Source organism: Limosilactobacillus reuteri subsp. reuteri, assembly GCF_000016825.1.
In the GTDB taxonomy this organism is placed as follows: Bacteria; Bacillota; Bacilli; order Lactobacillales; family Lactobacillaceae; genus Limosilactobacillus; species Limosilactobacillus reuteri.
Map to the genome: position 1 here is coordinate 645,001 of NC_009513.1, position 57,671 is coordinate 702,671.

At 38.7% G+C, this 57,671-nt stretch carries 57 protein-coding genes, 3 pseudogenes, 1 riboswitch and 1 other annotated feature (2 of these 62 only partly in view); of the genes and pseudogenes, 48 read left to right on the plus strand and 12 right to left on the minus strand.

Annotated elements, in window-relative coordinates:
- The 3 genes and pseudogenes from tnpC to LREU_RS03145 all read right to left on the minus strand — a co-directional run.
- Window positions 1-1,373 (minus strand): annotated as a pseudogene (gene tnpC, locus LREU_RS10670) (IS66 family transposase) (it extends 164 nt beyond the left edge of the window).
- 70 nt (window positions 1,374-1,443) lie between these two features.
- Window positions 1,444-1,800 carry an IS66 family insertion sequence element accessory protein TnpB gene (tnpB, locus tag LREU_RS03140; protein ID WP_003668340.1) on the minus strand — a complete coding sequence of 119 codons (357 nt, stop codon included), beginning with the start codon at window positions 1,798-1,800 and terminating at the stop codon, window positions 1,444-1,446.
- On the minus strand, window positions 1,790-1,978 hold the full coding sequence (locus tag LREU_RS03145) for a hypothetical protein (protein ID WP_003668338.1): 189 nt from the start codon (window positions 1,976-1,978) through the stop codon (window positions 1,790-1,792). The genes tnpB and LREU_RS03145 overlap by 11 nt, the downstream gene beginning before the upstream one ends.
- Before the next feature lie 200 nt (window positions 1,979-2,178).
- On the opposite strand from LREU_RS03145, the pseudogene LREU_RS10695 reads away from it, so the two are divergent.
- A pseudogene (locus LREU_RS10695) lies at window positions 2,179-2,238 on the plus strand (IS3 family transposase); the annotation flags it as partial.
- Between the two features lie 160 nt (window positions 2,239-2,398).
- Here the strand turns inward: LREU_RS10695 and LREU_RS03150 are convergent.
- A complete protein-coding gene (locus LREU_RS03150) occupies window positions 2,399-3,427 on the minus strand; it encodes a lactonase family protein (protein ID WP_003668337.1) in 1,029 nt (342 codons plus the stop codon).
- Between the two features lie 114 nt (window positions 3,428-3,541).
- Here LREU_RS03150 and LREU_RS03155 point away from each other — a divergent pair, with 114 nt between their 5' ends.
- From LREU_RS03155 to LREU_RS03165, 3 genes are all read left to right on the plus strand, one after another.
- Complete coding sequence (locus LREU_RS03155; RefSeq protein WP_003668335.1) at window positions 3,542-4,399, plus strand: methyltransferase domain-containing protein; 858 nt, start codon at window positions 3,542-3,544, stop codon at window positions 4,397-4,399.
- Between the two features lie 171 nt (window positions 4,400-4,570).
- Window positions 4,571-5,080: a tRNA (uridine(34)/cytosine(34)/5-carboxymethylaminomethyluridine(34)-2'-O)-methyltransferase TrmL gene (trmL, locus tag LREU_RS03160; protein ID WP_003668333.1), complete on the plus strand. Its 510-nt coding sequence runs from the start codon at window positions 4,571-4,573 to the stop codon at window positions 5,078-5,080.
- Window positions 5,081-5,101: 21 nt separating this feature from the next.
- Window positions 5,102-7,432 (plus strand): DNA translocase FtsK, encoded by a 2,331-nt coding sequence (locus LREU_RS03165; RefSeq protein ID WP_003668332.1) that lies wholly within the window; start codon window positions 5,102-5,104, stop codon window positions 7,430-7,432.
- A 61-nt stretch (window positions 7,433-7,493) separates the two neighbouring features.
- Here the strand turns inward: LREU_RS03165 and LREU_RS10180 are convergent, their stop codons facing one another.
- Window positions 7,494-7,613 carry a DUF4044 domain-containing protein gene (locus tag LREU_RS10180; protein ID WP_003666746.1) on the minus strand — a complete coding sequence of 40 codons (120 nt, stop codon included), beginning with the start codon at window positions 7,611-7,613 and terminating at the stop codon, window positions 7,494-7,496.
- A 128-nt stretch (window positions 7,614-7,741) separates the two neighbouring features.
- Between LREU_RS10180 and LREU_RS03170 the strand changes: the two genes are divergently transcribed.
- The 27 genes from LREU_RS03170 (at window position 7,742) to LREU_RS03300 (ending at window position 34,518) form a co-directional block, all read left to right on the plus strand.
- Window positions 7,742-8,095: a hypothetical protein gene (locus LREU_RS03170; RefSeq protein WP_003668329.1), complete on the plus strand. Its 354-nt coding sequence runs from the start codon at window positions 7,742-7,744 to the stop codon at window positions 8,093-8,095.
- A gap of 288 nt (window positions 8,096-8,383) precedes the next feature.
- Window positions 8,384-8,812 (plus strand): division/cell wall cluster transcriptional repressor MraZ, encoded by a 429-nt coding sequence (gene mraZ, locus LREU_RS03175; protein WP_003666752.1) that lies wholly within the window; start codon window positions 8,384-8,386, stop codon window positions 8,810-8,812.
- Between the two features lie 15 nt (window positions 8,813-8,827).
- Window positions 8,828-9,784, plus strand: coding sequence for a 16S rRNA (cytosine(1402)-N(4))-methyltransferase RsmH (gene rsmH / locus LREU_RS03180; protein ID WP_003668328.1), 957 nt, complete (start codon window positions 8,828-8,830; stop codon window positions 9,782-9,784).
- 7 nt (window positions 9,785-9,791) lie between these two features.
- The gene (gene ftsL, locus LREU_RS03185; RefSeq protein WP_003666755.1) at window positions 9,792-10,163 is read left to right on the plus strand and encodes a cell division protein FtsL; all 372 of its coding nucleotides are present in this window, start codon (window positions 9,792-9,794) and stop codon (window positions 10,161-10,163) included.
- On the plus strand, window positions 10,163-12,322 hold the full coding sequence (locus LREU_RS03190) for a penicillin-binding protein (protein WP_003668326.1): 2,160 nt from the start codon (window positions 10,163-10,165) through the stop codon (window positions 12,320-12,322). The genes ftsL and LREU_RS03190 overlap by 1 nt, the downstream gene beginning before the upstream one ends.
- 24 nt (window positions 12,323-12,346) lie before the next feature.
- A complete protein-coding gene (gene mraY / locus LREU_RS03195) occupies window positions 12,347-13,318 on the plus strand; it encodes a phospho-N-acetylmuramoyl-pentapeptide-transferase (protein WP_003666758.1) in 972 nt (323 codons plus the stop codon).
- A gap of 12 nt (window positions 13,319-13,330) precedes the next feature.
- Window positions 13,331-14,701: a UDP-N-acetylmuramoyl-L-alanine--D-glutamate ligase gene (murD, locus tag LREU_RS03200; protein ID WP_003668324.1), complete on the plus strand. Its 1,371-nt coding sequence runs from the start codon at window positions 13,331-13,333 to the stop codon at window positions 14,699-14,701.
- A 1-nt stretch (window position 14,702) separates the two neighbouring features.
- Window positions 14,703-15,815: an undecaprenyldiphospho-muramoylpentapeptide beta-N-acetylglucosaminyltransferase gene (murG, locus tag LREU_RS03205; RefSeq protein WP_003668321.1), complete on the plus strand. Its 1,113-nt coding sequence runs from the start codon at window positions 14,703-14,705 to the stop codon at window positions 15,813-15,815.
- A gap of 27 nt (window positions 15,816-15,842) precedes the next feature.
- Complete coding sequence (locus LREU_RS03210) at window positions 15,843-16,691, plus strand: cell division protein FtsQ/DivIB (RefSeq protein WP_003668319.1); 849 nt, start codon at window positions 15,843-15,845, stop codon at window positions 16,689-16,691.
- 120 nt (window positions 16,692-16,811) lie between these two features.
- Window positions 16,812-18,185 (plus strand): cell division protein FtsA, encoded by a 1,374-nt coding sequence (ftsA, locus tag LREU_RS03215; protein WP_003668317.1) that lies wholly within the window; start codon window positions 16,812-16,814, stop codon window positions 18,183-18,185.
- A 17-nt stretch (window positions 18,186-18,202) separates the two neighbouring features.
- Window positions 18,203-19,450 carry a cell division protein FtsZ gene (gene ftsZ, locus LREU_RS03220; RefSeq protein ID WP_003666768.1) on the plus strand — a complete coding sequence of 416 codons (1,248 nt, stop codon included), beginning with the start codon at window positions 18,203-18,205 and terminating at the stop codon, window positions 19,448-19,450.
- A gap of 69 nt (window positions 19,451-19,519) precedes the next feature.
- Window positions 19,520-19,936, plus strand: coding sequence for a cell division protein SepF (locus tag LREU_RS03225; protein ID WP_003668316.1), 417 nt, complete (start codon window positions 19,520-19,522; stop codon window positions 19,934-19,936).
- An 18-nt stretch (window positions 19,937-19,954) separates the two neighbouring features.
- On the plus strand, window positions 19,955-20,215 hold the full coding sequence (locus tag LREU_RS03230; RefSeq protein WP_003668315.1) for a YggT family protein: 261 nt from the start codon (window positions 19,955-19,957) through the stop codon (window positions 20,213-20,215).
- 22 nt (window positions 20,216-20,237) lie between these two features.
- Window positions 20,238-21,023, plus strand: a complete 786-nt coding sequence (locus LREU_RS03235) for a YlmH family RNA-binding protein (protein WP_003668314.1) — start codon at window positions 20,238-20,240, stop codon at window positions 21,021-21,023.
- Window positions 21,024-21,044: 21 nt separating this feature from the next.
- The gene (locus LREU_RS03240; RefSeq protein ID WP_003668313.1) at window positions 21,045-21,785 is read left to right on the plus strand and encodes a DivIVA domain-containing protein; all 741 of its coding nucleotides are present in this window, start codon (window positions 21,045-21,047) and stop codon (window positions 21,783-21,785) included.
- A 20-nt stretch (window positions 21,786-21,805) separates the two neighbouring features.
- Window positions 21,806-22,025: a binding site (T-box leader), on the plus strand.
- A gap of 57 nt (window positions 22,026-22,082) precedes the next feature.
- Window positions 22,083-24,878, plus strand: a complete 2,796-nt coding sequence (gene ileS / locus LREU_RS03245) for an isoleucine--tRNA ligase (protein WP_012390521.1) — start codon at window positions 22,083-22,085, stop codon at window positions 24,876-24,878.
- Window positions 24,879-24,990: 112 nt separating this feature from the next.
- Window positions 24,991-25,194: a cold-shock protein gene (locus LREU_RS03250; protein ID WP_003666775.1), complete on the plus strand. Its 204-nt coding sequence runs from the start codon at window positions 24,991-24,993 to the stop codon at window positions 25,192-25,194.
- Window positions 25,195-25,206: 12 nt separating this feature from the next.
- Window positions 25,207-25,758, plus strand: a complete 552-nt coding sequence (locus LREU_RS03255) for an NUDIX hydrolase (RefSeq protein ID WP_003666776.1) — start codon at window positions 25,207-25,209, stop codon at window positions 25,756-25,758.
- A complete protein-coding gene (locus LREU_RS03260; protein ID WP_003668311.1) occupies window positions 25,751-26,020 on the plus strand; it encodes a hypothetical protein in 270 nt (89 codons plus the stop codon). Before LREU_RS03255 ends, LREU_RS03260 begins: the two co-directional genes overlap by 8 nt.
- Before the next feature lie 15 nt (window positions 26,021-26,035).
- Entirely contained in the window at window positions 26,036-26,731 is a 696-nt protein-coding gene (locus LREU_RS03265; protein ID WP_003668310.1) for a 5'-methylthioadenosine/adenosylhomocysteine nucleosidase, read from the plus strand.
- A 19-nt stretch (window positions 26,732-26,750) separates the two neighbouring features.
- The gene (locus LREU_RS03270) at window positions 26,751-27,905 is read left to right on the plus strand and encodes a cysteine desulfurase family protein (RefSeq protein WP_003668309.1); all 1,155 of its coding nucleotides are present in this window, start codon (window positions 26,751-26,753) and stop codon (window positions 27,903-27,905) included.
- A gap of 1 nt (window position 27,906) precedes the next feature.
- Window positions 27,907-28,245: a DUF1831 domain-containing protein gene (locus LREU_RS03275; RefSeq protein WP_011953428.1), complete on the plus strand. Its 339-nt coding sequence runs from the start codon at window positions 27,907-27,909 to the stop codon at window positions 28,243-28,245.
- A 107-nt stretch (window positions 28,246-28,352) separates the two neighbouring features.
- On the plus strand, window positions 28,353-29,486 hold the full coding sequence (gene mnmA, locus LREU_RS03280) for a tRNA 2-thiouridine(34) synthase MnmA (protein WP_003668307.1): 1,134 nt from the start codon (window positions 28,353-28,355) through the stop codon (window positions 29,484-29,486).
- A gap of 136 nt (window positions 29,487-29,622) precedes the next feature.
- Window positions 29,623-30,279 carry a histidine phosphatase family protein gene (locus LREU_RS03285; RefSeq protein WP_003668306.1) on the plus strand — a complete coding sequence of 219 codons (657 nt, stop codon included), beginning with the start codon at window positions 29,623-29,625 and terminating at the stop codon, window positions 30,277-30,279.
- 12 nt (window positions 30,280-30,291) lie between these two features.
- Window positions 30,292-30,975 carry a tetratricopeptide repeat protein gene (locus LREU_RS03290; RefSeq protein ID WP_003668305.1) on the plus strand — a complete coding sequence of 228 codons (684 nt, stop codon included), beginning with the start codon at window positions 30,292-30,294 and terminating at the stop codon, window positions 30,973-30,975.
- A 21-nt stretch (window positions 30,976-30,996) separates the two neighbouring features.
- Complete coding sequence (gene recD2, locus LREU_RS03295) at window positions 30,997-33,474, plus strand: SF1B family DNA helicase RecD2 (RefSeq protein WP_003668303.1); 2,478 nt, start codon at window positions 30,997-30,999, stop codon at window positions 33,472-33,474.
- Between the two features lie 69 nt (window positions 33,475-33,543).
- On the plus strand, window positions 33,544-34,518 hold the full coding sequence (locus LREU_RS03300) for a ribose-phosphate diphosphokinase (RefSeq protein ID WP_003668302.1): 975 nt from the start codon (window positions 33,544-33,546) through the stop codon (window positions 34,516-34,518).
- A 66-nt stretch (window positions 34,519-34,584) separates the two neighbouring features.
- Here the strand turns inward: LREU_RS03300 and dapF are convergent, their stop codons facing one another.
- Both dapF and LREU_RS03310 read right to left on the minus strand, forming a co-directional pair.
- Window positions 34,585-35,586: a diaminopimelate epimerase gene (gene dapF, locus LREU_RS03305; protein WP_003668300.1), complete on the minus strand. Its 1,002-nt coding sequence runs from the start codon at window positions 35,584-35,586 to the stop codon at window positions 34,585-34,587.
- A gap of 12 nt (window positions 35,587-35,598) precedes the next feature.
- Window positions 35,599-36,957: an aspartate kinase gene (locus tag LREU_RS03310; RefSeq protein WP_003668299.1), complete on the minus strand. Its 1,359-nt coding sequence runs from the start codon at window positions 36,955-36,957 to the stop codon at window positions 35,599-35,601.
- A 207-nt stretch (window positions 36,958-37,164) separates the two neighbouring features.
- A riboswitch (Lysine riboswitch) is annotated at window positions 37,165-37,344 on the plus strand.
- Between the two features lie 93 nt (window positions 37,345-37,437).
- Here LREU_RS03310 and lysA point away from each other — a divergent pair.
- From lysA to LREU_RS03345, 7 genes are read left to right on the plus strand one after another with little or no spacing between them, the layout of a single operon-like run.
- Window positions 37,438-38,748, plus strand: coding sequence for a diaminopimelate decarboxylase (gene lysA, locus LREU_RS03315; RefSeq protein ID WP_011953429.1), 1,311 nt, complete (start codon window positions 37,438-37,440; stop codon window positions 38,746-38,748).
- A gap of 36 nt (window positions 38,749-38,784) precedes the next feature.
- Complete coding sequence (dapD, locus tag LREU_RS03320; protein WP_003668295.1) at window positions 38,785-39,495, plus strand: 2,3,4,5-tetrahydropyridine-2,6-dicarboxylate N-acetyltransferase; 711 nt, start codon at window positions 38,785-38,787, stop codon at window positions 39,493-39,495.
- 12 nt (window positions 39,496-39,507) lie between these two features.
- Complete coding sequence (locus LREU_RS03325; RefSeq protein WP_003668294.1) at window positions 39,508-40,653, plus strand: N-acetyldiaminopimelate deacetylase; 1,146 nt, start codon at window positions 39,508-39,510, stop codon at window positions 40,651-40,653.
- 27 nt (window positions 40,654-40,680) lie between these two features.
- Window positions 40,681-41,604 carry a 4-hydroxy-tetrahydrodipicolinate synthase gene (dapA, locus tag LREU_RS03330; protein WP_003668292.1) on the plus strand — a complete coding sequence of 308 codons (924 nt, stop codon included), beginning with the start codon at window positions 40,681-40,683 and terminating at the stop codon, window positions 41,602-41,604.
- Between the two features lie 3 nt (window positions 41,605-41,607).
- Entirely contained in the window at window positions 41,608-42,387 is a 780-nt protein-coding gene (gene dapB, locus LREU_RS03335) for a 4-hydroxy-tetrahydrodipicolinate reductase (RefSeq protein ID WP_003668290.1), read from the plus strand.
- A 12-nt stretch (window positions 42,388-42,399) separates the two neighbouring features.
- A complete protein-coding gene (locus tag LREU_RS03340) occupies window positions 42,400-43,584 on the plus strand; it encodes an aminotransferase class I/II-fold pyridoxal phosphate-dependent enzyme (RefSeq protein ID WP_003668288.1) in 1,185 nt (394 codons plus the stop codon).
- 19 nt (window positions 43,585-43,603) lie between these two features.
- Window positions 43,604-44,662, plus strand: a complete 1,059-nt coding sequence (locus tag LREU_RS03345) for an aspartate-semialdehyde dehydrogenase (RefSeq protein WP_003668286.1) — start codon at window positions 43,604-43,606, stop codon at window positions 44,660-44,662.
- Between the two features lie 57 nt (window positions 44,663-44,719).
- Here the strand turns inward: LREU_RS03345 and LREU_RS10675 are convergent, their stop codons facing one another.
- Entirely contained in the window at window positions 44,720-45,196 is a 477-nt protein-coding gene (locus LREU_RS10675; RefSeq protein ID WP_225414872.1) for a PucR family transcriptional regulator, read from the minus strand.
- A 195-nt stretch (window positions 45,197-45,391) separates the two neighbouring features.
- Window positions 45,392-45,781 (minus strand): annotated as a pseudogene (locus LREU_RS10515) (sugar diacid recognition domain-containing protein); the annotation flags it as partial.
- Between the two features lie 187 nt (window positions 45,782-45,968).
- Between LREU_RS10515 and LREU_RS03360 the strand changes: the two are divergent.
- The 6 genes from LREU_RS03360 (at window position 45,969) to LREU_RS03385 (ending at window position 51,388) form a co-directional block, all read left to right on the plus strand.
- On the plus strand, window positions 45,969-47,264 hold the full coding sequence (locus tag LREU_RS03360) for a GntP family permease (RefSeq protein WP_003668281.1): 1,296 nt from the start codon (window positions 45,969-45,971) through the stop codon (window positions 47,262-47,264).
- 18 nt (window positions 47,265-47,282) lie between these two features.
- Entirely contained in the window at window positions 47,283-48,434 is a 1,152-nt protein-coding gene (locus LREU_RS03365) for a glycerate kinase family protein (protein WP_003668279.1), read from the plus strand.
- A 355-nt stretch (window positions 48,435-48,789) separates the two neighbouring features.
- Entirely contained in the window at window positions 48,790-49,173 is a 384-nt protein-coding gene (locus tag LREU_RS03370; protein WP_003668278.1) for a hypothetical protein, read from the plus strand.
- On the plus strand, window positions 49,166-49,462 hold the full coding sequence (locus tag LREU_RS03375; RefSeq protein WP_003674385.1) for a hypothetical protein: 297 nt from the start codon (window positions 49,166-49,168) through the stop codon (window positions 49,460-49,462). The genes LREU_RS03370 and LREU_RS03375 overlap by 8 nt, the downstream gene beginning before the upstream one ends.
- 169 nt (window positions 49,463-49,631) lie before the next feature.
- Window positions 49,632-51,032 (plus strand): C40 family peptidase, encoded by a 1,401-nt coding sequence (locus LREU_RS03380; RefSeq protein ID WP_003668275.1) that lies wholly within the window; start codon window positions 49,632-49,634, stop codon window positions 51,030-51,032.
- A gap of 152 nt (window positions 51,033-51,184) precedes the next feature.
- A complete protein-coding gene (locus LREU_RS03385) occupies window positions 51,185-51,388 on the plus strand; it encodes a hypothetical protein (RefSeq protein WP_003668273.1) in 204 nt (67 codons plus the stop codon).
- A 72-nt stretch (window positions 51,389-51,460) separates the two neighbouring features.
- Here LREU_RS03385 and LREU_RS03390 read toward each other — a convergent pair whose 3' ends face one another.
- Together LREU_RS03390 and LREU_RS03395 are read right to left on the minus strand one after the other, a co-directional pair.
- Complete coding sequence (locus LREU_RS03390; protein ID WP_003668272.1) at window positions 51,461-52,408, minus strand: diacylglycerol/lipid kinase family protein; 948 nt, start codon at window positions 52,406-52,408, stop codon at window positions 51,461-51,463.
- A gap of 133 nt (window positions 52,409-52,541) precedes the next feature.
- A complete protein-coding gene (locus LREU_RS03395) occupies window positions 52,542-52,754 on the minus strand; it encodes a DNA-directed RNA polymerase subunit epsilon (RefSeq protein ID WP_003666803.1) in 213 nt (70 codons plus the stop codon).
- Between the two features lie 135 nt (window positions 52,755-52,889).
- Here LREU_RS03395 and LREU_RS03400 point away from each other — a divergent pair, with 135 nt between their 5' ends.
- Window positions 52,890-53,366: a hypothetical protein gene (locus LREU_RS03400; RefSeq protein WP_003666804.1), complete on the plus strand. Its 477-nt coding sequence runs from the start codon at window positions 52,890-52,892 to the stop codon at window positions 53,364-53,366.
- Window positions 53,367-53,418: 52 nt separating this feature from the next.
- Here LREU_RS03400 and def read toward each other — a convergent pair whose 3' ends face one another.
- Complete coding sequence (gene def / locus LREU_RS03405) at window positions 53,419-53,979, minus strand: peptide deformylase (protein ID WP_003668269.1); 561 nt, start codon at window positions 53,977-53,979, stop codon at window positions 53,419-53,421.
- 255 nt (window positions 53,980-54,234) lie between these two features.
- Here def and pdhA point away from each other — a divergent pair, with 255 nt between their 5' ends.
- The 3 genes in view from pdhA to LREU_RS03420 are tightly spaced (at most 31 nt apart) and all read left to right on the plus strand, a layout consistent with a single transcriptional unit that may run on beyond the window.
- A complete protein-coding gene (gene pdhA / locus LREU_RS03410) occupies window positions 54,235-55,341 on the plus strand; it encodes a pyruvate dehydrogenase (acetyl-transferring) E1 component subunit alpha (RefSeq protein ID WP_003673220.1) in 1,107 nt (368 codons plus the stop codon).
- A gap of 2 nt (window positions 55,342-55,343) precedes the next feature.
- Complete coding sequence (locus LREU_RS03415) at window positions 55,344-56,321, plus strand: alpha-ketoacid dehydrogenase subunit beta (RefSeq protein ID WP_003668267.1); 978 nt, start codon at window positions 55,344-55,346, stop codon at window positions 56,319-56,321.
- A gap of 31 nt (window positions 56,322-56,352) precedes the next feature.
- Window positions 56,353-57,671, plus strand: partial view of a 2-oxo acid dehydrogenase subunit E2 gene (locus tag LREU_RS03420; RefSeq protein ID WP_003668266.1) — the 5' portion only. Its footprint extends 16 nt past the window's final position; 1,319 of the gene's 1,335 nt are visible here — the first part of the coding sequence; the start codon lies at window positions 56,353-56,355; its stop codon lies beyond the right edge, outside the window.

A 57,671-nucleotide genomic window follows, 5' to 3' on the forward strand; every position in this document is an offset into this window, starting at 1 on the left:
CCTGAGCTCCAGCAGAGCTTTTCGCAAATAAGCTATTCTTTCGAATAAGAGTTGATGGACGAATCGCTTGTTCAACCGGATTATTCGTTAACGGCACTCGACCATCTTCAAATATTTGATATACTCGCTTTCTTAGTTTCAAAGCATTATTAATGGCAGCTTTCAACCGTCCTTGAGGAAAACTGATATTTTCTAAATAAGTATATAACTTATCCATCAAAGGCTTCACGTGCAACCGACGTTGCACTAGTTTTTCCTTATGATTGGAATATGTTAATTGTTTCTCTTCATGAAAGATCGGTCGCATTAGCTGTAAAACTCGGTATGCTTTGGAGTTCTTCAATTGCTCCTTATTCAATAAACATGTAATGTGATAAAATTCACGTCGAATATGAACTAAACATGACCCAAATTTTGCCTGGGGATATAATCGATCACTATATCCACCATAACCGTCACACATAATAATTCCACGATATTGATGACCGATAATTTGACCAATGGTTTTACCCGCGCGGGTATTATAGTAATGAAACATGATAATTTGATGCTTACTGAATTCTTTTGTTGATCGCGTTACCCAAAAGTAGCCAGTTTCATTAGGCTCATCAATTACCTTGAATGGAGTTTCATCCATATGAATTACCGATTCTTTTCTGATTAATTCCTGTAAATAATCATACAACGGTTCAAGGTAGGTTTGACTAACCTTAATGATGTTAGTCGCCAATAATCGAGCATCAACTCGTAAGCCGACGGCTTGCCAAAACTTAATTTGACGATGAAACGGTAAAGCAAGATTAAACTTCAACTCTGCTACTTATAGTACTCGAAAAGTAACTATGGGGTAAAAGACTCTGTGGCATCTTACTACTGACAAGTACATCGCTACCATTAGAATTAATACACTCATTACATTTATAAGTTTCTTGAATCAAATTCACACAATATAATTCAGCTGGTTTTAACCGTGCTTCTCTACTATATACATGTTGACCCACTTTTTTCATTAGTTGATGACAGTGTGGGCAGTTAGTATCTTTTAATGGAATAACTTCTTCAACCTGTGGTAAACCATCTAAAAAAGTGGTCCGCTGACCAGATTGTTTTGCTTTCCGGTGACGCACCACTTGCTTTATTTTCTTTTCAGTCACTTCCGTGACTGAAATATCAGGATCTTGAAGTTGATCCATTTCTTGCTCACTAAATAAGGATTGTTGTCCATCAACGACGGGCTCCATTACTTCAGTTTTTTTCCAAAATATTTGGTTCTTTTGAAGTTTGATAATAGCTGTTAATTGAGCAATCTTTTCATTGGCCATAGCTAATTGCTGTTTAAGTTCTTTGATTTGTTCTTCCGCTGTTTGCTTCATGGTACGTCACCTCCTTTGAATTATTCTTTGGTAATTATATCAAAGAATTCTTCTTTTAAATAGAGGTAACTCAATAAAAACTTCCCGGTCGAACAGCTTGAATTTTACGAATTGGTAATGGGTTCAGTCCTTGCAATAACCAGTCGAGCTGTTGAGCAGATAATTCTTTGGCTTCATTACTGTTTCTCGGCCAACTAAGGTGGCCATTTTCAAACCGTTTATAGAGCATAATAAAGCCCTCGCCATCCCAAAACAATCCTTTAAAGCGATCATTACGTCCGCCGCAAAATAAGAAAAGCGAATTATTATATAATTCTAATCCATAGTTCTCAGCGATTACCATTGCGAGCCCATCAATACCTTTTCGCATGTCTGTTTTTCCACAGACTAAATAGATATGATCTGGGTCATGCCAATTAACGAGCATAACGAATAACCACTTTAACGATATCCGAAGCTAAAACAGAATTAGTCCCCTTGAAAATCGTTAATTCGACTTCATTCACATTAATTTTTACGGCAGGGCGTGCCGTAAAAGAATGCTTTTGTAAATTACTTGGCCTGTTTTTGAAAACTGGGGTAATAATTTCATTTTGTTCTGTCATAAATAAAAAATCTCCTTACTGATGATAGTCTCAGTATAGAAGATCCGGGGTAGCTAGAGCTAGACGTACTGTTATTGACTGCTTACGATCTAATCTCAGCCTTGCGGCCGATATAGCTAAAGTGGTAATTCGCTATGCTCATTAATTGGCACGCACCGGAGCACGTTTACCTTATTTGTGGTAAGACAGACCTCTTCTAGAACCACAAACGTTATCAAGAAAAATTAGGCAGCTTAACACCGGTACAATACCGGCATTAAGCTGCCTAAGAAACTTTGTATAATTTATTGCCTAATTGACAGACAGGGCCCAGTTCATTTTACCGAACGTTGAAGGTCATTGTTGTTTCAGAGGTTAACTTCGCGGCGAAAAACAAAATTATAAGTAATTTCTATCTTGCTCTCGCTGTTGATATTTAGCTTATTTCCACTTCATTACACACACTGGTTCTGGACAACTAACATCTTTTTGAAGAAGAGTTAACTTACCAGTTGATGGATTTCGTTTATAAAGCGTAAGGTTATCAGAGTTCTGATTTGAAGCTAAAAGATAATTTTCATCTTGATTTAGATTGAAATCGCGTGGAAAATCTCCTTCAGTTGAAATTGATTGAATATGTTTAACGGTAAAATCTGGTTGGACTTCAAAGACGGCAATGGTGTTTTCACCACGATTTGAAGTATAGACAAATTTACCATCATTTGAGATCCGGATAGCAGCTGCTCCATTGTGAGCTGTCCAGTCTTCAGGAATTGTTTTGAGCGTTTGAAGGTGCTTAAATGATGCATCGTTACTATTATACTTGAGTACTTCTAGTTTACTGCTTAGTTCACCTAAAAGATAAGCATAATTACCATTTGGATGGAAAGCTATATGACGGGTACCAAAGCCATCTTCACACTTGTAGCGAGAGACAGCAGTTAATTTACCATCATCAGAGACATCGTAAACCACAACAAGATCCATTCCTAAGTCACATACAACTAGACGATTGTCAGGAGTTAGATCGGCATAATGAACATGTGGAGCCTCTTGTTCAGGTTCAGGACCAGTTGCTCCTTCATGAAGGACAGAATCAGTTTGTGTCAACGTTCCATCTTCGTTGATCTTAAAAACATCTATTTTTGCTGTATGATAATTAGCGCTGAATAATAAATGCCGTTTGTTATCAACGCCAACATATGCAGGAGGGGCACCGGCAGCTAAAACATCGCTTAACATCTTAGCATTGTCGTCGCTTAATGAATAAGAGGCAACTCCTCCCTTATCATCTACTTGTTTAATTGCGTAGATCCGATCATCTTGACCAACTTGTAAGTAAGCTGGCTTTTGAGATGGAATTGCTAGTTCAACATTCGTTATTTTTTCTTGGGCAGTATCGAGGGTAACTTTATAGATCCCTTTACTTGCTTTTTTAGTATAAGTTCCAATTAGAAATTGTTCAATCAAGGCAATTTCCTCCTTTTTGAAAATGCTTACCTATATAATAGCAATTTGCTCATCGTAATTCTAGCTGTGATACACTGTTATTAGTAATTTTTAGTTGTTAATGGAGGAGAAAAGTTGAAAAAAGTTGAACGTCAACGAGAAATGGTAAAAAATAATCTTGCCCTTTTTCAATGTCCTGTTTGTGAACAGCCAATGGAGAGAATCGAAGGAAACAGTATTATTTGTGGAAATAGTCATCGCTTTGACTTTAATCGGCATGGTTATCTTCACTTTCTTAATGGAGCGGCTAATACTGAATATGATCGCTCAATGTTTGAATCTCGTCGTCAGCTATTAAATGCAGGACTATTTAAGCCAATTATTGAAAATATCGGTAAATTCTTGCCTTCAAAATCTTTAAGGATCTTAGATGTAGGGACTGGGGAAGGAACACCATTATTACAATTAGAAACAATCCGTGCTAATTGTAATGATACGATGATTGGCTTTGATATTTCGAAACCAGGGATAACGCTTGCTACTCAGTTACCGTTAAAGGCATTTTTTTGTGTAGCTGATTTACGTAAATTACCTTTTAATGATGAGAGTTTTGATTGTATATTAGAGTTGTTTTCTCCATCTGATTATCAAGAGTTTAAACGGGTTCTAACAAAAGATGGGACCCTTATTAAGGTAATTCCTAACGCTAACTACTTAGTCGAATTACGTCACCTCTTATATGAAACAGGAGAACGTAATTACCACTATGATAATTCACGAGTAATCGAGTTATTTAAACAACATTATCCTCATAGTAAAGTTGAAACAGTAACCTACCAATTTAGAATTCCAGATGGCTTACAACAAGCGATGCTGGAAATGACGCCTTTACACTGGGGAGCAAACGCTAAAAGATTATCTAAAGAAGAATTAACCCAATTAAAAACAATTACGGTGGATGTAAGCTTATTAATTGCGAAAAAAGCTAATTAATTATTGCAACATTACTAAATTAGTGCTAAATTATTATAAGAAATCGTTTGATAATTGACATCGAATATAAGTGTTTCGTTGGTAATTATCAAGGAGTACTTCATTAAAGCAGCGTTTCGCCGTGCCCACACCGAGACCCTGCTTTTTTTATTTTATTAAGGAGATTTTATTATGACAAACCATATTGTCTTGTTTGAACCATTATTTCCAGCGAATACGGGAAATATTGCACGAACTTGTGCGGGGACAAATACTGAATTACATTTAATCAAGCCATTAGGATTTTCAACTGATGATAAGCATATGAAACGGGCTGGATTAGACTACTGGGATAAAGTAAAGATCACGTATCATGAGGATTTACCTTCATTTATGAAAACTATTCCTGATATTAACCGTTTATATATTGTTTCTAAGTTTGCTACCCATGATTATAGTGATGTTGATTATACGGGTGAAGGAGATCATTATTTCCTATTTGGAAAAGAAACAACTGGCTTGCCCGAACGTTTTATGCAAAAATATCCAGAAAATGCTATCCGGATTCCTCAAAATGACAATAATATTCGGGCCCTAAATTTATCAAACAGTGCAGCGATTGTTATTTATGAGGCATTGCGGCAACAGAATTTTCCTAATTTAGCACGCGTTCATAAATATGAATTTGATAAATTAAAGTAACCTTAAGGAGGCAATAATGCGATGGCGAGAAGAAAAAAGGCATCATCCCGCCGGACAAGAGGGAAAAAACAACAGTATCGATTAATGGATAATCTATTAGGAATAATTGTTTGCCTTTTAATGTTAGTTGGCTTATTTAATTTAGGAGTATTAGGAACCTTTCTCGATAACTGTTTTAAGATTTTTGTAGGGTCATCCTTTCCGATTGCGATGATTATTGTTTTTCTTTATGGATTATGTTTTGCATTGTATGGGCATCGTCCGCATTTCAAAAAACGTTGGATTGCAGGAACTATTATTGCCTATATTGGTTTATTAATGTGGCTTCAGACAGTAATGTTTCAGCGTCTGAATCTTCATGCAAAGGTAATCGAAACTACTTGGAATAGTCTTAGTAAGGTCATTTTTAATGGTGATTCGACTGTTCCGGTTGGTGGAGGGATGATTGGTGCTTACCTATATAATGGAAGTAATATTTTAATTTCAGAGGTTGGAACAGCGGTATTATCATGGTTATTAATGATTATCGGAATTATTGTCTTTTTTGCATTACCGTGGCGCGAATTTCTAGTAAAATGTGGGATTGGCATTAAAAAATCTGGAGCAGCAATGGCTAATGCTCACGATCAATTAATGAAAAAGAGAACGGAGAGAGCAACCAAGACAACTACGGTACCATCAATTAGCGTGCCCCTTGCTAAAGCATCAAGGCAGGTTAAAGATTTTTTTGCTGACCAAGAATCAGCAGAGCCAACGTCAACGCCGCCGGTTTCTCCAGCGATGCCTATTCAAGATCCTGTTGAACCAACTATTAGGGTCGCAAGTGAAAGTCAAGTGGAAGGAACTCATAGCGGTACCCAAGATGAGCAGACTTCGAAACAACATGACGATACGGAAATTAAACTTGCAGGAATTGATGCTAAAGAAGATAATGATTATCAATTGCCGCCAGTCAGCCTGCTAAGTCAAGTAAAAGCAACAGATCAGCAGGAAGATTTGAATAATATCAAAAAGAACACCAAAACACTTCAGCAAACCCTAAAATCTTTTGGTGTGGATGCAACAGTTGAAAATGTTAATTTGGGTCCTTCCGTTACCAAGTATGAGTTACGCCCAGCAGTAGGAGTAAAAGTCAGCCGAATAACCCATTTGGCTGATGATTTAGCCCTTGCCCTTGCGGCTAAAGATATCCGGATTGAAGCGCCAATCCCGGGGAAATCATTAATTGGGATTGAAGTTCCGAACCAGCAAATTGCAACAGTTGGTTTTCGCGATATGGTCGAAAATGCTCCTAGTAATGATAATCCAATGGAAGTTCCGCTGGGTCGCAGTGTAACTGGGGATATCAAAATGGCCGATCTAACTAAGATGCCACACCTTCTTATCGCTGGGGCAACGGGTAGTGGTAAGTCTGTTGCAATCAACGTTATCATTACAAGCATTTTATTAAAAGCTAAACCGCATCAAGTAAAAATGTTAATGATTGATCCTAAAAAAGTCGAATTAAGTGTTTATAATGGTATTCCCCATCTGCTCAGTCCGGTAGTTTCTGAACCCAAAAAGGCAGCTCGGGCATTAGGAAAAGTTGTTGCAGAAATGGAGCGCCGTTATGAATTGTTTGCAAAATTCGGTGTTCGTAACCTGGATGGGTATAATAAGTTGGTCAAACAACAAAATGATGACCATCCTGATGAAGTTCAAGCTAACCTACCATTAATTTTAGTTATTGTTGATGAATTAGCCGACTTAATGATGACTGTTTCTCATGATGTTGAAGATGCAATTGTCCGAATTGCACAAATGGGGCGGGCTGCTGGTATTCATATGATTTTGGCAACTCAGCGTCCTTCTGTCGATGTTATTACAGGGCTTATTAAGGCTAACGTTCCTTCTCGAATTGCCTTTGCGGTTTCTAGTGGGGTTGATTCGCGAACTATTATCGATACTAATGGGGCAGAAAAGCTCCTTGGTCGAGGTGATATGTTATTTGAACCAATTGATCAAAATAAGCCAGTCCGGATTCAAGGCGCATTTATTTCTGATCATGATGTTGAATCAGTAGTAGACTTTATAAAAAACGAGCGAGCGGCTGAGTATGACGATAATATGGTTGTAACTGATAATGAAATCGAGCAAGAAGAACAAGCTGAGGAGGAAGATGAATTGTTCCCCGAAGCATTAGATTTTGTGGTTGATCAACAAAAGGCATCAACTTCGCTAATTCAGCGTCGTTTTAGAATTGGCTATAATCGTGCAGCAAGAATTATTGATGATATGGAACAGCGTGGATTTATCGGACCAGCTAATGGATCGAAACCACGTGAAGTTTATAAGCAAAAAAGTGAGGAATAAAAAAGACCGGAGAGATTTTTCTCCGATCTTTTTTATTCCGACTACATGGATGTTTAATAGGCTAAATTAAGTTTAAGGATGCAACTGCTCCAAAAATTAAAGAACCAAGCATTGCAATTAACATGAGCCAAATAGCAACCATGGTAATTTTTTGGAAACGAGTTTTCTTTTTTCGCTGCATTATTAACCATCCTTCCATTTTTATCAATAATAGTAGTGTAACGCATCTTTAATGCCTTTTTCAAATCTAGTTTTAGTTTATGTTAAACTTAAATTACTTATTTGAAGAGAAGGGGACTGAAAAGGTTGATGGTTAGTATTCAAGTTATAATTTTAGAGATTATTTTATTATTAGTGATTGGGATAGTAGAACGATTATTAGTACGAATATTTCATCATCCTAAAAAAACAAAGCATTTATGGTGGGGATGGACAATTATTTTATGGATTCTGATAATCTTTAATATTGGATTTTATTGGCCAGCTTATCCTATTGCCTTATGGATGATTCTAGCTCTGTTATTAATTGCTTTACAAATTATTCACAATCATGAATTCATTTATCGCCGTTACTGGCCAGTATTTTGGCGGTATTCGGCATATTATGCTTTAACTATATATATTGGTAGCTTAATTATTTCACCATGGTTACCGTTGATATAAAAATATTAAGTGAATTGAGGCTGGGAGAAAACAAAGTTTTCTCTCAGCCTCAACTGTTTTCACGAACAATATCAAGATAACGTGGAAAATAATCACAAGGCTCGAGTCTAAGTACGAACGCTAATCAGCGTTCTAGCTTAGTTCAACGCCTTGTCGAGGAGATTATTTCCCACTTCCGCTCACTTTTTTGTGTCTATTACTTTTTGGTAAAATTCACAAAATTACGTGGTGAGAAGTGGGGGATTGTGGTAGACTTGACCTATAACGTGGTAAAGGAGGACATTAGTCGTGTTAATGGGAGAATTTACACACACTATTGATTCCAAAGGCCGACTAATTATTCCTGCCAAATTTCGAGAACAATTGGGGGCACACTTCATTGTTACTCGGGGGTTAGATGGATGTTTGTTTGGATATCCATTAAATGAATGGGCGATTTTAGAGCAAAAGCTAAAGGCGCTCCCATTAACAAAGCGTGATGCACGTGCATTTGTACGCTTTTTATATTCCGCTGCGACAGATTGCGAAATTGATAAACAAGGACGGATTAATATTCCGATAACATTACGAACTCATGCTTCACTTGAAAAGAAGTGTGTAATCGTTGGTGTGTCTAATCGTTTAGAAATCTGGAGCGCTGAACGGTGGAATAAATTTACAAGCGAAACAGCTGATAATTTTGATGAGATTGCTGAAGATCTTAATATTGATTTTTAATGGAGGTTTTAGTTGATGGCAGAATTTAAACATGTAACGGTACTTTTAAAGGAGGCCGTAGCAGGATTAAATGTGCAACCAACAGGTACCTACGTTGATGCAACATTAGGTGGTGGTGGTCATACGCAAGCTATTTTACAACAGCTCGTCGATGGCCACCTATATTCATTTGATCAAGATCAGACGGCAATTGATTACAATAAAGAACACTTGAAAACTGCAATAGAACAGCAAAAATTAACATTAGTTGAAGATAATTTCCGCAACTTAAAAGCGGAATTGAATAGCTATAATGTAAAACATGTTAATGGAATTTTATATGATTTAGGTGTTTCATCTCCACAGTTCGATGATGCTAAAAGAGGTTTTAGCTATCAGCATGACGCACCCTTAGACATGCGGATGAATCAGGAACAAAAATTGTCGGCAATGGAAGTTGTTAACGAATGGCCATATGAACGTCTCGTTAAGATTCTTTACCGATATGGAGAAGAAAAGTTTGCTAAGTCAATTGCTAGAAAGATTGAACAACGCCGAAAGGTAGCACCAATAAAGACGACATTTGAATTAGTTGATGTGATTAAAGAAGGAATTCCGGCAGCAGCTCGTCGTCATGGTGGTCATCCAGCGAAAAAGAGTTTTCAAGCTATTCGGATCGCAGTTAACGACGAATTAGGTGCTTTAGAGGAATCGTTAGAACAAGCATTAGACTTGTTAGATGTTGGGGGACGAATCAGTGTCATTACCTTCCAATCCCTAGAAGATCGGTTAGTAAAGACCATGTTTCGTGAAAAGACTTCATTAAGTGGGGATGTACCGCAGGGATTACCAGTAATACCAGCGGGAATGGAACCAAACTTCAAATTAATTAATAAAAAGCCGATTGTAGCTAGTGATGAAGAATTAGCGGCAAATCATCGTGCGCATAGTGCCAAGTTGAGGATAATCGAGAAAATTAGAGAAGGAAAGTGACAGAATTATGGTTTCAAATGCGGCAAGGCAACTGGCGGGAGAGCAGCAACCGCAGCAAGCGCCAAGGAAAAAGACTTATCAACAACCAAAGATTTCTCCAAGTCCGGTTAGATGGTCAAAATTTGAAAGATCTTTAGTAGCAGTAGGAAGTTTAATCACACTGTGCTTGATGATTAGCTTACTTTCTACGAAAATTAGTATTAATAATCAGCAACGGCGCTTACAGGATACTCAAACTCAAATTACTAAGGCAAAAAGCAGTAATACAAGTTTGCAGCAGGAAATCGCTGAATTGACGACTCAATCGCATTTGAAATCAGCAGCACATAAATATGGATTATCAGATAAAAATTCAAATGTAAGGAACGTTAATAAATAATGAATAAGAAGCCACAACGAACGAAAAATAGGGGACATAGAGAAAACCGAGGGACCTTTGGCAAATGGCTCTTTCTAATCACGGTTGGATTGTTTACCTTGTTTATCGTTCGTTTTGCGTATATCGCAATAAATAAAGATGTTCAACATGTTAACTTACGGTCACAAGCGGAGCAAATTTATACCCAGCAGCGAATTATTCAAGCGCGACGGGGTGATATTTATGATTCAGAAGGAAACCCCTTGGCAACTGATACAAGTAAATATACCCTCTATGCTGTTTTAGATCGAACCCAAAAGTCTTCTGATGGTAAACCATTATATGTAAAAGATCGGAAAAAAACTGCCAAGGTACTATCACAGTATATTGATCTGACACCAAAGCAAATTGAAAAGATCCTTAAACCAAAGGGGCAAGCCTACCAAGTTGAATTTGGAAATGCTGGAAGCAACCTTTCTGTTTCAACGATGCAGAAGATCAAGAATCGGCACTTGCCAGGAATTAATTTTATTGCGACTCCAGCACGTCAATATCCAGAAGGCGAATTTGCTTCTCAAATAATTGGGATGGCAACTCCTAAAGTTAAAAATGATAATGGAACTGAAGAGACTAATTTAGTGGGCCAATTGGGCTTGGAAGGCTACTTTAATAAACAATTAACGGGAATAAATGGGTTGAGAAAAGATAAACAGGACGTCTATGGATACCAGATTGCTAATTCAAAGCAGGTAACTAAAAAAGCCATCAACGGTGATAATATCTACACTACCCTTGATTCACAAACCCAACATTTTCTCGAAAATAAAGTTAATAAAGTTTATAAAAGTTCTAACGCCAATGCAATGACTGCAGTTGTAATGGAAGCTAAAACAGGTAAAATTATTGCCGCTACGCAACGGCCAACTCTTCATGCAGAAAATAATCCTGTTTGGCGGAATATGTTAGTTCAAGATGCTTATGAACCAGGTTCGGTAATGAAAATTTTGTCATTAGCTGCTGCTATTGATACCGGACATTTTAATCCTAATGCGACCTTTAATTCGGGAACATGGACTATGGGTGGCGGAAAAATCACTGATTGGTCAAGTTCTGGCTGGGGAACAATTTCCTATAAAGATGCTTTTGATATGTCTAGTAATGTTGGGTTTGCTCATGTAGAACAAGACATGGGAGCAGAGACATGGATGAAGTACATTAAACGATTTGGCCTGTTAAAAAAAGTTAATGTTATTGGAATGAGTAACGAGGTTAATGGTTATACTTCATTCAAAGGGATTCTTGCTCAGGCAAATACCGCTTTTGGACAGGGAATTACTGTAAATGTTATGCAGATGATGCAAGCGTTCAGTGCTATTGGCAATAATGGTAAAATGATGAAGCCTTACATTGTTAGCAAAGTTGTAGATGGTAATAGCGGAAAGACGATTCAAAAGGTCAAGCCTAAAGTTGTTGGACAACCAATAAAAGCATCGACAGCGAAAAAGGTCCTTGGTTACATGCAAGGCGTTGTTTACGACCAAAAGGGCCTTGGCCACGATTACCAAATTAAGGGTTACCGAATTGCTGGAAAGACCGCAACTGCACAAATTGGTGGTGCTCATGGTTATTCAACTGGTGATACAAACTACCTTTACTCCTTTGCCGGGATGGCACCAGCTAAAAACCCAAAGTATATTATGTATGTTACCCTTCGCCAACCGCAAAACCTTAAAAAACCAGCAACCAAACAAATTGCCAGCGTCTTTAATCCGACAATGAAAATGTTGTTGAGCCAACAAAAAGTTGCAGAAAAGGCCAAGAAAAAGGTTATTACAATGCCTAATGTTGTTGGTCAAGCAAGCGATGAAGCTAATAAAGAATTATCAGGTAAAGGAATGCAGGTAATTGTTGTAGGTTCTGGCAAGAAAGTTAAACAACAATCAGCAGTTCCAGACGAACAAGTGTTAACAGATCAACATGTTATTCTTGATACTGGTGGCGAGTATAAAATGCCGGATATTTCTGGATGGAGTTCTGCGGATGTTCAACAATTAGCTAAGGTTCTTAAGCTAAAAGTAAAAGAAAATGGAAACGGCTATGTTACTCAGCAAAGTATTTCCCCTGATACAACTATTAAGCGTGGAACGACTTTAACCGTTCAATATGAAGCTAAAAACTAGCAGAGAAACTAATTGGAGGTAAATATGAATTTCTTAAGTGCAGTTTTGACTATTCTTAGTTCATTCTTAATTACGTTTTTATTAATGCCCTCGTTAATTAAATATTTTCGGGCAAAAAAAGAAGGTCAGCAGATTCGTAAAGAAGGTCCTACCTGGCATGCTAAAAAGGCTGGGACGCCAACAATGGGAGGATTATTATTCATCTTCTCTGCAGTAGTAACGATTTTGTGGGTTGCTGCTTGGCAAGGATTGATTACGAATACGCTGTGGGCACTTCTCTTTGTCCTGGTTGTTTATGGCTTAATTGGGATGTGGGATGATAGTATTAAAATCTTTCACCATCAAAATGAAGGCTTTAAACCATGGCAAAAGGCGCTATGCCAGGTATTAGCAGCAATGGTCTTTACTGTTATTTACCAGCATGAAGGTTTTCAAATGGGCTTTGGAACAACGCAAATTGGTTGGCTTTACGGTTTGTTTATTATTTTTTGGATCGTCGGCTTTTCAAATGCTGTTAATTTAACTGATGGACTTGATGGCTTGGTAAGCGGCCTTTCCATTATTTCTTTTGCGGCTTATCTAATCATTGCGTTGGTAAATCTCAATCAACCAGGTTATCCGGAAATTGCTCTTTTCTGTTTAGCAATGATCGGAACTTTACTAGGTTTCTTCCCTTATAATCATAAGCCCGCTAAGATTTTTATGGGTGATATGGGATCTTTAGCAATTGGAGCATCCTTAGCCGCTGTTTCATTGTTATTACATCATGAATGGTCATTATTAGTAATTGGAATCGTTTATGTTTGTGAAACTGCTAGTGTCATTCTTCAAGTGGCTTCATTCAAAACAACTGGTAAACGAATTTTTAAGATGACCCCAATCCACCATCATTTTGAAATGAGCGGGTGGAGTGAATGGAAAATTGATATTGTGTTTTGGCTTGTAGGGTTAGTGGCTGCAATTATTGCTGTTACAACAATCTTATTAGTTGGTTAGGAGTAAAGAGAAATGAAAAAAATTGATGAATATCAAGGTAAAAAAGTTCTTGTAATGGGTTTCGGAATTAGCGGAATTAATGCAGCCCACTTATTGGTAAAACTTGGTGCAAATGTTACCGCTAATGATAAAGCAACTCCTAAAAATAATGATATTGTTGATGATTTAGAAGCTGATGGAATCAAGGTAATTACTGGTGATAATCCCATTTCATTAGCTAATGAAGGTTTCGATGTTGTAGTAAAAAATCCTGGAATTCCTTATGATAATCCATTAGTGGCTGCATTTGTTAAGCAAGGGACACCCATTATTACGGAAGCAGAACTAGGATGGCAAATTTTTGATGGTCACCTTGTAAGTGTAACCGGAAGTAATGGGAAGACTACCACAACGACTTTAACTCAACTAATGATTGCTGAAAATGCAAAACATCAAGTAAAATATGCAGGTAATATTGGAATTTCCTTTAGTAAAATTGCTGAGGATTTAGGACCAGACGACACATTGGTCACAGAATTATCTAGTTTCCAATTATTAGGAGCACCGACAATTCATCCGCATATTGCAATTATTACTAACATTTTTTCTAACCATTTAGACTATCATAAGACACGAGAAAACTATATTAATGCAAAGCTTAATATTACCCGGAACCAAACCAAGGATGATTTCTTAGTTATTAACTGGGATCGTGATGAATGGCAGAAGATTGCCCAGCGTAGTCAAGCTACCATTGTGCCATTTTCTCGTCTTAATAAGAGTCATGAAGGATCTTATGTAGAAGATGGAATGATTTACTGGCGTGGGCAAGAAGTTATGCCAACCAAGGATATTCGATTGATCGGTCCCCAAAATGTAGAAAATGCGTTGGCAGCAATTGCAGCGGCAAAATTAAGTGGTGTTACAAATGATGCAATAAAGAAAGTTTTAACAACATTTAGTGGAGTCCGTCACCGCTTACAATATGTGATGGAATACCAAGAACGGCTTTTCTACAATGATTCAAAATCAACAGATATTGAAGCCACGGAGGTTGCCTTACAAGGTTTTGATCGTCCAGTAATTCTTTTGGCAGGTGGCCTTGATCGTGGTTATACCTTTGAACGGTTGGTTCCTTACTTTAAGAAGCACGTCAAGGCAATGATTGTTTTTGGTGAATGTAAAGATAAAATGAAGGATGCGGGAAATCAAGCTGGGGTTCCAGTAGTTGAAAGTGAAAATGCAATTACTGCGGTACCAGAAGCATGGAAGTTGAGTGAACCAGGAGATGTCATTCTCCTCTCGCCTGCTAATGCTAGTTGGGACCAATTCCCGAGCTTTGAAGTTCGTGGTGATAAATTTATTGAAGCAGTTGAAGAATTAACAGGAAAGAAGGAACAGTAAGATGCGGTTATTGGTATCAGGTGGTGGAACTGGTGGTCATATCTACCCGGCATTAGCATTAATCGAACGCTTAAAGCAGGTTGAGCCAGATACTGAAGTGTTATATGTTGGAACAACTCGTGGCCTTGAAAATAAAATTGTACCGGATGCCGGAATTGAGCTTGAAACAATGCATATGCAGGGCTTTAAGCGTTCTCTTTCTCTTGAAAATTTTAAGACAATCTATCTTTTTTTAAACTCTGTCCATCATGCTAAAAAAATTATTAGTGAGTTTAAGCCTGATGTTGTTTTAGGGACGGGAGGATATGTAAGTGGAGCTGTCCTATATGCTGCCGCAAAGAAACATATCCCAACCGTAATTCATGAACAGAATAGCGTTGTTGGCGTAACAAACAAGTTTTTAAGTCGCTATGTTGATCAAATTGCAATTGCATTTGAAGCTGCACGCAGTCAATTTCCCGCTGATAAAGTTACAATGGCAGGTAATCCTCGTGCTCAACAGGTAGCAGCTAAAAAAGACAGTGACTTTTCATGGACAAGATATGACTTGAAAGATGATGTTCCAACTTTAATGATTTTTGGAGGAAGCCAAGGAGCACCGAAAATCAATAAGACAGTTGTCGACGCTATTCCAGAGTTCAATAAGCGTCCTTATCAGGTTATCTTTGCAACTGGTCAAAAACGGTACGATGATGTAAAGAAGCAACTAGCAGAAGGTAATATTAAACCAGCTGATAATGTTAAAGTTGTTCCTTACATTAAAGATATGCCGGCTAAAATGCCTCGGGTAGCGGCTTTGGTATCGCGAGCAGGTGCAACCACCATTGCTGAGGTAACAGCACTCGGAGTTCCTACGATTCTAATTCCTAGTCCGTATGTTACCGCTAACCACCAAGTAAAGAATGCTCAAGCTTTAGTTAAGAATAATGCCGGTCTAATGATTACTGAAGACAAATTAGATGCCCGGGCATTACTGACTCAAGCAGATAAGATTATGGAAGATGAAGAAGTACGTAAAGAAATGGCTCATGCTGCTGAAAAGATGGGACGGCCAGATGCTGCTGATAGACTAATTAAGATCTTGCATAAGGCAATTGACGAACATGAAAAATAAAGTATAGATTAGAAAGGAGGAGAAAAGATGTTGGATGATAGATCAGCAATTGAGCATCATAAATATTCACAGCGGCTAACTGAATTAGAAAAGCGAAGTGCTGCTGCTCAACAGCGACAACAGCAAAGAAAGCCTTCGAAAACTCATGTTGGTAATAAGATTCGCGGGATTAAGATTAAGCGCTATGTTTCTAATGGCGAGCGAGTCTTAAAATTAGTTGTATTATTCAGTGTTATTCTCCTCTTTATGCTTTATATTATTTCTCCCTTGAGTAAAATTACCACGCTTCATGTAACTGGTAATCATGATTTAACTAAAGAACAAGTAGAAAAAAATACAAATATTTATCCAGGACGGTTTATTTGGGGCGTTTATCTTGCTCGTCATCAACTCACTAAACAAGCTATTCGCAAAAATCCTCAAATAAAAGATTTAAGGATCAAGGTAACCGGTCCCCAGTCTCTGCAAATATCTGTAAAAGAAAATGCGCTTTTAGGAACAGCGGTGATGGATAATGATACATACGCTGTCTTAGCTGACGGCCAATTACAGCGAACAAAAAATGCTGATAATGGTATTGCTTATAAACGTTTTGATGGTCATAAAAAAGTTCTTGCTACAACGGCCGCTCAGTTAGGAAAGTTGAAACCAGCAATAAGAAATGGTATTTCAAGTGTGAGTTATCAACCTACTAAAGATTATCCAGATCGCGTTATTATTTATATGCGTGATGGTAATACAGTTTATGGCGACTTAAATACTATCGGGGATAAAATGGGATATTACCCTGCAATTGCAGCAAGTATGAAAAATAAGGGAATTATAGATCTTCAAGTCGGAGCTTATTCTTATGATTATGGATCTAAGGATAAATGATTTTGTGAAAAACCTTGATAATTCCCTTTTTTGTCATTGTTTATCTGTGGTAAAATTCTTGTATAGGTTAAAAATACAATTAATTTAATTAATGATAGTCTTAGGAGGGTTCCTTTTAGAATGAATAATTCAGAAGTATACGTTGGATTAGATATTGGAACCACCTCGATCAAGGCACTGGTGTGTGAAAGTGTTAAGGGTCAGTTGAAAGTTATTGGTGTTGGTGTAGAACGATCGGCAGGATTAAACCGAGGAGTTATTGTCGACATTGATAAAACCGCCCAGGCAATTTCAGCGGCGGTAGCACAGGCCGAGGAAAAGTCCAACGTAGAGATTCAAAGTGTTGTAGTTGGCTTACCGGCAAATTACTTACAAATGCAACGAGTACATGGTATGATTACGATTGCAACAAGAGGACAATCAAGAGAGATTGTTAACCAAGACGTAATTGACGTTGCTCGTGAAGCGTTGACGCAAAGTATTCCCCCCGAGCGGGAAATAATTGATTTAATTCCAACAGAATTTACTGTTGATGGCTTTTCTGGTATTAAGGACCCCCGTGGAATGGTTGGTGTCCGTTTAGAAATGAAGGCCACCTTGTATACAGGACCTAAGACCATTATTCATAATACAAAAAAGGCAGTTCAACAGGCGGGATATGACATTAAAGATTTTGTTATTACGCCGATCGCAACAGACTTTAATCTCCTTAATGATGGAGAGCAAGATTTTGGTACTGTTGTTATTGATTTAGGTGGTGGTCAAACAACAACCAGTATTATTCATGATCATCAATTAAAGTATACTTATGTTGATCCTGAAGGTGGAAAATACATTACTAAAGATATTTCTACGGTCATGAATACATCATTAAAAAACGCCGAGCAACTTAAGCTAAATCATGGATATGCTATGGCATCCTTAGCCGATGAAGATGTTCAAGTTGACGTTGATGTTGTTGGCCAAAATGATCCTGTCCAATATTCAGAGCAGTATTTATCAGAAATAATTGAAGCACGAGTACGGCAAATTTTTGATCGTATTCAGGATAAACTTAAGGCTATTCATGCCCCTGAATTACCGGGAGGAGTAGTTTTGATTGGTGGAGTGGCTGCTCTGCCAGGAGTTAAGGAACTTGCTGAACAGTACTTTACTGGTAATATTAAGGTGAATGTTCCAGAACAAATGGGCATTCGTCACCCTCGTTATGCGGTTAGTTTAGCTTTGGGGATGTATGAAAATCAGTTATCAGATATTGATCGATTAATTAAGCAAACTGTTCAACGAATTGATACGATTAAGAGTCCTCATGAAGAAAAAGGACAAACTGTTAATCAGCCACGTCAACAATGGACTGAAAAATCTGATAAATTACAACGTTCACAGCGAGAAGCACAGCAGCAACCAGTTACTGAAGAGCCAGCGCCAAAGAAGAAAAAGCAAAACGGGCTAAGTAATCGGTTTAAAAACATTTTTAATAATTTATTTGACTAATTTGGAGGAATACTGCTATGGATAATGAAACGTTCGCTAACGACAACCAATTTGCGGAAGCGCAAATCAAAGTAATTGGTGTTGGTGGAGCTGGCGGTAATGCCGTCAACCGAATGATCACTGAAAAAGTACAAGGTGTTGACTTTATTGTTGCTAACACCGACCTACAAGCATTAAATAATTCTCAAGCAACAACTAAGATCCGCTTAGGACCTAAATTGACAAAAGGATTAGGTGCTGGTTCAAATCCAGAAGTAGGTGAAAAGGCTGCCCAAGAAAGTGAAGAGCAAATTAAAAAAGCTCTTGAAGGCGCAGATATGGTCTTCATTACAGCCGGAATGGGTGGTGGAACTGGTACTGGAGCAGCCCCAGTTGTAGCTAAACTTGCTAAAGATAGTGGAGCATTAACTGTTGGTGTTGTGACTCGTCCGTTCTCATTTGAAGGACCTCGTCGAGCACGCTATGCTGCAGAAGGACTTGAAAAGTTAAAGTCAAATGTTGATACTTTAATTATCGTTGCTAATAACCGTTTATTAGAGATGATTGATAAGAAGACGCCAATGATGGAAGCATTTAAAGAAGCTGATAATGTTCTTCGTCAAGGTGTGCAAGGTATTTCAGACTTAATTGTTACTCCAGGTTACATCAACCTTGACTTTGCTGATATTAAGACATTGATGTCTAATCAAGGTTCTGCCTTAATGGGGGTTGGTGCTTCTACTGGTGAAAACCGTGCTACTGAAGCAACTAAGAAGGCTATTTCTTCTCCATTACTTGAAGTGTCAATTGATGGGGCTCAACATGTCTTGATGGATATTACTGGTGGTAAAGACTTGTCAATGTTTGAAGCTCAAGAAGCATCAGATGTGATTAAACAAGCTGCTGGAACTAACGTTGATATTTCATTTGGTATGTCCTTAAATGAATCAATGGGCGATGAAGTTCGCGTTACTGTAATTGCCACTGGAATTGATAAGAAAAAGAAAATTCAACAACAAAAGCCAGCAGAAAAAGAGGCACCACGAGTAACTCGGTCTATTCCACAAGAAGAACAACCCGTTGAACAACCAAAGCAACGAGATCCTTTTGATGGTTGGAATGATCCAACAGCCGATACAAGTAACCAATCAAGAAATTCTGATAACGAATTTTCTCATGTTACTAAGCCAGAATTTAACGTATTTAACGATGATGCGGCTAATACGGATGACAATGATGATACTAACTTATCGACTCCACCGTTCTTCAAGAATCGTCGTAAGTAAATAATCTAGCAAAAAGGTGGATTTTTAATCCATCTTTTTCTGTTTAGCACTATTAAGGAGGTTAAAACAATGGCAGCAAATTTCTTAAAAAGTCTATTTGGTGAAGAAGACATTGATGAACAAGATGGTCTCTATGAAACAAGTGAACAAGTTTCAACGCCAGCAAACACAAGTAATAAAGTAGTTTCAATTAATAGCGGGCGTCTTAACCAAATGAGTCAGATTTCCTTATATGAGCCCCGTCTTTATGCAGATGTAAAGCAGATTGCGTCTCAATTATTAGAAGGGCATGCAGTAATCGTTAACTTCACTCAAATGGATGCAAATGTTGCAGCACGGTTAGTAGATTTCTTGAATGGGACCGTTTTTGCAATTGATGGTGAAATGAAACGGATCGGAAAGGAAATTTTCCTCTGTACCCCTAAAAACTATGAAATTTCAGGTAGCTTAACGAGTAATCTAAAAAATGATGGTGATAAATTTTAGTCACTAAAAGGAGTTAACATGATCGCATTTTTATTATGGGCTCTTAATCAATTAGTTGATGCTTATATTTTAGTAATAGTTGTGTGGTGCATTATGTCATGGTTTCCTAATGCACGCAATTCACGACTCGGTGATATTATCAATCGGTTGGTAGAACCTTATATGCATTGGTTTGACTTTATTCCTCCAATTGGTGGGATAAGTTTTGCGCCGATGATCGCTATCCTTGTACTATATTTTGTTCAAGCAGGATTAGCACAAATAGCAGCAATCATTTAATTAATATTAAGAGGAAGTAGATTTGAGCGAAGATAATATTAAACAACATTTTCGTCCGGATGAAGCCACCCTTATTGACCAAGCAAATGACTGGGTAGCCACTGCAGAAGGCCAATATCGTCCTGTCCTCACTCCTTTTTTAAATCCGCGTGAACGTTTTATTGTCCAAACGATTGTTAATCGAAATAACAATGTTAAAATAACAATGTATGGTGGTTGGCAAGGCGCAGAAATGCAACGAGTTTTAATTTATCCGCCTTATTATGAACCCTCTATAGAAGACTTTGCTTTACAGGCTTTAGAGATAAACTATCCTGTTAAGTTTTCAGAACTTCACCATCGGCAAATTATGGGAACATTGATTGGTGAAGGGATGGAGCGGAATGCATTTGGTGATATTTTAACTGACGGGTCGCATTGGCAAGTTATCGTAACGAAACCAATGGCAGAGTATTTACGGAAAAACGTTGAGCACGTTGGTCGAATTAAGGTTAAATGGATTCCGATCGCAACAGAAGCAGTGGTAACACCTAAAGAAGAATGGGTACCGATAGTTACAACAGTTTCATCACTACGGTTAGATGTTGTGATAGCTGCAGGCTTTAATTATTCACGAAACCGGGCAAAGCAATTAATAGAGCATGGTCAAGTTCGATTAAACTGGGAAGAGATTGATCGTCCAGATTATCAAATTGTGGTTCATGATTTGATATCTGTGCGTCATGGTGGTCGCCTCAGAATCGATATGACCAATGGGAAAACAAAAAAAGATAAAGAAAGAATTACCATTTCAGTTGTAAATGCGTAATTTGAATGGAGGAATTTACTCATGAGTTTGACGGTTGATCAAATTAACAATAAGCAATTTAATACTAAGATGCGGGGTTATAATCCTGAAGAAGTTCAAGAATTTATTCAGGAAGTTTCACAAACAGTCCAACAATTAATAACTGAAAATAATAATTTACAAGAGCAAGTACGGGCTAATGATAGCAAGATTAAGTACTTTGCTGACTTGAAAGATTCTTTAAATAAGTCAATTTTAGTTGCTCAAGAGGCCGCTGATAAGGTTAAAAATAATGCTAAGCGTGAAGCAGATATTATGATTCGTGAAGCGCAAAAGCAAGCAACCGATATTGTTTCGGAAGCTAATGATAAGTCAAATCAAGTAATTGAAGACGCTGCTAATTCTACTAAGAAGTTAACAAGTGAAACTAATGATCTTCGTAAACAGACTCGGATCTTCCGTCAACGGCTTCAAGTCATGCTTGAATCTCAATTAGAAGTCATTAAGAGTAATGAATGGGACAAGCTTTTGGAAAATGATGACTTGAGTAAATATGACGAAATTGAAAAAATTTTAGGTAGTCGTCTTGACAGCAGTTCAGCAACCAGTGTAGAATCAACTGCAACAGCTATTAGTGAAGAACAACCTGTTGAATCAGAACAGCCAGTTGCTTCTGCTGAACAACCAGAAGAGAGTGCACCTGCACAACCAACAGCTGTTAACGATGACAAAGGGGCAGATGCACCTGAAACTGTTGTCGTTTTCCCTGATAATAACAAGTAAATCACTAGGATCGTATTTTAATAAAATCGTTGAAGAGAATTGGAATAATTATCGTAACATTAAAGCGAGTCAACAATTGGTGAGAGGTTGATAATGTTTAACTATTCCTGATCATCTCGGAGTACCTCATTTGAGTTAGTTAGAATGAGGCGGTTCATTATCGTTATCTAATGACATGAGGAAACTTTAATCTTAAGGTTTTAAATCCGGGTGGTACCGCGAAGAAGCTTCGTCCCAGTAATGGGAGGAAGCTTTTTTATTATTAAAATACAAGAATTAATGAAAGGGGTAGTTACAATGCGTGTTAAAGATACGTTAAACCTTGGCCGTACTAAATTTCCAATGCGCGGAAAGTTACCTGTAACTGAGGCACAACGGGAACAGCTATGGGAAGAAAATAAAGTTTATGAACTACGACAAAAATTAAATGAAGGAAAGCCTACTTTTGTTTTACATGATGGGCCTCCATATGCTAACGGTAATATTCACATTGGCCACGCTATGAACAAGATTTCTAAAGATTTTATTGTGCGCTATAAGTCAATGTCTGGCTACCGAGCACCTTATGTTCCTGGTTGGGATACTCACGGATTGCCAATTGAACACCAATTGACTAAGTCCGGTTACGACCGTAAGAAGATGAGCTTAACTGAATTCCGTGATCTTTGTCGGGAATATGCCCTTAAGCAAGTTGATAAGCAACGGACTGACTTTAAGCGGTTAGGTGTAAGTGGTGAATGGGATCATCCATACCTTACCCTTGATAAAGAATTTGAAGCTGCTCAAATTCGGGTATTCGGCGAATTTGCTAAGAAAGGTCTATTATACCAAGCTAAGAAGCCAGTTTACTGGTCATGGTCTTCAGAATCAGCCTTAGCAGAAGCCGAAGTTGAATATCATGATGTTGTTGCTAAAACAGCCTTCTTCGTAGAGCAAATTAAAGATGGCAAAGGCCGTTTAGATAATGATACATATTTAGTTGTATGGACGACAACACCATGGACTGTTCCTGCTTCTGAGGCAGTTGCAGTTAATCCAAAGTTTGATTACTCTGTTGTAAATCCAGCAAATGATGACCGGAAATTTGTTGTTGCAACAGATCTGCTTGAGAAATTAGCGGAAAAACTTGGTTGGGAAGATTATGAAGTTGTTGATCATTTAATGGGTCAAGAACTTGAAGGGATGACTACTCAACACCCATACCTTGATCGTGATCTTCTTGTTGGTTTAGCAGATTATGTTACTGCTGATGCTGGTACTGGCCTTGTTCACACTGCTCCTGGATATGGGGATGATGATTACAACTTTGGTAAAAAGTATGACTTGCCAATTTTTGCCCCAATCAATGATCAAGGTGTTTTAACTAAGGAAAACGGTGAAGGCTTTGAAGGGGTATTCTACCAAGATGCTGATGATGTATCTCTTCAAAAGCTAGAAGAAAACAATGCTTTACTTCTTCAAGAGCCATTGCAACACAGTTACCCATTTGATTGGCGGACAAAGCAACCAATCATCTTCCGGGCAACTGATCAATGGTTTGTATCAATTGAAAAGATGCGCCAAAATATTTTAGATGCCTTAGAAGACGTTAAGTATCACCCAGAATGGGGAAAGGTTCGTCTTCGCAATATGATCAAAGACCGTGGTGATTGGGTAATTTCTCGTCAACGTGTTTGGGGTGTACCTCTACCAATCTTCTATGCTGAAGATGGCACACCAATCATGGAAGAAGAAACAATCAACCATGTAGCAGAATTATTTGCTAAGTATGGTTCTAATGTTTGGTTTGAACGTGAAGCAAAAGATCTTTTGCCAGAAGGATACACTAATGAACATTCTCCTAATGGTAAGTTCACTAAGGAAACTGACATTATGGACGTATGGTTTGATTCTGGTTCATCACACCAAGGGGTATTAGCTGAACGTGATTACTTAACATACCCAGCGGACCTTTACCTTGAAGGGTCTGACCAATACCGTGGTTGGTTTAACTCTAGTTTGATTACCAGTGTTGTATGTTCAGGACATGCGCCATATAAGGAAATCGTTTCTCAAGGGTTCACACTTGATAAGCGCGGTAACAAGATGAGTAAATCTCAAGGTAACGTTATCGATCCAAATAAGGTTGTTCAACAAATGGGTGCGGAAATTATCCGGTTATGGGTAATGAGTGCTGATACTTCGGCTGATGTTCGTGTATCGATGGGAACATTCCAACAGATTTCCGAAGCATATCGTAAGTTGAGAAATACGTTCCGCTTCTTACTTGCTAATACTAGTGACTTCAATCCTGAAGAAAATACTGTTTCTTATGAGAAGTTACAATCGGTAGACAAGTACATGTTGGTTAAACTTAACCACTTCTTGAAGACAATGCGGGAAGATTTTGATAACTATGACTTCCTTGATGCTTATAAGGTATTGATCAATTTTGTAAACAACGATCTTTCAGCTTTCTACATGAACATTGCTAAAGATGTGCTCTATATTGAGGCTGAAAATTCAGAAGTTCGGCGGTCAATGCAAACTGTCTTCTATGATATCCTTTTGACACTTGTTAAGCTTCTTACACCAATCCTTCCTCACACTACAGAAGAAGTATGGAGCTACATGAATGAACCGGAAGATTTTGTTCAATTAACTGAAATTCCAGATCCACGGACATTCGCTGGTGAAGAAGAGCTATTGAGCAAGTGGGATGACTTTATGGAAGTACGTTCACATGTTCTGAAGAGTCTTGAAGAGGCACGGAATGCTAAGCTAATCGGTAAATCTCTTGAAGCTCAAGTTGATCTTTACTTAACCGATGACCAAAAGCAATTACTTGATAGTCTTAATGAAAACATTCAATTATTGCTAGGGGTTTCTGCTCTTCATGTACATCCAGCTGATGAAGCGCCTGCTGATGCTGACCAATACAACGATGGGGTAGCAGTTAAGGTTACAACCGCTAATGGTGAAACTTGTGCTCGTTGTCGTATGGTCAAGGAAGACGTTGGCAGTGATCCAGCATATCCTGAATTATGTGCTCGCTGTGCTGCTATTGTTCGGGAAAACTTCCCTGAAACAGCAGAAGATGGTTTAGAAGAATAATAATCTCTAAAAAAACTGGTTTTCGTTATCCAGTAAATGACAATTATTTTTAAGCGGTGTAAAATACCAAGTGACACTTGTTGCTTGGTATTTTATTATGGAGTTGGTAAAAATGCTCAAAGGAAAAGTAAAAAGTTTTGACGAACAAAAAGGATGGGGCTTTATTACAGTTCCCCATGAAGGAGAAATTTTTGTTCATTATAGTGGAATTGAAGGAACGCGTCGTCGCATCCTTCACCCTGATGAAGAGGTCTCATTAGTAATTGTTCAAGGACAAAAGGGACCGCAAGCAGCACATGTTCGTGTTTTAAGATAAGGATGGGTTCTAATGGAATTTGAAGAGCGACCAATAAGTAGTAAAACAGTTTTTCACGGCCATTTAATCGATGTTGAAGTACAGCAAGTTATCACCCCACATGGTAATAAAACACAACGAGAAATCGTCCACCACGCACCAGCAATTGCGATTTTGGCTTTGACGGCTGATAATAAAATGATTCTTGAAAAACAGTGGCGCGCACCAATTGCAAAAACAACCCTTGAAATTCCTGCGGGGAAGCTCGATCAACGTGATGCTGATAATGCTCTTCATGCGGCTAAACGTGAATTAAATGAAGAAACAAGGTATGAAGCAACAAGTTTAAAAAAGATTTCTTCATTTTATACTTCTGTTGGTTGTATGGATGAATACATGACTCTTTATTTGGCCACGGGATTAAAACGGGTTAGCAACGAGCTGCCGCAAGATCAAGATGAACAATTGATGTTAAAAGAAGTAACTTTACCACAAGCGCTTGAAATGATTGATCAAGGCGAAATTGAAGATGCTAAGACAATCATGGCAATCTATTACTGGCAAGGAATGAACAACCGTGGATAATAAACAACAAGATGAGCAACAATCACGTATGTCACGTAGCCAATATCGTCAACAGCAACGTCAGACTGAACAGCAACCTATTAATGAAGCAACAGAAAATACAACTGATCAACCTTATAGTCGCGAAGCAGTTGCTAGTCAACGTCATGACGAAACAGTGGCAGAAAAAACGGCGCGCTTGAAACGCCGCTTAAATATTGCAATCATTGCTTTGATTGTGGCAATTATTATTGTTTACTTAATACTATTTTATGTTGGATAGAAAAAGGAGAAAAATATGCGATTTGGAATTATTTGTGCAATGCCTGAAGAAATTAAAGAATTAACTGCAAAGTTATCTGATAAACAAGAGAAGAAAATCGGGGGTAAATCCTACCTTTTCGGTAAAATCAATAATCAAGACGTTGTATTAGTAGAATCTGGAATTGGTAAAGTGGAAGCTGGGATTACTACTGAACATTTAATTACCGATTGTGGGGCAGATGTTGTGATTAATTCTGGATCAGCTGGTGGAATTGGTGAAGGGTTACATGTTGGTGATATTGTAATTTCAACTGAAACGGCCTACCATGATGTTGATGCAACTGCATTTAATTACCGTTATGGCCAACTCCCAGGAAAAGAACCACGCTTTAAGGCTTCTGACCAATGGGGACAAGCCTTAGAAAAAGCCGGTGAAAAGACTGGCTTAAATGTAAAACGAGGATTAATTGTTTCTGGTGATCAATTTATTGCAAGTTCAGAAGCAATTAAAGAGATTTTGAATAATTTCCCTGATGCACTTTCTAGTGAAATGGAAGGGGCAGCGGTTGGACAAGTTGCCACTGACCACCAAATTCCATATGTGGTAGTTCGGGCAATGTCTGATACAGGTGATGAAGATGCCGGCGTTAGTTTTGACGACTTTATTATTGATGCCGGAAAACGCTCTGCAAATATGCTTCTTCAGCTCTTTGCAGATTTAGATAAGTAAATGGAAGGATGAAAAACTCGTGAGTGAGATTTATTTGGATAATGCAGCAACAACCCCAATGACCCCAGAAGTAATTGCGGAAGTGACTAAACAAATGCAAGAATCATGGGGAAATGCCTCAACTGGTTACTCTTATGGGCGTCATGCCAAACTTGTAATGGAAGATAGTCGTCACATTCTTGCCCAAAGCATTAATGCTGACGATAATGAGATTATCTTTACTAGTGGGGGAACTGAAAGTGATAATACTGCTATTATCCAAACTGCTTTTAAACGGCAGAATCTTGGTAAGCATATTATTACAACTGCCATTGAGCATGAGGCAGTCTTAAAACCTCTCCATTTTTTAGAAGAACATGGCTTTGAGGTAACCTATTTACCAGTTGATGAAAATGGTAATATCTCAATTGATGATTTTAAGGCCGCTCTTCGTGATGATACGATTTTAGTAACCATTATGATGGAAAACAATGAAGTGGGTAGTCAAATGCCTATCCATGAGATTGGTGAAATTTTGAAGGAACATCAAGCATGGTTTCATACAGATGCTGTTCAAGCATATGGACTGTTGCCAATCGATGTTAAAGCTGACCACATTGATATGCTTTCAACATCTGCCCATAAGATTAATGGGCCAAAGATGATGGGCTTTTTATATCGTCGTGATGGCATTAGTTTTCCAAGCTTTATTAAGGGTGGAGATCAAGAAACTAAACGCCGTGCGGGGACTGAAAATGTGCCTGGAATTGCCGGTTTTGCTAAAGCGGTAGAATTAAACACGCCGGAAGTAAAAGAAGAACGGCGCGATCGTTATTACGTCTTTAAGCAAAAGATTGTTAACGCACTTAAGGAAAATAATGTTGATTTTGAAATTAATGGTCAAATCAACAAAACTCACGTACTTAACTTATGGTTTAAAGGCATTTCAACTTATGTTATCCAGACAGACTTAGACCTTGCAGGCATCGCAGTCTCTGGTGGGTCTGCATGTACGGCGGGTAGTATTGAGCCATCTCACGTTTTAACAGCGATGTTTGGCGCTGATAGCCCCCGAATTAGTGAATCAATTCGAATTAGTTTTGGCGGGTTAAATACGGAAGAAGATATTGATCAGTTAATTGCTACGATTGTTAAAACCGTTGAAAACCTAAAGAAAATTAATGGGGATAATTAAAATGGAATTTACAAAAACAGTACAAATTTCTGGTGATAAGGATAAATACACAATTAGCCCAGAGATAAAAAAATATGCTTTGCTTGATTTAGGATTTGAACAGACGAACCGGGGAAACTTTGAATATTTAGGAAGTCTTGATACTGATAATCCATTTAAACCTGTAGCCCGTCTTCGGATTTTAATTAACAGTGATTTAGACGGTTTTAAAATGGAGACTCTTTCGGGAAATGGTTTAAGAAAAATTAATATTTTTAATCACCAACGCGCAGCTGAATTTATTCAACAATATCACTATATTTTAGATGAAATGGTTGCCCGGCAAATATTCACTAAATAAAAACTGTGCAGGGATTGAAATACTCTGGTACAATGGTTAACACTGGATGCATGCGACCTTCAATCGTAGATTATTCCAGAATCTATACGAAATGATGGTGATAATTAATGGCTGATAATAGTCATACACGTGTGGTAGTAGGAATGAGTGGAGGAGTCGACTCTTCAGTGACGGCTCTTCTCTTAAAGCGCCAAGGATACGATGTTGTTGGTGTCTTCATGAAAAACTGGGATGACACTGATGAAAATGGTGTTTGTACTGCCACTGAAGACTACAAAGATGTAGCAAAAGTTGCTTCTAAGATTGGGATTCCATACTATTCTGTTAACTTTGAGAAGGAATACTGGGATCGGGTTTTCAAGTATTTCATTGCTGAATACAAGAAAGGTCGTACACCAAATCCTGATGTTATTTGTAATAAAGAGATCAAGTTCAAGGCTTTTATTGAATATGCTAACCAATTAGGTGCTGATTACGTTGCTACTGGGCACTATGCTGATGTAAAGCGTGATGAGAACGGCCGGATGCACTTGATGCGTGCTAAAGACCAACACAAGGATCAAACTTACTTCTTAAGTCAACTTGATTACAAGCAGTTGGATAAGGTAATGTTTCCATTAGCTGGCTACACTAAGCCAGAAATTAGAAAGATTGCTGAAGAAGCAGGGCTTGCTACTGCTGATAAGAAGGATTCTGTTGGGATTTGCTTTATCGGTGAGGATGGTCATTTTCGTGAATTCTTGAGTCAATATATTCCAGCACAACCGGGAAATATGGAAACCCTTGATGGCAAAGTTGTTGGTCAGCATATGGGCTTAATGTATTACACCATCGGTCAACGTCGTGGGCTTGGCCTTGGTGGTAATAAGGAAAGTAATGAGCCATGGTTTGTAATCGGTAAGGATATGAAGAAGAACGTTCTTTATGTTGGTCAAGGATACGAAAACAGCCATCTTTATGCTACTCATCTTGAAGCGAGTGATATTCACTGGGTTGATGATGTTGTAAGTCGTTATGGGCGTGATTTTCATTGTACGGCCAAGTTCCGCTACCGTCAGACAGATGTTGGCGTTACTGTTCATTTGTCAGATGATGATCAAATGGTAACAGTTGAATTTGATGATCCTGCACGGGCCATCACTCCAGGTCAAGCAGTTGTCTTTTACGATGGAGAGGAATGCCTTGGGAGTGCGATTATTGATCGTGCTTACAGTCATGACCGGCAGCTTCAATACGTTTAATTCATATTTTTAGACTTTAAAGAAGGCAGGGGTAATTTCACTTTTGCCTTCTTAAATATACATAAAGTAATAACTCTGTGATAAACAATTGCCGCAAACTCTGGTAAGATAGTAAATAAAAGGGGTAACGACAGAGATGACAAAAGTTTATTTAATCCGGCATGGAAAAACGCAATGGAATTTAGAATCCCGTTATCAAGGTGCCAATGGCGATTCACCGTTACTAAAGGATAGTTATCGAGAAATTGAATTATTAGCAAGTTCTTTACAAAGGATTCCGTTTGAATACGCTTATACTAGTCCTTTAAAGCGTGCGCGCGTAACAGCTCAGGCATTATTGAACCATTTGAATCCAGAAATCCCATTAACAATTGATAGTCGGTTAAAAGAATTTAATTTAGGCAAAATGGAAGGAATGCATTTTGAAGACGTTGCGGCAAAATGGCCTGAAGTCTTAAAAAACTTTCGTCATCATCCTGATAAATATGATGAATCATTAGTAGAAGGAGAAAGTTTTCTAGAAGTAATCGCTCGTTTCCGTGCAGCAATTGAAGAGTATTGTCGCCAGTATCCTAATGGTAATATTCTCGTGATTTCACACGGAGCTGCCTTGAATGCTGCCATTAATGCATTGATTGGAACACCGCTTGCTCACTTGAAAGATCGTGGTGGACTAAGCAATACATCAACGACGATTCTTACTACTAATGATGGTCGCCATTTTGAACTTGAAAAATGGAATGATACATCTTACCTTCACAAGAGCAAGGTTGATCCGACTGATACGATTTAAGAGGTGATATTAATGACAGAGAAAAAAGATTTTCGTGATCCTAAGAAAAAGGAAACAGAAAAATTAGTTCATAAACTAGTTGAAGCAATTGATGAGCATCCAGATAAAGTAAATAATTATTATGATTTAGGTTCTTTGCTAACCCGGTTAAATGACTATCAACAAGCAGAAGAACTCTTTATGAAGGCTTTGGGGATTTTTGAGGCAAAGGGTGACAAGGATGCTATGAACCTCTTAAACTATGGTCTTGGTAACCTTTACTATGAGATTGGCAAAGTTAACGAAGCAATTAAGCTTTATAATAAGATTGATGACTCCAAACTCAAAGCTGATTCTTATCTTATGTTAGCCCAAAGCTATATGAAAAAAGGACAATACAAGCAAGCTGTTGCTTATGGATTAACTGCCCTTGAATTACGTCCAGATGATCCTGAAATTAATCAGGTAATCGGTGACTCATTATTAGCATTAGGCGAATTTAAACAGGCTAAAGCTTACTATGATGCAATTCTAAAGTATCATCCAGGACGTGCTGATACACAATTTAATCGCGGAATTGTAGCGATGGTTCTTGGTGAGCCATACAAAGACTACCTTGCGCAAGCTAAGCAGTTAGATCCTAATTACTACCATAAGAGTGAGCAACGACTTAATGATATTGAAAAAACGCTTCAGGCAACGCAAAAGAAAGATTAGCAACATGAAAGGATGACTTCTATGGCTGAAGAAATCGACCTATTTAAGACGCCAACGGAGCCGTCTTTTTTTATTGGTCAGGTACAATCTGAGATTTTTACTAGTCCAGATTCGTTTTTTAAGGTTTTAATTGTCTCGGTTGAAGAAGCAAATTTTGATTGGCACGAGCCGGAGATTACTGTAACGGGAAGTTTTGGTGATCTTAGTGATGATCAGACTTACCGCTTTGAGGGAAAAATTGTTGAGCATCCGCGATATGGGCAACAGTTTCAAGCGACTTCTTACCATGTCAATCGGCCCACAAGCAAGGATGGGTTAATTGATTTCTTGTCTGGAAAACAGTTTACCGGAATTGGAAAAAAGACGGCTGAAAAAATTGTCGATAAATTAGGAACGGATGCGATTAATAAAATTATTGCTGACCCCCATGTTTTAGATGAATTAAAACTCCGCAAAGCAGTTAAGGATTCATTAGTTGATAATTTACGAGCACACCAGGGGATGGACCAGATTATTATCGGCCTAAATGATCTCGGCTTTGGCGCTAACCTTAGTAGTGCAATTTTTGACAAGTACGGAGAAGAAACTCTGCATATTATTAATGAAAATCCTTACCAACTCGCTGCTGAGATAGATGGAATTAGCTTTAATCGGGCTGATCAGGTGGCACAGAAATTAGGAATCGCCACGGATGATTCACGTCGAATTGATGCCGCAATTATCCAGACGCTTGATGACTTGACAATGGAGACTGGTGATACATTTACTACAACAAAACCTCTTCTGCAGCAAACTATCCAGTTGCTTGCCCAAGGAAGTGGGGGTCGTGTTTCGACCGATTTAATTGCCAACCAAATTGTTGAGCTAGAGAAAAATCAAGCAATTAGTTATGCGGATGAAAAAATTTATCCAACTGCCCTTTATAACGCGGAATGGCAAATTGCTGATCACTTACATCGTCTTCTTACCGTTGACCAGGAAAAAGTACCAGCAACGACTATTGAGAAAACAGTTACGAAGGTTGCCGATCAATCGGGGATAACCTATGACCAAGTTCAAAAAGAGGCCATCAAAACAGCCTTAAATAGTAAAGTTATGCTTCTTACGGGAGGCCCAGGAACGGGAAAAACAACAATTATTAAAGGGATTGTAGCAAGTTATGCGAAAATTCATGATCTTTCATTGGACGTAAATGAATATAAAGAAAAGTCATTTCCTGTTTTACTAGCTGCTCCTACAGGCCGTGCTGCTAAACGAATGAGTGAAGCTACTGATTTACCAGCAAGTACAATTCACCGCTTGCTAGGGCTTAATGGCCGGGAAATGCCAACTGATATGAATGCCCGCGATTTAGAAGGCTCGTTATTGATTATTGATGAAATGTCGATGGTCGATACCCTCTTGTTTAAGACTCTTATTCAAGCCGTCCCTACTTCTATGCATGTAGTTTTGGTAGGTGATAAAGACCAATTACCATCTGTTGGTCCCGGGCAAGTTTTCCATGATCTTCTTGACTTTGCAGAACTGCCCAAAGTTGAACTGACCAATATTCACCGCCAGGCTGCTGATTCAACAATTATCCCATTAGCTCATGCTATCAAAGAGGGTAAGCTACCATCAGATCTAACGAATAAAATGCCAGATCGATCATTTATCTCATGCCATGCTAACCAAGTGCCAAGTGTGGTTCAACAAATTATTGACCTTTCTAAAAAACGAGATTATTCCGCAAATGATATTCAAATCTTGGCACCAATGTACCGTGGACAGGCAGGGATCGATCGTTTGAATGAGCTTGCACAACAGGCGTATAATCCTCCAGCTAATGGAAAGCAAGAAGTCGATTTTAGGGGACTAACTTTTCGTGTTGGAGATAAGGTTCTGCAACTCGTTAATGTTCCAGAAAAGAACATTTTTAATGGTGACATTGGAAAAATCACAGCAATTGAAAGCGGTAGGACAGTCGGTAAGAAAAATGAATCAATTACTGTCGATTTTGATGGTAATGAAGTGAGTTATAGCCGCATGGAATGGAATCAATTACGGTTAGCTTATTGTATTTCGATCCATAAAGCACAGGGAAGTCAGTTTAAGATGGTTCTTTTGCCAATTGTTCAGCAGTTTAGCCGGATGCTTCAACGAAATCTTTTATATACAGCGATTACTCGTGCCGCAGAAAAGCTAGTTTTGATCGGTGAGCCATATGCGGCTGTGACTAGTGTAAAAAATGAAGCAGTTAACCGAAAAACTTCTTTGGTTGATCGCCTCGGTAGGGTTTGGAATAGGCATGGTGAACTAAAATCAAACTTAGATCATCAAACAGATTCATTAACAAAAGAACTTGCTAGTTCCCAACCAGTTCAAAAACAAACTGAACAATTAATAAATAATGATGCTCAGCAATATATTCTAACAGCTGATCTCATTAATTCAGATACAATTGATCCATTAATCGGAATGGAAAATATTAGCTTACAAAGTTTGCATCAAGTCAAATAATACTTGCTTGAACAGTAATTTGTTGTCATAATAGTTATGATTATTGTCGAACTTTAAAGGAGTATAAAAATGACCCAGATAAAAAATGCCGATAATGTGCGTTTATTTTCACTAAATTCAAATCCAAAACTAGCTGAACAAATTTCTCAACGCGTGGGGATTCCGTTGAGTAAAGCTTCCATTAGTCATTTTGCTGATGGTGAAATTAAAATTACAATTGACGAAAGTATTCGTGGCTGTGAGGTTTATGTCATCCAGTCAGTTTCTGATCCGGTTAACACTAACTTGATGGAACTATTGATTATGGTTGATGCTTTACGACGGGCAAGTGCAGCCAAGATTAACGTAGTAATGCCATACTATGGTTATGCACGTCAAGATCGAAAAGCACGAAGCCGTGAACCAATTACAGCTAAGTTGATCGCCAACCTTCTTGAAATGGATCAAATTAGCCGACTAGTAACGATTGACCTTCATGCTCCTCAAGTTCAAGGTTTCTTTGATATTCCTGTTGATCATCTTCAAGCAACCAGTCTTTTTACCAAATATATTGAAGAGCAAAACTTGGGGGATGATATTGTAGTAGTTGCCCCTGATCATGCCGGTGTTAATTTAGCACGGAAATATGCTGAACGAATTAAAGCGTCTATTGCGATTATTGACAACCGTAACGATGAAGTTCGGGAACGGACTGAACAAGAAGTACCTGAGTATGTAATTGGAGACGTAAAGGGAAAGACTGCGATTATTGTTGACGATATTGTTGATACTGGTGTCCGGATGAACTTATCTGCGCAAGCCTTGAAGAATTTTGGGGCAGCTAAGGTTTATGGTATTGCTACGCACGCAGTATTATCAGCCGATGCGGTAAATACGTTGCAAAATTCTCCTCTTGAAAAGATGATTGTAACAGATACAATTCAATTGCCAAAAGAGAAAGAATTCTCTAAGTTGGTTCAATTATCAGTGGACGATTTATTAAAAGAAGCAATTGTTCGTATCCACAATAACCAATCAATTGATACATTGTTTAATCGTAAATAAATTAAAAATCGATGAAAATTCAGAGTTGAAACTGAATTTTCATCGATTTTTATCTTTTAAATTTTTTTAATTTTCAAATTTTAAGGAAGGTAGTGAATTAACAAAAGCCAAATATGCTTTGTTTTCAGCCGTTTCAACGCTACTGCTTTGAAGCTCATCAAGATTTTCTTGGTGAATTGTTGACTCCTCTACAGTAATAATATTAGTAAACGTAGCATTACCGATTAATTCGATCCAGTAGTTGTAGTCATCACGGTGAAGAATTGTCTTGACCATGCCACCAGGATTGTAAACACTAATTGGTTCATTAAATGATGCTGCGTCTGGATGAGTGAGGGCTAAAGCGAGACTAGTGGCAGACATACCTGTTCCACAAGCATTTGTAAAGCCGACTCCTCGTTCAAACGTTTTTACAAAGAGTTTGTTATGACCGAGAATATGGCCAAAGTTAACATTTACTCCATCGCTGAAGTAAGGATTATCACTATTTAACCGTGTACCTAATTCTTTAAGCGCTGAGCCATTTAGTTCTTCCATACTAACAAAACTAATTAAGTGGGGATTAGGAACAGCAAGGGCTGAAAAACGGAGGCTAGGATATAATTCAGGGACGAGGGTGTCTAATAGGCGCTTGTGACCAAGATTATCAAATGGCAAAGCAGTGCGGTCAAACTTTACTGGTGAAATTTCAACGGCAAAAGCGGGAACTCCGGGTGCAAGGTCTTCATGCTGACGAACACGAAGACTAGCATTCATTGTATCGACTTTAAAATCGGTTAAATTATCACGTTCTGCTACATAGCGAGCAACCGTTCTTAAACCATTGCCGCACATTGAGGCCTCACTGCCATCTGCGTTAATTACCCGCATTTGTGCTGCTGATCCTGGTCTAGTTGGATGGTTAACAACTAAAACGCCATCAGCACCACCGAGAACGCCATTTTGTGCATCGGTTATTTGCTGGGTAAACGAAACTAATTCTTCATCGTTAAGGGGATTGGTCAGTTGTGTTTGGTCAAGAATAAAAAAGGCATTTTGTGATCCGTGGACTTTTAATAATTGCACCATAAATAGTTCCTCCTAATTTGCGAAAAAGCGATGGTAAATAGCTCGAACAGCTTCATCTGCATCTTCGTTGTATGTCCCAATCATAATTGCAATTCGTGAAGCTCCTTGATTAATCATGGGAACCGCAATGTGTTTTTCAGCTAGGGGCATTAAAATATCATCGATTACCCCCGTGCGATTACGCATACCTTCACCAACAACCATGGTAATTGCATAATTGTCAATCCATTCTAAACGGTCAGGATTAATCTCTTCTTGAATTTCATTGCAGATGGTATCGATTAATTGGTCATTAATTGCATTCCGATCAAGGATAATTGTTATATCATCGATTCCTGAAGGCATATGTTCGTATGAGACGTTGTGCTTTGCGAGAATTTCAAGGATCCGAAGAGTAAAACCTGCTTGCTTGTTAAGGAGATATTTGTGCAGGTAGAGGGCTGCAAAGTGTTTTCCGCTCACGACCCCCGTTACAATGTCGCTTGGTTGAAAATCTTTATCAGGGACAATCATTGTTCCTGGCTTTTCAGGGTCATTAGTATTACGAACATTGATTGGAATATTTCCTTGAATGGCAGGAATCAGTGCTTCATCGTGAAAGACGGAAAAACCAGCGTAAGATAGTTCCCGCATTTCTCGGTAAGTCATGGTTGTAATTGGTTGCGGATGATCAACAATTTGTGGATTGGCTGAGTAAATAGCATCAACATCGGTGAAATTTTCATAAGTGGAGGCGTGAAGACCGCGCGCAAGAATCGCACCGGTGATATCAGAACCGCCACGGGAAAAAGTAGCAATGTGTCCGGCAAGGGTGAGACCATAGAAACCGGGGAATATTAATAATTCGTTTTCATTAAACGTAAAATGACTCAAGTTTGCATATGTTTCTGGGATAACATTAGCATTATTGGGAGTTCCAGTAACAATAATACCAGCTTCACTTGGTGTCACAAAACGTGCTTCATAACCTAAATGCTGCAAAAGGATGGCCATTAGTTGGGCATTTAAGCGTTCACCATGAGCTTTGAAAGCAGCCAAGAGATAGTTATCATTTGGATACGTATGGTTAGGAAGGCCTTCCAGTCGTTCGGCTAGCGGAATTAATTTATCTGCTGGTAAGCCAAAATAAGCAGCAATCTCTTGATATCGATTTAAAATTTGTTCAACGATTTCTTGAGGGTTTTGGCCTGCAATTACTGTTTGGGCATATTTAATCAGTAAGTCAGTAACCTTAATATCATCGGCAAAACGTTTACCCGGTGCAGAAGTGACAATTACCCGGCGTTGTGGGTCAGAGGTAATAATATTAATTGCATTTTGAAAGGCTTCTCCATTAGCCAGAGAACTTCCACCAAACTTTACGACTTTCATACTTAAAATACTCCTTTGAGATAATTAGGGTTGCTAATTTATCTCTAAAATAATTTAATCGAATTCTAACACATTGGAGGTGACATGCAAGCCTTTAAGTTACGAAAATTTAGTGAAATTAACTTTCTTACATCTAATAGATTAAAAAAACTTTTTTAAATTTAATTATTTATATTGACATTCTCATAAAAGACTTATAAGCTATGTATAAATCGAAGAGGCGCAACCGACACTAGTAAACTAATTTAGTTCGCCAAGACATTGAGGTTAGTTGAACAGGGAAGTTGCCGAAGCGCTTAGTTTGGCATATTAAGCAGCTGGGTCGTAGTTGAATAAGCTACGGACTGTCGCAGGACAATAAGAGCCTGCGTTGCGCTATCGACAAATCAGAATGGATAAGTGAATTCCACTGTTTGTTTGCGCAGACAGTGGATTTTTTTATACAGCCTCTTTACTACAAACTTCATGGAGGAATTACAAATGAACGAACAAATTTCTGATCAACAAATAAACGCTGCTGGTCACCTAACAATTGGGGGATGTGATGCAGTTGATTTAGCTCACCGGTTTGGTACCCCGTTAGTTGTTTATGATGTTCAACAGATTCGTAACCAGATCCGAGCATTTAAGCAGGTTTTTGAAGAAAACAGTGTTGATTATGCAGTTAGCTATGCAAGTAAAGCTTTTTCAGCAATCGCAATGTATCAAGTAGTTGCTGCAGAAGGTGCGCATGTTGATGTTGTTTCTGGTGGTGAATTGTATACGGCAATCAAAGCGGGCTTTCCAATGGCTAATGTTAGTTTTCACGGGAATAATAAATCACGGGAAGAATTGGAAATGGCAATTGACCATCACGTGGGAACAATCATGATTGATAACTTCCATGAGATTGAATTGCTGGCAGACGTTTTGGAAGAGCATGATGCGCATGTTGATGTGATGTTGCGAATTACTCCTGGAATTTCTGCTCATACAAATAAGTACATTCAAACTGGTCAAGTTGACAGTAAATTTGGATTTGACCTTCAATCAGGACAGGCAGATGAGGCGTTAACAAAAGTTCTTGAAAATCCCCGGATGCAAATGAAAGGATTGCATGCCCATATTGGTTCACAGATTTTTGAACTTGCGGGATTTGAAGGAGTAGCTAAGAAGTTAGTTGAAGTTGCCGCCCACTGGCAAGAAAAATTCAACTACCAAGCTGCTGTGATCAACGTTGGAGGTGGCTTTGGAATTCGTTATGTAAAAGATGATACACCACTTGCTCCAGAAGAATTTGTGGCAGCAATTATTAAGGCCATCAAAACTGAAATTAAAGAAACAAACCTTGCCATGCCGGCAATCTGGATAGAACCAGGACGCTCAATCGCGGGGCCTGCTGGCTATAATCTTTATACTGTTGGATCACGTAAAGATGTACCAGGATTGAAGCCATATGTAACAGTTGATGGCGGGATGGGCGATAACATTCGTCCAGCACTTTATGAAGCACAATATGAAACGGTCTTAGCAAATAATCCTCGGGCGGAATTGGTTGAACATGTTCGGGTGGCAGGAAAGTATTGCGAGTCTGGTGATATCCTTAGTCAGAATCAGGCATTACCGGCTACGAAACCAGGGGATGTCTTGGCAATGCTTGATACTGGTGCTTATGGCTATTCAATGGCTTCAAATTATAATCGGAATCCTCGTCCAGCAGTTGTCTTTGCAGAAAAAGGCACAGCCCAGGTTGTAATTAAACGAGAAACTTACGATGATTTAATTCATTTGGATGAACCATACCAACAATAATGTGACATATATAAAGGAAGAAAGAGGTAAATAATTATGGCTGAATTAGATGCACAAACAATCATTAACTACATTAGTAACGCACCCAAGAAGACACCGGTAAAGGTCTACCTTAAAGGAAATTTGGGTGATTTAGAATTTCCCGCAGAAGTAGAAACATTTCTTGAACAGCATACGGGTGTTATTTTCGGTGATTGGACAGTTATCGAACCGTTATTAAAGGAATACAGTTCAGCAATTGAATCTTACCATGTGGAAAACGATGCGCGTAATTCAGCAGTTCCTTTGCTTGATTTGAAGAATATTAATGCCCGCATTGAGCCGGGAGCAATTATTCGCGATAAAGTGCTTATTGGTGACAATGCTGTCATTATGATGGGCGCAACAATTAATATTGGTGCTGAAATTGGTGCCGATTCGATGATTGATATGGGGGCAGTTCTTGGTGGCCGTGCAATTGTTGGTCGCCACTGTCATATTGGTGCTGGTACTGTCTTAGCTGGAGTTGTTGAACCGGCTTCAGCTGAACCAGTCCGCATTGATGACAATGTAATGGTTGGCGCCAATGCGGTGGTAATTGAAGGGGTTCATGTAGGAGAAGGAGCTGTCATTGCTGCTGGGGCAATTGTTACTCATGATGTGGCTCCTCATACGATGGTTGCGGGAGTTCCTGCTAAGTTTATTAAAAATGTCGATGATCAAACCGCTGGCAAGACCGAATTAGAGGATGATTTACGGAAGCTCTAGGAGGAGTTCAAGATGTTAACAGAAGAAGAATTAATTCAAATTCGTCGTCACCTCCATCAAATTCCAGAGCTGGCTCTTCAAGAATTTGACACTCACCAATACTTAGTGGAGACGATTGCTGGTTTTAACCAAGCCTTTTTAGAAGTTCGTACCTTTAAGGAATTACCAACTGCTCTCATGGTGTTGGTGCATGGTAAGAATCCACAACGAACAATTGGGTATCGAACAGACATCGATGCTTTACCAGTTGAGGAACAAACAGGTTTACCATACTCATCAACCCATCCGGGAGTAATGCACGCCTGTGGTCATGATATTCATATGACGGTTGCATTAGGGGTATTGAATTATTTTAGTGAACACCAGCCGCAAGATAATATCCTGTTTTTCTTTCAACCGGCCGAAGAAAGCGAAAATGGTGGAAAGCGGGCATATGAACTGGGTTTGTTTAGTGGAAAGTGGAAACCAGATGAGTTTTACGGGTTGCATGATAATCCTGATTTGCCAGCAGGCGCAATTGGTTGTCGGATGGGGACCTTGTTTGCGGGAACCACGGAAGTTAATATTGATCTCAATGGTAAGGGCGGTCACGCGGCGTATCCTCAAAATGCTAATGATACCGTCGTTGCGGCAGCATCATTGATTCTTCAAGTACAGACTGTGATTTCGCGGAGTATCGATCCTATTCAAAGTGGTGTAATTACCTTAGGAAAGATTGACGGCGGGACGATTCGAAATGTTATTGCTGGACATACGCGGATTGAAGGAACGATTCGGGGACTAACGCAGACGATGATTGAAACTATTGATAACCGCTTGAAGGACGTATGTGAAGGAATCGGGTGTAGTTTTAACATGGATGTTTCCCTTGAATTAAATCAGGGTGGCTATTGGCCAGTAGAGAATAATCCAGAATTAACAAAACGGTTTATCCATTATATGGAAGAGACACCAACTGTAAACTTTATCGAAACAGAACCCGCAATGACCGGGGAAGATTTTGGCTACTTACTGGCTAAATTTCCGGGAACCATGTTTTGGCTTGGGGTTGAAGATGATTCACAATTGCATTCGGCCACCCTTACCCCTAATGAAAAAGCAATTAAACGTGGAGTAGATGCGATTACTGGTTTTCTTGAATATCGAATGCAAAATTAGTAGGGAATAAATAATGGAGGAAAGAATATGACATTATTACAAAATGCAGACTTAATGACGGCAATTGTAACCCCCTTTGATGACGAGGAAAATATTGATTATGGTCGTTTAGAATATTTGACAAATTACTTAATTGAACATGGGAGCAACGGTTTTGTTATCGGGGGGACTACTGGGGAAACTCCAGAACTCACTCATGATGAAAAAATTGAGCTATACCAACATTTCGGTGAAATTGTAAACGGACGGGTTCCGGTTATTGCTGGAACTGGAAGCAATAATACTAAGGAAACGATTGCCTTTACTAATGAGGTTGCGCAAATTAACGGTATCGATTATGCCCTTGTTGTTGTTCCTCCTTATAACAAACCTAACCAACGGGGAATGGTTGCTCATTTCACAGCAGTTGCGGATAGTGTTGACCTCCCAATCATCATTTACAACATTCCTGGTCGTACAGGGGTAAAGATGGCTCAGGAAACCGTAGTAGAATTGTCTCACCATCAAAATATCGCCGCTGTAAAACAATGTACATCTTTGGAAGAACTTGAATACATTGTTGAACACCGCGACCCTGATTTTGCAGTTTTCACAGGTGAAGATGCACAGGCGCTAACTGCCCGGGTTTTAGGAGCAAATGGGGTTATCTCGGTTGCTTCCCATACTTATGTCGATCAAATGCGCCAAATGTATGACTCACTATACCGAGGCGATTATCAAACTGCTGGTAAGTTGCAACGGTGGCTAACTCCCCGGATGGCCGCTTTGTTTATGTTCCCATCACCATCACCAGTTAAAGCAGTTTTGAATGCGCAAGGTTTTAACGTTGGTAGTTGTCGATTACCAATTCTTCCATTAAATGAAGAAGAAAAACGCAAATTAGAGACTGCCTTATCATTACCTACTAATTCGTTGACTGCCAAGAACTTACCTTTAAATTTGGGGGAATAAAGCATGAAAAAAGTTTTAATTGCTGGTGCGACTGGAGCAATGGGACAAAAGGCAGTTGATCTAGTGAACTCACTCGCTGGGTTTGAAATTACCGCTGCGCTTGCACCAACCTTAACAAAAGAGAATATGACTGATTTTCACCTTGCATCATCTGTTCAGCCTTATCAAACTTTGGATGAAATTGAAGATGGAGTTGCTGATATTTGGATTGATTTTACCTTGCCAAGTGCTGTTTATCAGAATGTTAAGTTTGCACTTGAACATGGAATGAGGCCGATTGTTGGAACGACCGGCTTAACCGATGAACAACAAGCAGACCTGGTGCGCCTCAGTGAAGAAAAACAGATAGGTGGATTGATCGCTGCTAATTTTGGGATGTCGGCAGTTCTTCTTATGAAATTTGCTCAGGAAGCAGCTAAATATTTCCCGGACGTTGAAATTATTGAAATGCATCATGGTGATAAAAAAGATGCCCCATCGGGAACGGCTTTGAGTACCGCAAAGTTGATCGATCAAGTCCGTCCTGCACATGAGACAAATCCTGATGAAACAGAGAGCTTAACCGGTGCGCGGGGTGGCGACTACCATGGAATTAAGATTCATGCTGTTCGACTTCCGGGGTACATTGCTCACGAACAAGTTCTCTTTGGTGGGGATGGCGAGGCCCTAACTATCCGCCAAGACTCGTTTGACCGTCAATCCTTTATGAATGGGGTTAAGGTTGCTCTGGAAAAAGTTGATGGATTATCAAAATTGGTAATTGGTTTAGAAAATATTTTATAAGAAGGTGAAAAAATGCCAAGACTTCATGCTGAATTAGCAACTACCGTAAATAGTCATCTGGCAGCTGTTCCGCCAGCACAGATTCGCGCATTTGATGAAGAAATTTCTGCCGTTCCTGGACTAGTAAAATTAACACTTGGTGAACCGGACTTTGCTGTGCCAGATCACGTCAAAAAAGCGGCAATTGAAAGTATTCAAAATGATGATTCTCACTATTCACCAAGCAAGGGTAAGATTGAATTACGCAAAGCGATTAGTAAATATCTTGAGCAGAGTCGTCACGTTTACTATGACCCTGAAGCCGAAATTGTAGTAACGATTGGGGCAACAGAAGCGGTAACCGCGACAACTTTTGCAATGTTAAATCCGGGAGATAAAGTAATTATTCCCACTCCAGCATTTTCGCTATATTTCCCGAGTGTTTCCCTAACTGGTACTGAACCGATCAAAGTTAACACTGCTGATGATGGCTTTTTGCTATCTGCTGAAAGACTAGAAGAGGTATTAGCAAAAGAGGGTCCGGCAGTAAAGGCTGTTCTCTTAAATTATCCTAATAATCCAACTGGCCGTTCATACACTGAAGAAGAGCTAAAAGCATTGGCTAAAGTAATTGAAGATCATCACATCTATGCGATTGTTGATGAGATTTATAGTTCATTGATGTACGATCAACCATTCCATTCACTTGCGACGCTTTTGCCTGAGCAGACAATTCTGATTAGTGGCTTATCAAAATCACATGCAATGACGGGTTATCGTTTAGGATATGTGGCTGGCCCGGGAGAATTTATTTCAACGATGTCAAAGATGCATTCATTTATGGTGACGTGCCCAAATGACACTGCTCAAGCGGCAGCGATTGAAGCGTTAGAAAACGGGAATGATGATCCGCAAGAATTTAAGCGGGTCTATCGTCAACGGAGAGATAAACTTGCGAGTGCAATGCGAAAGATGGGCTTTGAAATTGCATTGCCAGATGGCGCATTTTATATTTTTGCTAAAATCCCTGCTCAATTTGGGAAGGATGATCTCGCCTTTGCTCGTAAATTAGCCCACGAAGCTAAAGTTGGCGTAATTCCCGGGAATGCATTTGGTCCTGGTGGAGAAGGATACATTCGCTTATCATATGCAGCGGCAGATTCTGTTATTGATACGGCGATTGAACGGTTACAAAATTTTATGAATAATTTAGGATAGGTTGAAAGAAGGAACTAAGATGAGTAAAGAATATAATGTCGCAATTTTGGGTGCTACTGGTGCGGTTGGTACACGGATGATTCAACAATTGGAACAATCAACAATTCCGGTAAAGAGTGTGAAATTACTGGCATCCGCTAAGTCAGCTGGTAAGCAATTATCATTTAAGGGTCAACCGATCACTGTTGAAGAAACGACACCTGATTCTTTTAATGGGGTTGATATTGTGCTTTCATCTGCTGGTGGATCAGTATCAAAAAAGTTCCTTCCAGAAGCAGTAAAACGGGGAGCAGTTTGTGTTGATAATACGAGTGCTTTTCGAATGGAACCTGATGTACCGCTAGTAGTTCCAGAAGTAAATGAAGAGGCATTAAAAAATCATCACGGAATCATTGCTAATCCTAACTGTTCGACAATTCAAATGGTGGTAGCATTGGAACCAATCCGCCAAGCATTTGGATTGAATCAAATTATTGTTTCGACTTACCAAGCAGCTTCAGGAGCAGGTCAATCAGCTTTAAATGAATTGCGACAAGAAACTCAAGACTACCTTGAGGGTAAGGACATGCAAGCAGATGCCAAGATTTTGCCAACAAAGGGTGACAAGAAGCATTATCCATTAGCTTTTAATTTATTACCGCAGATCGATGTCTTTGAAGATGATGGTTACTCCCATGAAGAATGGAAGATGATCCATGAAACAAAGAAGATCATGTTAAACGACATGGACGCTAAGGATATTAAGGTTACTGCCACTTGTGTTCGTGTACCTGTCCCAATTGCTCATGGAGAATCAATTTACTTTACTGTTGACGATCCAACGGTAACTGTTGACCAATTGCGGGCAGTATTAAAGGACGCTCCCGGGGTAGTTCTGCAGGATGATCCTGCGCACCAGGTTTATCCTCAACCAATTAATGCTGTTGGCAAGCGTGACACTTTTGTTGGTCGTCTCCGTGCAGATGAAGAAAATCCTGGTTCCTTTAATATGTGGGTTGTTGCTGATAATCTCCTTAAGGGGGCGGCTTGGAATACCGTTGAAAATGCAGAACGGTTAGTCGCAAATGGGTTAGTTTAAAATTTAATAATCATAATAAAAAATACTCTCTGAATATAGGGAGTATTTTTTGTATGATTATAGAGTTTGTTGATAGTAAAAAGTAATGTAGCCAATAAAAAGTTGAAATAAGTCTTCAGTATTTTTAGGATCTAGTTCAAAAAGTTTTTTTATGCGAAGTAATCGATTATTGAGTGTATTACAGTGTACAAATAAATTATGTGCAGTTTGATTTACACTCATATTACACTTAATAAATTCACGGATTGTATCGATCAATTCTTTCCCATCTTTTCTTTTTAGTAAGGCTTCATATTGATCATTAACTGCTATTAAATTTAAATCACTATCTAATACCTGTTTAACAAAAGAAATTTGTGAATAATACCTAAATGATGGCTTTCCCAAAATATTACTTAATCGCAGTGTTGTAACTGCTTGCTCCGCTAATCTACCAAGCAAATTACCCCAATTACTGATACCGTATTCAATTTCTTGATGTTCAAGTTTTTGTTGAATATATGCTTCTTGGTGCTTTGAACTGAGAATAATCAACTCAATACGATTAGTGAGAGAAAAAATAATTGTTTCCTGATCTAGTTTAAGGTTTTTAATTATTTGAGAACTCCCGGCAATTGCAATTACACATCGTTGTTTTCCTAAATTTATATTTAGACGATTTGCTTCCTCAACTAGTTCACTATCAAGTTGTGGATCTTGATACTTGCTGACATTAAGCCACCTATAAATAAATCTTTGTTTAACTTTTTCAATTTCGTGCTCTTGTTCATTTTCTTGTTTTTGCTGTAGCAAGAGTTCGACTGCTGTTTTTAGCAATGATGCTAGGGGAGTAACTTTATTAGGGTCACCGGTAATTCCAACAACACCGATAATTTAATTTTTGAATTTTAAAGGCATATTAACGCCTGGTTGCCCATGATTTCCATATTGTTGATCCATTGGTAGTGTTTTTCGCTGTTTTATCGCATCGACAGCTCCAACATGTAAAGTATTTATCCTACTTTTGTTACCGCTTGCGATGATATAACCTTTCTTATTCATAATATTAATGTTATATGGTATTTGTGTCATCATATGATCGACAATTGATTGTGCAAGTTTTGGTTTGAGCTCCATCATTTTTCTCCTTTAATATTTTGATAATAGGAACTATGTACAAGATGCATAATAATTTTTGTGCAAAACGTAACTTGTTATAAGCTTGTTTAAAGGTTAATGTAAACGGTGACAAAGGGATGTTGTTTTTTGTGATGTTTTATCTTATTTTAGTATTTCTTTACTAGTAATCAAAGAGGAGGCTTATAAAATGATTTCTTGGTGGGGAGCATTAATAGGATTAGCACTTGCGATTTTTTTGATTTTACGAAAACTAGATCCAGTATATTCGCTATTATTAGGAGCCATTGTCGGCGCCATTATTGGTGGGGCTGGTTTAGAAGGAACTATTAATATTTTGGTTAAAGGTGAGCAAAGTGTAATGGGAACGGTCCTTCGAGTATTAGCGGCAGGAATGTTAGCTGGCGTTATGATGGATTCTGGGGCTGCCGAAACCCTTGCACGGACGATCGTTAATAAATTTGGTGATCGGTTAGCTATTTTTGCATTAGCTCTTGCAACGATGGTAATTACAGCTGTGGGGGTCTTTATCCCAGTTGCTGTTTTAATTGTTGCACCAATTGCCCTTGAAGTTGGTCGCAATATGCATATTTCAAAATTATCTTTATTGGTTGCCTTATCTGGTGGAGGCAAGGCAGGTAACATAATCTCACCAAATGCAAATACAATTGCAGCGGCAAAGGGATTTGGTCTTGAGCTGAGTCAAGTAATGATTGCTGATTTTATTCCTGCCGTAATCGCTTTAATAGTTACAGTTGTTGTAGCTAGAATGATCCGCAAAAAAGGTAGGGCAGTTTTAGAACAAGATCTTGAAGATAGTACAAAAACAATCAAGCAAAGTGATTTGCCAACGTTTAAACAAGCCATCGTTGCTCCTGTTATTGCAATAGTTTTACTTTTATTAGGACCAATTGGAACTATTTGTCATTTACCATTATTAGCAAAGGTAAATTTAGATGCTACCTATGTTTTGCCATTTGCAGCAATAATAGGTGCTTTAGCAATGGGAAAAGGTGAGAAGATTAAAAGTTATGCTCAGACTGGTGTTAGTCGAATGACTGGTGTAGTAATGATTTTAATTGGTGCAGGTGCAATTGGTGCTACTATCACCGCGTCTACTTTCCCAGAGTTATTAATTGATCTTATTAAGGCAAGTCATGTGCCTGGTGTCTTATTAGCACCACTTTCTGGTATTCTCATGGCTGGAGCAACTGCTTCAACTTCTACGGGTGTTATTTTAGCTACTGGTTCTTTTGCCAAGTCTATTTTAGGATTTGGTGTTGCACCACTTGCAGCGGCGGCAATGGTTCATACTGGGGCGATTGTCATTGACCAATTACCTCAAGGAAACTATTTCCATGTTACAGCGAATGCAATGCATATGGATATTAAAGAACGATCGCAAGGTATTTTTTATGAATTCTTAGTTGGGGGTTCCGCAATGTTAACCGCAACTATCTTGTATGGCTTTTTGCATTTACTATAAATGAAAGGATGATCAGTGATGAAATTTGTAATTGCTCCAGATTCATTTAAAGGCGGATTAACAGCAAAAGAAGCAGCAAATGTGATGGCAGAAGGAATCAAAAGAGTGTTTCCGAATGCCGAGTATGCTTTAGTTCCAATGGCTGATGGAGGAGAGGGGACTGTTCAATCCTTAGTTGATGCGACTAACGGTCAAAAAATGATTGCTAAAGTCCACAACCCATTAAATAAATTAGTTAATGCTGAGTACGGAATATTAGGTGATGGGGAAACGGCAGTGATTGAGATGGCGGCGGCAAGTGGCCTTCAATTTGTTAATAAGGAGACTGCGAACCCGCTTATTACAACTACATATGGTACCGGCGAGTTAATTAAGGATGCTCTTGACCATAACATTAAAAAAATAATTATTGGAATTGGTGGAAGTGCAACCGTTGATGGCGGAGCGGGGATGGCCCAAGCACTTGGAGCACGTTTATTGGATGCTGATAATCATGAAATTGGTTTAGGCGGTGGTGAGTTAGCAAGTTTAGAGCAAGTAGATTTTGGAGGATTAGATCCTCGCTTAAAAAATGTAGATATTCAGATTGCATCAGACGTAACCAACCCATTAACAGGAAAAAATGGGGCAGCCCCAGTATTTGGCCCGCAAAAAGGAGCTGATGAAGAAATGGTGAACATCTTGGACAAAAATCTTCATCATTATGCCCGAAAAATAGTTGCAGCTGGTGGGCCAGACGTTGAACAAACGGCAGGTGCAGGGGCAGCCGGTGGTTTAGGAGCCGGGTTGATAGCATTTACCGGTGCGACAATGAAGCGAGGAGTAGAATTAGTGATTGAAGCAACTCAACTACAAAAAAAGGCAGTTGGCGCTGATTATGTTTTTACTGGTGAAGGAGGAATTGATTTCCAGACTAAATTTGGTAAAACGCCATATGGAGTCGCTAAGGCAACTAAAGAGGTGGCTCCAACTGCTCCGGTAATTGTGTTGGCTGGAAATATTGGTAAAGGCGTAAATGATCTATATTCATCCACGGCCATTGATGCAATTTTTGCAACTCCTGAAGGGGCTAAACCATTAAAAACAGCATTAGCAGATGCACCTATTGATATTGCTCAAACAGCGGAAAACGTTGCACGTTTAATTAAAGTGAGTCATGTTAGTAATTAAGAATTAAAAGAGGGGCCTGTGACATAAGTTAAGTTACTTTCATAAAAAGCAAATACGCAGTACAACAATAGGCCTCTAACGTCCGGCAAAACCGAGCGTTAGAGGCCTATTGTTGCTTGCGGGGGCTCGAAAACGAAGTCACAAGTGACTTCTGTCTCGCTCCCTCTGCTATTTTCACGAACAATTGCAAGATAACGTAGAACTCTAGCTTCGCGTCGTCACAAGGCTCACGTCTGAACGATAATCAGCCCGTGACTCCGCCTTAGTTTAGCCAACCGCCTTGTCGAGAAGACTGTTTTCTATGCACTTTTTATAGCAAATTACTGGCTTGGCTTAGTCTTATAAAGACCGTATAATGAATTGGAAGATAATCAAGGAGAATTTAAAAATGGAAGATAATAAATATCAATATGATGAAAACGGCTTTCGGGAAGATCTAAAAGATGATCCGGATGTTCTTCACCAGCCAGATGCTGACCGTACACAGCGCGATTTAATAACTCTGGACTATGATGAGACGTTGGCATTTCTTAATGGTGAAAAGGAAGTTAAGACCGTTTATGACTTTTCAGATGATGTTTTGGAAAAAATAAAAGAAAAATATCCAACCCTAAATGATACACCGATCAATAAAGTAATCATGGAAAAGTATCAGCAGATTTTATCCGCGCGATACAATGAATCACAAGCAAATAATAAGACGGTGCATACCGATGATAGCGAGGATAATGATGAATAGCTTAATAACGTTTATTATTTCAATTGCCTTTTTAGGATTAGTGATTTGGGAAAATCGTTTGCATAGTCAACTTGGATTTTTGGCAAGTCAACGACCAGATAAAGTTACGAAGGATTTTATCCGAGTAATTCGTCAAGAGAAACGCTTGAATTGGATCTTGTGTATCTTAGCAATTATCGTTTTCATGACGACTAGTCGTTACTCAGTTCTATTAATGAGTATTATTACAATTATTGAATTGTTATTAGTAACTCGCATGGATCGTGTAAAAAACGAAATGATAGATTAAATATTATTATAATAGTTAATATTTTAAGAAAGAGTAACGTTTTTTAAGAACTATCTAATAATTGCTATACGCATTTAAAAATTAATGGTAAAGTTAGAATTGTGTATTTCACTAATTTATTATTATTTGTTTAGTTTTTAGGAACTTATTGGGAGGGTGTTTTATTTATATGAGTAAAAAAAGAACACATCATTCAAATAACCATCGATCTCGTGGCGTTTTTGCAGGAGCAGTTAGTGCCTTAAGTTTATTAGCAGTAACAACACAAGCAGTTAATGCTGAACAGCTTACTGTTAAGTCTGGTGACACTATTTGGGGGCTTGCAAAACAACATGGACTTTCTGTTAGTGCATTAGAACAAGCAAATCCTTCAGTTAAGAAGATAAACGATAGCATCGACTTAATTACGGTTGGTCAACAATTAACGTTGCCTACTGCTCAACATGATGCTAGCGCTGATTTGAATGCTGATGGTAGTTATACTGTTAAGCCTGGCGACACGCTTAGCTCTATTGCTGATCGTTATAATGTAACGGTTAGTCAATTAATGGCATGGAATAACCTAAGCACTAATGACTCATTATACATTGGACAACAACTCAGTGTAACAGATCCTGCGATCTCAACTGCTGTAAACGCACCCGCTGTAAGTGCTCCTGTTGCTCAATCGACAGATGCAACTTCATCGGTTCAGGTTCAAACTTCAGCAGTTGCCTCTGCTTCTGTGCCTCAACGAGATGTGGCTAGTAGCCAACCAGCAGGAACTGTTCCTAGTCAAAGTGCTGCCAATAGCAACGCAACTCTTGCAAATAACACAGCTACGGTTGCGACTGGCTCCTCAGCTGCTAATAGCGTAGCAACTGCAACAGATGCTGCTCAAACTACTACAGCTAATACTGCTTCTACCTCAGCTGAAAATAGTGTTGCACCACAAACGCAAAACGTTGCGGTTAGTCAGGCTGCTTCAACAGCTGTAAATACGACTGCTTTATATGGACAATCATTTGTTCAAGCAGCACCAGTAGCAAGTCAAGCTCCACAATCACAGACTGCTCCAGCATCACAAGCAACGGTTAACGTTCAGAACAGTAATGCTGCTGCTTCACAACAAACAACTGCTGTAACATCACAAACTCAACCGCAACAATCACAAGCGGCTGCTAGTCAACCTGCACAGCAAGCAGCAACTACTAATCAAGATTTACAACATGGTTCTGTAGTTAGTCTTGCCACTAAGATCGCCAACTCTAATAGTGTTCCGTACGTATGGGGTGGTGAAAGCCTTAGTGGAATGGATTGTTCTGGATTAGTTAAGTATGTTTATGCTAATGCGGAAGGTAAGCAATTACCACACTATACGGGAGCCCTTGAAAACTGTGTGGACCAACATCCAGTTAGTGAAGCTAAGCCAGGTGATCTTTTGTTCTGGGGTAACCATGGTTCAACTTACCATACAGCTATTTATACAGGAAATAATCAATATGTAGCAGCTGCTCACCCTGGAACTAATGTATCGACTTACACGATTAGTTCATACTTTAATCCAAGTTTTGCCGGAACAGTTAAATAGTTCTGATAGATTATTAGAGCTTTTTCATTAGATAGTAACAAAGATGTAACCTAAAAAAGGGTTAACATTCTTCTAAGTTCGTGTTATCTTACTTATATTGCAATTCCAGTATTGCTCTAAAAATATTTCACATTTATTGGGGAGTGTTAAATATGAGTAACAAACATGAAATTGAAGAAGATTTATACCGTGCACAGTCCCGTTTGGATGATTTATGTAAACAAGAAGGACAGGAAAATACGGGTACGCAGACTGTTACTATTCAACCAAAGTACGGTGAAGAGATGCAATCTTTACGAGAAGAATGCAGCCAGTTACGGATTATTTTAGAAGCCATGGAAGCTTCTGAAGATTAATAAACTAAAAAAATTAACAAAAAGCAGTAAGTGCTAGAAGAAAAAATTTTTTCTGTGCTTACTGCTTTTAACTTATTTTTCTATTGTTTGCCAAATTGGATATTGACTAATGTCTAAGGTGAGGTCGATAAAACGATTACCAATCTCTTCTCCATCAGTTTGACTAAATTCTAGTGAAGTAGTTGTGATGTGGAGATTATCGCTTTGGAAGTGGTGGGCAAATTTTGATTGGTCTAACTTACCCCGGGCTAACTGTAGCAATTGCCAAATTGTCATAGGCCAACCTTTTCGTTCAGCAACGACTAATTCCAATGATGGTTTCTTTAATGAAGCATTTGGTGCGACCTTAAATCCGCCACCGATAAATGGATGATTGCTGGTAATTGCGATGTAAGCTTTAGGAAAAATAAAGCGTTCACGCCCAGATTGAATCATCAAGGTAAAGGGCTCTTGATCATAGATTACTCCAATTGCCTTTTGAAGATAGGTGAAACGCCCGATATGATTTTTCTTGTGATGAGCCTTGAATGTATTAGCACGACTAACAATTGCCGCGTCAAAACCAATTCCTAAATTATTAAGAAAATAGCCTTCTTCACCCCGAATCGCCTCATGATAATGACCAATGTTAATTTTTTGTGGTGCGTCTGCAGTTAAAATTTGATTTAATGCCCTTTGTGGATGCATAGAAATCCCGTAACCGCGGGCAAAATCATTTCCTGTCCCGGCAGGAATATATCCAACCGCAAGTGGTTCTTTATTCAATCGCTTGGCCGTCTTCATAAGTCCATTAACAACTTGATGTAGCGTACCGTCACCACCAATCGCAATGACAATTGTTGATCCCGCATTATGGGATTGAGCGATTTGACTGGCAAGGTATTCTCCATGATTAGGATACTTAGTTGTTTCCATGTGATAATCAATTTGTTGTTGATCTAAGACCGGTTTGATTGACGACCATGCCTTTTCTGCATTGCCATTACCAGCATGACGGTTGAGGATGATTGAATAATTCATCAATATTCCTCCTTTGAATGGTGCCAAAAAGCAAAAATAATATAATTAATTTAGTATTTTTCTAATGTTCATAAGAAAGTTGGAGGCTGAGAAAAACAAGCGTTTTTCTCAGCCTCTGTTAATGATTAAAAGCTTAGAACGTCGTCAACTTAAAGTTAGGGTTTTGCTTTTCGTAAGCAAGGGCCTTTTCATCAAGTTGTTCTACAAATTCAATATTGTAGTCAGTGTTGTGTTCAACCATTAAAAGTGCTTCAGCTTCTGAATCAGCTTCAATATACAATGATTGAGTATTTTCACGAACTGGGCGTTTTGTCTTATCAGCTTGGTAGTATACTTTAAAAGTCATACTGTTAAAAACTCCTTAATTAAAGATATTATGCAGTAATTTACTTTATTATTCTATCACAGATGACCAAAAGTGTCTTAAATTTTCCTAACATGGTATTATTAAATAAAGGTAAAGGCCAACGAGGTGATAGTCATGGTTATATTCTTAATCTGTATTTTAGCAGCAATAATTGTTATTGCCCTTTATTTAACGATCCATCGCGTATTTCTTAAGCGAGCAACGATGATGGTACAGAAAAATGCTCAAGATGTTACTGATGCAGCGTTAAATACTAGTTTGAAAGAAATGTTACATTGGAATAAAAATCTGAATTCTCAAATTGTTGCCGATGTTTGGGGAAAAGGTGTGCTTGCTTTTGAATACCATTTTGATTATAAAAAAGAAAATATTAATCTTGATGATTTCACACGTCAAAAACTAGCAGCAAAACTTGATGAATACGCAAAACAACATCAGTTAAAGATGGCTCCCAACGCTTCTCAACCGTTTATTATAACCGATTGGTGGAAATATGAGGGGATTTTGCATATCGATATTGCCTATTTGATAAATGAAGCAACTGTTGAGTACATTGAAGATTTAGAAAAATTAAATCAAAATAGTAATTAGTTAAAATGGCCGGGAGAAAGTGTGGTTTTCTCTCGACCATTTTTTGTAAAACTTAACTAATCATCACTGTATCTGCAGGCGCCTCAAATGGTTGATCTTTATTAATATGATCGTAAAATAGTACCCCATGCAAATGGTCAATTTCATGCTGACAAACAATTGCTGGGTAATGCTTTAATCGTACCTTATGCGTTTCACCATTAACGTCTTGATAACGTAATGTGATGCGGTCATGTCGTGGCACGTAGCCAGGTACATCTTTGTCAACTGAAAGACAACCTTCACCTTCAGTAAGAGCACCATATTGAACCGATTCACTGACGATTACTGGATTAATAATAACGTCCTTAAATAAGGGCTTTTCATCTTCATCAGGTGCAGGAACAAGGACAGCAGCCATTTGCTTTGAAACACCAACTTGAGGAGCAGCAAGGCCAACGCCAGCTCGTAACTTGTATTTTTTACATAATTCAGGATCTTGACTTACTTCTAAGTATTTCATCATATCTTTAGCTAATTTTTGGTCTTCATCAGATAGGGGGAATGAGACCTTAGCAGCTCGTTTACGTAAAACGGGATTGCCGTCACGGGTAATATCTTTCATTAAATACATTACTCACTATGCCTCCATATAAAAATTCAGTCATATTATAGTCTATCATATCTAGCAAAAATTGCTAATTAAGATATATTTTAGTTAAAAATAGTATTTTTAAGCGAAAACGTTTAATTTTAATAGAAAAGAATAACGTTTTTGTCTATTAAGTTAATGAAAGCGCTTGTATTATTTAGGCAATCGGTTATACTATAAATGTAGGTAAGCAATCGCTTACATGATGTTAATTGGATTTGGAAAGGAATGTTGAATATGGCCAATACCAAAGCTGTCAATTTTGCTGAGATTAAAGCCAATGAAGGGGTACCTTATGCAAAACCTGTACAAATTCTTGATAACGACGGAAATGTTGTTAACAAAGAATTAATGGCTAATTTCAGTGATGAATTATTAGTTGACTTAATGAAAAAAATGGTTTGGGAACGTGCCTTGCATGAACAAACAATGAGTTTCTCAAAGCAAGGTCGGTTAGGTTTTTATGCTCCAACTTGGGGTGAAGAAGCTTCTGAAATGGGAACCGCTGCTGCATTTAAGAAGCAAGACTTCCTATTTCCGGCATACCGTGATTTGCCACAATTAATTCAACATGGAGCAACTGTTGCTCAAATGTACTTATGGTCAAAGGGACACATCAAAGGTAATCTTTTTGATGCACGTGCTCTCCGGCCACAAATCATTATTGGTGCTCAGATGGTCGAAATGGCTGGTGGTGCTCTTGGAATTAAGAAGAATGGTGAGAAAGACACTGTTGCCTATGCTTACACTGGTGAAGGCGGAAGTTCACAAGGGGATACTTATGAAGGAATGAACTTTGCTGGTGCATTCCAAGTACCTGGTGTATTTATTATTCAAAATAATGGATGGGCTATTTCGTTCCCACGAAAGCTCCAAACTGAAGCACAAACAATTGCCCAAAAGGCTGTTGCTGCTGGAATTCCAGGTGTTCAAGTTGATGGAATGGACGTCCTTGCATGTTATGAAGTTGCAAAGGAAGCTCGTGAATTTGCTGCTGCCGGTAATGGACCAGTGCTAATCGAAACATTAACATACCGGTTCGGTGCTCACAGTTCAGCAGGTGATGATCCTACTCGTTACCGGACTGAGGATGAAACAAAGCCATGGTTTGATAAAGATCCATTGATTCGTCTTCGCAAGTACCTAACGAAAAAGGGGCTTTGGTCTGAAGAAGAAGAACAAAAATATGCTGATGAATGCAAACAAAGCTTTAAAGAAGCAATGAAAGAAGCTGACTCAGTAGAACCTGAAAAAGTTAGCGATATGTTGAAACGGACGTTTGAAGTACCAACTCCAGACATTAAAGAACAAATTAAGAAGTACGAAGAAAAGGAGTCGAAGTAATCATGGCTAAAAAGACTTATATCAAAGCTATTACTGAAGGTATTGACATCGCTTTAGCCGAAGATCCTAAGACTTTAGTATTCGGTGAAGATGTTGGTAAAAACGGTGGTGTTTTCCGTGCTACTAATGGGCTTCAAGAAAAATACGGTGTTGATCGAGTATTTAGTACCCCTCTTGCCGAATCAGGTATTTTAGGAATGTCAATTGGTTTAGTAGCAACCGGCTGGCGTCCAGTCCCAGAAATTCAATTCATGGGTTTCACCTTTGAAGCAATGGATTCTATCGCTGCCCAAATGTCACGGATGCGTTTCCAATATAATGGAACTAAGCATGCGCCAATTACCATTCGGACTCCTTATGGTGGTGGTACTCATACTGCTGAATTGCACGGGGATGATCTTGAAAACTTCTTCGTTGGTATTCCAGGATTACGGGTTGTTGCACCAAGTTCTGCCTATGATGCTAAGGGATTAATTATTTCTGCAATTGAAAATAACGATCCAGTTCTTTTCCTTGAAAACCTTCGTCTCTATCGTTCAGTCAAAGGTGAAGTTCCTGATGACAAGTATACTGTTCCGTTGGATAAAGCAAATGTTGTTCAAGAAGGTACTGATGTTACAATTATCGCTTATGGTGGTGAAGTATCAGAAGCGCAAAAAGCTGCTAAGAAATTAGCTAAGGATAATATTTCTGCTGAGATTATCGACTTACGTTCTCTTTACCCGCTTGATACTGACACGATCTTTGAATCACTTAAGAAGACGCACCGAGTAGTTATTGTTCAAGAAGCGCAAAAGATGGCTGGTGTTGGTGCCCAAGTTGCATCAGCTATTTCAGAAGGCGCAATTATGTACCTTGATGCTCCTGTTACCCGGGTTGCTGCTCCTAACTCAGTATATCCATTCCCACAAGCTGAAAATGTTTGGCTTCCAGGTGCACGTGATATTGAGGATGCCGTACGGGAAGTAATTAATTACTAAAAGTACGGAATAGAAAGGGTGTTAATACGATATGGCATACATTTTTAGACTACCAGAAATGGGAGAAGGATTAACTGAAGGTGATGTTGCTTCTTGGCTCATTAAAGAAGGAGAAGCAATTAAAGCTGATGATCCTTTAATTGAAATTCAAACTGATAAATCAACTACTCAATTGGTATCTCCAGTTGATGGAACTGTCAAAAAATTATTTGTAAAAGAAGACGACCATGTTGAAAAAGGCGACAAGCTCGCTGAAATTGATGATGGTAAGCCTGGTATTAGTACAAACGTCGAAAGTGAAGACGATGATGATGAAACTGATACAGGCAGTGAAGAAGCTACTGAAAGTGAAGAATCCACGGCTCCAGCTGCAGATTCCCCTTCAGAAGATAATTCTTCAAAAGGTAGAGTAGCCCCACTTGCAGAACCAAATAAGCTTGTAATGGCAATGCCTTCTGTTCGTCAATATGCCCGTGATAAGGGTGTTGATATTTCACTTGTTCAACCAAGTGGTAACCACGGTCAAGTTCTTAAAGAGGATATTGATAACTTTAATGGGGCAGCTGCTCCAGCTAAGGAAGAAAAGAGTGCGGCTACGTCAGCTAAGACTGCTCCTGTTGCGGCTAAGACCGCTGGTAATACAATCAAGCCATGGAATGCTGACCTTGAAGAACGTGAACCAATGTCTAATATGCGGAAGATTATCGCTAAGACTACTCGTGAATCAAAGGATATCTCACCACATGTTACATCATTTGATGAAGTTGAAGTATCTGCTCTAATGGCTAGTCGCAAGAAGTACAAGGCAGTTGCTGCAGAACAAGATATTCACTTGACTTTCTTGCCATACATTGTTAAGGCCTTAGTTGCCACATGCAAGAAGTTCCCAGAACTAAATGCTTCAATTGATGATTCTACTCAAGAAATTGTTTACAAGCACTACTACAATGTTGGGATCCTTACAAACACTGACCACGGTCTCTATAATCCAAATATTAAGAATGCAGATTCTAAGAGCATGTTTGAGATTGCAAAAGAAATTACTGAAAATACTCAGGCAGCCTTTGATAACAAGCTAAGTCCAGAATCAATGGCTGGTCGGACTATCAGTATCAGTAATATTGGTTCAATTGGCGGTGGCTGGTTCACCCCTGTTATCAACCAACCAGATGTTGCTATTCTTGGTGTTGGTCGAATTGACAAGGAACCATACGTTAACGAAGATGGTGAAATTGTTGTTGGTCGAATGATGAAGTTATCATTGACTTACGATCACCGTTTAATTGATGGTGGACTTGCACAACATGCATTGAACTACATGAACAAGTTATTACATGATCCAGAATTATT

Coding starts and splice junctions, on each gene's coding strand:
- LREU_RS10180 (WP_003666746.1), bottom strand. CDS start 7,613: ATGCAGCGAAAAAAGAAAACTCGTTTCCAAAAAATTACCATGGTTGCT.
- LREU_RS03170 (WP_003668329.1), top strand. CDS start 7,742: ATGGTTAGTATTCAAGTTATAATTTTAGAGATTATTTTATTATTAGTG.
- LREU_RS03290 (WP_003668305.1), top strand. CDS start 30,292: ATGACAGAGAAAAAAGATTTTCGTGATCCTAAGAAAAAGGAAACAGAA.
- dapA (WP_003668292.1), top strand. CDS start 40,681: ATGACATTATTACAAAATGCAGACTTAATGACGGCAATTGTAACCCCC.
- LREU_RS03145 (WP_003668338.1), bottom strand. CDS start 1,978: ATGACAGAACAAAATGAAATTATTACCCCAGTTTTCAAAAACAGGCCA.
- LREU_RS03380 (WP_003668275.1), top strand. CDS start 49,632: ATGAGTAAAAAAAGAACACATCATTCAAATAACCATCGATCTCGTGGC.
- LREU_RS03255 (WP_003666776.1), top strand. CDS start 25,207: ATGGAATTTGAAGAGCGACCAATAAGTAGTAAAACAGTTTTTCACGGC.
- LREU_RS03210 (WP_003668319.1), top strand. CDS start 15,843: ATGTTGGATGATAGATCAGCAATTGAGCATCATAAATATTCACAGCGG.
- dapF (WP_003668300.1), bottom strand. CDS start 35,586: ATGGTGCAATTATTAAAAGTCCACGGATCACAAAATGCCTTTTTTATT.
- rsmH (WP_003668328.1), top strand. CDS start 8,828: ATGGCAGAATTTAAACATGTAACGGTACTTTTAAAGGAGGCCGTAGCA.
- murD (WP_003668324.1), top strand. CDS start 13,331: ATGAAAAAAATTGATGAATATCAAGGTAAAAAAGTTCTTGTAATGGGT.
- LREU_RS03275 (WP_011953428.1), top strand. CDS start 27,907: ATGGAATTTACAAAAACAGTACAAATTTCTGGTGATAAGGATAAATAC.
- dapD (WP_003668295.1), top strand. CDS start 38,785: ATGGCTGAATTAGATGCACAAACAATCATTAACTACATTAGTAACGCA.
- LREU_RS03310 (WP_003668299.1), bottom strand. CDS start 36,957: ATGAAAGTCGTAAAGTTTGGTGGAAGTTCTCTGGCTAATGGAGAAGCC.
- def (WP_003668269.1), bottom strand. CDS start 53,979: ATGTATTTAATGAAAGATATTACCCGTGACGGCAATCCCGTTTTACGT.
- lysA (WP_011953429.1), top strand. CDS start 37,438: ATGAACGAACAAATTTCTGATCAACAAATAAACGCTGCTGGTCACCTA.
- LREU_RS03325 (WP_003668294.1), top strand. CDS start 39,508: ATGTTAACAGAAGAAGAATTAATTCAAATTCGTCGTCACCTCCATCAA.
- LREU_RS03390 (WP_003668272.1), bottom strand. CDS start 52,408: ATGAATTATTCAATCATCCTCAACCGTCATGCTGGTAATGGCAATGCA.
- LREU_RS03370 (WP_003668278.1), top strand. CDS start 48,790: ATGAATTGGAAGATAATCAAGGAGAATTTAAAAATGGAAGATAATAAA.
- LREU_RS03415 (WP_003668267.1), top strand. CDS start 55,344: ATGGCTAAAAAGACTTATATCAAAGCTATTACTGAAGGTATTGACATC.
- LREU_RS03375 (WP_003674385.1), top strand. CDS start 49,166: ATGAATAGCTTAATAACGTTTATTATTTCAATTGCCTTTTTAGGATTA.
- ileS (WP_012390521.1), top strand. CDS start 22,083: ATGCGTGTTAAAGATACGTTAAACCTTGGCCGTACTAAATTTCCAATG.
- LREU_RS03340 (WP_003668288.1), top strand. CDS start 42,400: ATGCCAAGACTTCATGCTGAATTAGCAACTACCGTAAATAGTCATCTG.
- recD2 (WP_003668303.1), top strand. CDS start 30,997: ATGGCTGAAGAAATCGACCTATTTAAGACGCCAACGGAGCCGTCTTTT.
- murG (WP_003668321.1), top strand. CDS start 14,703: ATGCGGTTATTGGTATCAGGTGGTGGAACTGGTGGTCATATCTACCCG.
- mnmA (WP_003668307.1), top strand. CDS start 28,353: ATGGCTGATAATAGTCATACACGTGTGGTAGTAGGAATGAGTGGAGGA.
- LREU_RS03285 (WP_003668306.1), top strand. CDS start 29,623: ATGACAAAAGTTTATTTAATCCGGCATGGAAAAACGCAATGGAATTTA.
- LREU_RS03250 (WP_003666775.1), top strand. CDS start 24,991: ATGCTCAAAGGAAAAGTAAAAAGTTTTGACGAACAAAAAGGATGGGGC.
- ftsA (WP_003668317.1), top strand. CDS start 16,812: ATGAATAATTCAGAAGTATACGTTGGATTAGATATTGGAACCACCTCG.
- LREU_RS03230 (WP_003668315.1), top strand. CDS start 19,955: ATGATCGCATTTTTATTATGGGCTCTTAATCAATTAGTTGATGCTTAT.
- pdhA (WP_003673220.1), top strand. CDS start 54,235: ATGGCCAATACCAAAGCTGTCAATTTTGCTGAGATTAAAGCCAATGAA.
- LREU_RS03165 (WP_003668332.1), top strand. CDS start 5,102: ATGGCGAGAAGAAAAAAGGCATCATCCCGCCGGACAAGAGGGAAAAAA.
- LREU_RS03395 (WP_003666803.1), bottom strand. CDS start 52,754: ATGACTTTTAAAGTATACTACCAAGCTGATAAGACAAAACGCCCAGTT.
- mraY (WP_003666758.1), top strand. CDS start 12,347: ATGAATTTCTTAAGTGCAGTTTTGACTATTCTTAGTTCATTCTTAATT.
- dapB (WP_003668290.1), top strand. CDS start 41,608: ATGAAAAAAGTTTTAATTGCTGGTGCGACTGGAGCAATGGGACAAAAG.
- LREU_RS03360 (WP_003668281.1), top strand. CDS start 45,969: ATGATTTCTTGGTGGGGAGCATTAATAGGATTAGCACTTGCGATTTTT.
- LREU_RS03365 (WP_003668279.1), top strand. CDS start 47,283: ATGAAATTTGTAATTGCTCCAGATTCATTTAAAGGCGGATTAACAGCA.
- LREU_RS03300 (WP_003668302.1), top strand. CDS start 33,544: ATGACCCAGATAAAAAATGCCGATAATGTGCGTTTATTTTCACTAAAT.
- tnpB (WP_003668340.1), bottom strand. CDS start 1,800: ATGCTCGTTAATTGGCATGACCCAGATCATATCTATTTAGTCTGTGGA.
- ftsL (WP_003666755.1), top strand. CDS start 9,792: ATGGTTTCAAATGCGGCAAGGCAACTGGCGGGAGAGCAGCAACCGCAG.
- ftsZ (WP_003666768.1), top strand. CDS start 18,203: ATGGATAATGAAACGTTCGCTAACGACAACCAATTTGCGGAAGCGCAA.
- LREU_RS03240 (WP_003668313.1), top strand. CDS start 21,045: ATGAGTTTGACGGTTGATCAAATTAACAATAAGCAATTTAATACTAAG.
- LREU_RS03400 (WP_003666804.1), top strand. CDS start 52,890: ATGGTTATATTCTTAATCTGTATTTTAGCAGCAATAATTGTTATTGCC.
- LREU_RS03345 (WP_003668286.1), top strand. CDS start 43,604: ATGAGTAAAGAATATAATGTCGCAATTTTGGGTGCTACTGGTGCGGTT.
- LREU_RS03190 (WP_003668326.1), top strand. CDS start 10,163: ATGAATAAGAAGCCACAACGAACGAAAAATAGGGGACATAGAGAAAAC.
- LREU_RS03265 (WP_003668310.1), top strand. CDS start 26,036: ATGCGATTTGGAATTATTTGTGCAATGCCTGAAGAAATTAAAGAATTA.
- LREU_RS03385 (WP_003668273.1), top strand. CDS start 51,185: ATGAGTAACAAACATGAAATTGAAGAAGATTTATACCGTGCACAGTCC.
- trmL (WP_003668333.1), top strand. CDS start 4,571: ATGACAAACCATATTGTCTTGTTTGAACCATTATTTCCAGCGAATACG.
- LREU_RS03225 (WP_003668316.1), top strand. CDS start 19,520: ATGGCAGCAAATTTCTTAAAAAGTCTATTTGGTGAAGAAGACATTGAT.